At 59.7% G+C, this 51,322-nt stretch carries 43 protein-coding genes, 5 pseudogenes and 1 riboswitch (1 of these 49 cut by a window edge); of the genes and pseudogenes, 34 read left to right on the top strand and 14 right to left on the bottom strand.

Features of this window, described 5'->3' with window-relative positions:
* Positions 1–40: 40 nt before the first annotated feature.
* The 7 genes and pseudogenes from tnpA to BLL52_RS14860 all read left to right on the top strand — a co-directional run.
* A pseudogene (tnpA, locus tag BLL52_RS22015) lies at positions 41–229 on the top strand (IS66 family insertion sequence element accessory protein TnpA); the annotation flags it as partial.
* A 116-nt stretch (positions 230–345) separates the two neighbouring features.
* A complete protein-coding gene (tnpB, locus tag BLL52_RS20810) occupies positions 346–939 on the top strand; it encodes an IS66 family insertion sequence element accessory protein TnpB (RefSeq protein WP_156876236.1) in 594 nt (197 codons plus the stop codon).
* A gap of 21 nt (positions 940–960) precedes the next feature.
* Positions 961–1,704, top strand: a complete 744-nt coding sequence (locus BLL52_RS22145; protein WP_198930644.1) for an IS66 family transposase — start codon at positions 961–963, stop codon at positions 1,702–1,704.
* A gap of 11 nt (positions 1,705–1,715) precedes the next feature.
* Positions 1,716–2,093: an IS66 family transposase gene (locus BLL52_RS21035; RefSeq protein ID WP_425319591.1), complete on the top strand. Its 378-nt coding sequence runs from the start codon at positions 1,716–1,718 to the stop codon at positions 2,091–2,093.
* A pseudogene (locus tag BLL52_RS21030) lies at positions 2,072–2,257 on the top strand (transposase domain-containing protein); the annotation flags it as partial. The gene BLL52_RS21035 and the pseudogene BLL52_RS21030, both read left to right, overlap by 22 nt.
* 98 nt (positions 2,258–2,355) lie before the next feature.
* The gene (locus BLL52_RS14865; protein ID WP_075587450.1) at positions 2,356–2,637 is read left to right on the top strand and encodes a type II toxin-antitoxin system TacA family antitoxin; all 282 of its coding nucleotides are present in this window, start codon (positions 2,356–2,358) and stop codon (positions 2,635–2,637) included.
* Positions 2,634–3,155, top strand: a complete 522-nt coding sequence (locus BLL52_RS14860; RefSeq protein ID WP_075587449.1) for a GNAT family N-acetyltransferase — start codon at positions 2,634–2,636, stop codon at positions 3,153–3,155. The genes BLL52_RS14865 and BLL52_RS14860 overlap by 4 nt, the downstream gene beginning before the upstream one ends.
* On the opposite strand, the pseudogene BLL52_RS14855 reads toward BLL52_RS14860, so the two are convergent.
* A pseudogene (locus tag BLL52_RS14855) lies at positions 3,152–4,045 on the bottom strand (Tn3 family transposase); the annotation flags it as partial. The gene BLL52_RS14860 and the pseudogene BLL52_RS14855 overlap by 4 nt on opposite strands.
* A 195-nt stretch (positions 4,046–4,240) precedes the next feature.
* Between BLL52_RS14855 and BLL52_RS14850 the strand changes: the two are divergent.
* Together BLL52_RS14850 and BLL52_RS14845 are read left to right on the top strand one after the other, a co-directional pair.
* Positions 4,241–5,413 (top strand): hypothetical protein, encoded by a 1,173-nt coding sequence (locus tag BLL52_RS14850; RefSeq protein WP_075587448.1) that lies wholly within the window; start codon positions 4,241–4,243, stop codon positions 5,411–5,413.
* A gap of 1 nt (position 5,414) precedes the next feature.
* Positions 5,415–6,245 carry a mechanosensitive ion channel family protein gene (locus BLL52_RS14845; protein WP_075587447.1) on the top strand — a complete coding sequence of 277 codons (831 nt, stop codon included), beginning with the start codon at positions 5,415–5,417 and terminating at the stop codon, positions 6,243–6,245.
* Between the two features lie 67 nt (positions 6,246–6,312).
* On the opposite strand, the gene BLL52_RS14840 is transcribed toward BLL52_RS14845, so the two are convergent.
* The 5 genes and pseudogenes from BLL52_RS14840 to aceE all read right to left on the bottom strand — a co-directional run bounded on the left by BLL52_RS14840 (position 6,313) and on the right by aceE (position 14,965).
* Positions 6,313–7,011, bottom strand: coding sequence for a DUF2238 domain-containing protein (locus BLL52_RS14840; protein WP_198930643.1), 699 nt, complete (start codon positions 7,009–7,011; stop codon positions 6,313–6,315).
* 709 nt (positions 7,012–7,720) lie between these two features.
* Positions 7,721–8,050: pseudogene (locus tag BLL52_RS14830) on the bottom strand (TIGR00366 family protein); the annotation flags it as partial.
* A 108-nt stretch (positions 8,051–8,158) separates the two neighbouring features.
* Positions 8,159–10,072 carry a dihydrolipoyl dehydrogenase gene (lpdA, locus tag BLL52_RS14825; RefSeq protein ID WP_075587444.1) on the bottom strand — a complete coding sequence of 638 codons (1,914 nt, stop codon included), beginning with the start codon at positions 10,070–10,072 and terminating at the stop codon, positions 8,159–8,161.
* 232 nt (positions 10,073–10,304) lie between these two features.
* On the bottom strand, positions 10,305–12,191 hold the full coding sequence (locus BLL52_RS14820; RefSeq protein WP_075587443.1) for a dihydrolipoyllysine-residue acetyltransferase: 1,887 nt from the start codon (positions 12,189–12,191) through the stop codon (positions 10,305–10,307).
* A 71-nt stretch (positions 12,192–12,262) separates the two neighbouring features.
* Positions 12,263–14,965, bottom strand: coding sequence for a pyruvate dehydrogenase (acetyl-transferring), homodimeric type (gene aceE / locus BLL52_RS14815; protein WP_075587442.1), 2,703 nt, complete (start codon positions 14,963–14,965; stop codon positions 12,263–12,265).
* A gap of 167 nt (positions 14,966–15,132) precedes the next feature.
* Here aceE and BLL52_RS14810 point away from each other — a divergent pair, with 167 nt between their 5' ends.
* From BLL52_RS14810 to BLL52_RS14790, 5 genes are all read left to right on the top strand, one after another.
* Complete coding sequence (locus BLL52_RS14810; RefSeq protein ID WP_075587441.1) at positions 15,133–17,688, top strand: PAS domain S-box protein; 2,556 nt, start codon at positions 15,133–15,135, stop codon at positions 17,686–17,688.
* Positions 17,685–18,311, top strand: coding sequence for a response regulator transcription factor (locus BLL52_RS14805; RefSeq protein WP_075587440.1), 627 nt, complete (start codon positions 17,685–17,687; stop codon positions 18,309–18,311). The genes BLL52_RS14810 and BLL52_RS14805 overlap by 4 nt, the downstream gene beginning before the upstream one ends.
* Before the next feature lie 91 nt (positions 18,312–18,402).
* The gene (gene folD, locus BLL52_RS14800) at positions 18,403–19,269 is read left to right on the top strand and encodes a bifunctional methylenetetrahydrofolate dehydrogenase/methenyltetrahydrofolate cyclohydrolase FolD (RefSeq protein ID WP_075587439.1); all 867 of its coding nucleotides are present in this window, start codon (positions 18,403–18,405) and stop codon (positions 19,267–19,269) included.
* Positions 19,270–19,274: 5 nt separating this feature from the next.
* Positions 19,275–21,338: a M3 family metallopeptidase gene (locus tag BLL52_RS14795; protein WP_075587438.1), complete on the top strand. Its 2,064-nt coding sequence runs from the start codon at positions 19,275–19,277 to the stop codon at positions 21,336–21,338.
* A 99-nt stretch (positions 21,339–21,437) separates the two neighbouring features.
* Complete coding sequence (locus tag BLL52_RS14790; RefSeq protein WP_241839194.1) at positions 21,438–22,052, top strand: DUF4124 domain-containing protein; 615 nt, start codon at positions 21,438–21,440, stop codon at positions 22,050–22,052.
* Positions 22,053–22,121: 69 nt separating this feature from the next.
* Here the strand turns inward: BLL52_RS14790 and BLL52_RS14785 are convergent, their stop codons facing one another.
* Positions 22,122–23,366 carry a nitronate monooxygenase gene (locus BLL52_RS14785; RefSeq protein ID WP_075587479.1) on the bottom strand — a complete coding sequence of 415 codons (1,245 nt, stop codon included), beginning with the start codon at positions 23,364–23,366 and terminating at the stop codon, positions 22,122–22,124.
* Between the two features lie 256 nt (positions 23,367–23,622).
* Here BLL52_RS14785 and BLL52_RS14780 point away from each other — a divergent pair, with 256 nt between their 5' ends.
* Positions 23,623–24,624: a CoA transferase gene (locus BLL52_RS14780; protein WP_420852629.1), complete on the top strand. Its 1,002-nt coding sequence runs from the start codon at positions 23,623–23,625 to the stop codon at positions 24,622–24,624.
* A 3-nt stretch (positions 24,625–24,627) separates the two neighbouring features.
* Here BLL52_RS14780 and BLL52_RS14775 read toward each other — a convergent pair whose 3' ends face one another.
* The 3 genes from BLL52_RS14775 to ispD form a co-directional block, all read right to left on the bottom strand.
* Complete coding sequence (locus tag BLL52_RS14775; protein ID WP_075587435.1) at positions 24,628–24,987, bottom strand: phosphate-starvation-inducible protein PsiE; 360 nt, start codon at positions 24,985–24,987, stop codon at positions 24,628–24,630.
* 179 nt (positions 24,988–25,166) lie between these two features.
* A complete protein-coding gene (ispF, locus tag BLL52_RS14770) occupies positions 25,167–25,664 on the bottom strand; it encodes a 2-C-methyl-D-erythritol 2,4-cyclodiphosphate synthase (protein WP_075587434.1) in 498 nt (165 codons plus the stop codon).
* Positions 25,665–25,694: 30 nt separating this feature from the next.
* The gene (gene ispD, locus BLL52_RS14765) at positions 25,695–26,441 is read right to left on the bottom strand and encodes a 2-C-methyl-D-erythritol 4-phosphate cytidylyltransferase (protein ID WP_075587433.1); all 747 of its coding nucleotides are present in this window, start codon (positions 26,439–26,441) and stop codon (positions 25,695–25,697) included.
* A gap of 106 nt (positions 26,442–26,547) precedes the next feature.
* On the opposite strand from ispD, the gene mfd reads away from it, so the two are divergent.
* Genes mfd through BLL52_RS14750 form a run of 3 tightly spaced genes read left to right on the top strand, consistent with a single transcriptional unit; the run spans position 26,548 to position 31,029 of the window.
* On the top strand, positions 26,548–30,228 hold the full coding sequence (gene mfd / locus BLL52_RS14760) for a transcription-repair coupling factor (RefSeq protein WP_075587432.1): 3,681 nt from the start codon (positions 26,548–26,550) through the stop codon (positions 30,226–30,228).
* 52 nt (positions 30,229–30,280) lie between these two features.
* Complete coding sequence (locus BLL52_RS14755) at positions 30,281–30,601, top strand: antitoxin (RefSeq protein WP_083633994.1); 321 nt, start codon at positions 30,281–30,283, stop codon at positions 30,599–30,601.
* Between the two features lie 2 nt (positions 30,602–30,603).
* Positions 30,604–31,029, top strand: a complete 426-nt coding sequence (locus tag BLL52_RS14750) for a type II toxin-antitoxin system VapC family toxin (RefSeq protein ID WP_075587431.1) — start codon at positions 30,604–30,606, stop codon at positions 31,027–31,029.
* Between the two features lie 145 nt (positions 31,030–31,174).
* On the opposite strand, the gene cphA is transcribed toward BLL52_RS14750, so the two are convergent.
* Together cphA and BLL52_RS14740 are read right to left on the bottom strand one after the other, a co-directional pair.
* Positions 31,175–33,742: a cyanophycin synthetase gene (gene cphA, locus BLL52_RS14745; protein WP_075587430.1), complete on the bottom strand. Its 2,568-nt coding sequence runs from the start codon at positions 33,740–33,742 to the stop codon at positions 31,175–31,177.
* Positions 33,739–35,913 carry a cyanophycin synthetase gene (locus BLL52_RS14740; RefSeq protein ID WP_075587429.1) on the bottom strand — a complete coding sequence of 725 codons (2,175 nt, stop codon included), beginning with the start codon at positions 35,911–35,913 and terminating at the stop codon, positions 33,739–33,741. The genes cphA and BLL52_RS14740 overlap by 4 nt, the downstream gene beginning before the upstream one ends.
* 138 nt (positions 35,914–36,051) lie before the next feature.
* Here BLL52_RS14740 and BLL52_RS14735 point away from each other — a divergent pair, with 138 nt between their 5' ends.
* The 4 genes from BLL52_RS14735 (at position 36,052) to serB (ending at position 40,384) form a co-directional block, all read left to right on the top strand.
* Positions 36,052–38,334: a cyanophycin metabolism-associated ABC transporter gene (locus BLL52_RS14735; RefSeq protein ID WP_083633988.1), complete on the top strand. Its 2,283-nt coding sequence runs from the start codon at positions 36,052–36,054 to the stop codon at positions 38,332–38,334.
* Positions 38,331–38,819 (top strand): cyanophycin metabolism-associated DUF1854 family protein, encoded by a 489-nt coding sequence (locus BLL52_RS14730; protein ID WP_173861773.1) that lies wholly within the window; start codon positions 38,331–38,333, stop codon positions 38,817–38,819. The genes BLL52_RS14735 and BLL52_RS14730 overlap by 4 nt, the downstream gene beginning before the upstream one ends.
* Positions 38,820–38,831: 12 nt before the next feature.
* Positions 38,832–39,575: an NRDE family protein gene (locus BLL52_RS14725; RefSeq protein ID WP_083633987.1), complete on the top strand. Its 744-nt coding sequence runs from the start codon at positions 38,832–38,834 to the stop codon at positions 39,573–39,575.
* 95 nt (positions 39,576–39,670) lie between these two features.
* The gene (gene serB / locus BLL52_RS14720; RefSeq protein ID WP_075587428.1) at positions 39,671–40,384 is read left to right on the top strand and encodes a phosphoserine phosphatase SerB; all 714 of its coding nucleotides are present in this window, start codon (positions 39,671–39,673) and stop codon (positions 40,382–40,384) included.
* 36 nt (positions 40,385–40,420) lie between these two features.
* Here serB and BLL52_RS14715 read toward each other — a convergent pair whose 3' ends face one another.
* Complete coding sequence (locus tag BLL52_RS14715; protein ID WP_075587427.1) at positions 40,421–41,791, bottom strand: TrpB-like pyridoxal phosphate-dependent enzyme; 1,371 nt, start codon at positions 41,789–41,791, stop codon at positions 40,421–40,423.
* A 245-nt stretch (positions 41,792–42,036) separates the two neighbouring features.
* On the opposite strand from BLL52_RS14715, the gene fdxA reads away from it, so the two are divergent.
* The 10 genes from fdxA to BLL52_RS14665 all read left to right on the top strand — a co-directional run bounded on the left by fdxA (position 42,037) and on the right by BLL52_RS14665 (position 50,441).
* Positions 42,037–42,366, top strand: a complete 330-nt coding sequence (gene fdxA, locus BLL52_RS14710) for a ferredoxin FdxA (protein WP_075587426.1) — start codon at positions 42,037–42,039, stop codon at positions 42,364–42,366.
* A gap of 23 nt (positions 42,367–42,389) precedes the next feature.
* A complete protein-coding gene (locus tag BLL52_RS14705; RefSeq protein ID WP_075587425.1) occupies positions 42,390–43,442 on the top strand; it encodes an NAD(P)/FAD-dependent oxidoreductase in 1,053 nt (350 codons plus the stop codon).
* A gap of 172 nt (positions 43,443–43,614) precedes the next feature.
* Positions 43,615–43,723: riboswitch (TPP riboswitch) on the top strand.
* Positions 43,724–43,800: 77 nt separating this feature from the next.
* Positions 43,801–45,147 carry a purine-cytosine permease family protein gene (locus tag BLL52_RS14700; RefSeq protein ID WP_075587475.1) on the top strand — a complete coding sequence of 449 codons (1,347 nt, stop codon included), beginning with the start codon at positions 43,801–43,803 and terminating at the stop codon, positions 45,145–45,147.
* Complete coding sequence (locus tag BLL52_RS14695) at positions 45,144–46,220, top strand: FAD-dependent oxidoreductase (RefSeq protein WP_075587424.1); 1,077 nt, start codon at positions 45,144–45,146, stop codon at positions 46,218–46,220. The genes BLL52_RS14700 and BLL52_RS14695 overlap by 4 nt, the downstream gene beginning before the upstream one ends.
* Positions 46,217–46,414, top strand: coding sequence for a sulfur carrier protein ThiS (thiS, locus tag BLL52_RS14690; RefSeq protein WP_075587423.1), 198 nt, complete (start codon positions 46,217–46,219; stop codon positions 46,412–46,414). The genes BLL52_RS14695 and thiS overlap by 4 nt, the downstream gene beginning before the upstream one ends.
* Positions 46,415–46,566: 152 nt before the next feature.
* Positions 46,567–47,388 carry a thiazole synthase gene (locus tag BLL52_RS14685; protein WP_075587422.1) on the top strand — a complete coding sequence of 274 codons (822 nt, stop codon included), beginning with the start codon at positions 46,567–46,569 and terminating at the stop codon, positions 47,386–47,388.
* 85 nt (positions 47,389–47,473) lie between these two features.
* On the top strand, positions 47,474–48,451 hold the full coding sequence (locus tag BLL52_RS14680; RefSeq protein WP_075587421.1) for a thiamine phosphate synthase: 978 nt from the start codon (positions 47,474–47,476) through the stop codon (positions 48,449–48,451).
* Positions 48,452–48,723: 272 nt separating this feature from the next.
* On the top strand, positions 48,724–49,398 hold the full coding sequence (locus tag BLL52_RS14675) for a CsgG/HfaB family protein (RefSeq protein ID WP_075587420.1): 675 nt from the start codon (positions 48,724–48,726) through the stop codon (positions 49,396–49,398).
* 15 nt (positions 49,399–49,413) lie between these two features.
* The gene (locus BLL52_RS14670; protein WP_075587419.1) at positions 49,414–49,782 is read left to right on the top strand and encodes a DUF4810 domain-containing protein; all 369 of its coding nucleotides are present in this window, start codon (positions 49,414–49,416) and stop codon (positions 49,780–49,782) included.
* The gene (locus BLL52_RS14665) at positions 49,779–50,441 is read left to right on the top strand and encodes a DUF799 domain-containing protein (RefSeq protein WP_075587418.1); all 663 of its coding nucleotides are present in this window, start codon (positions 49,779–49,781) and stop codon (positions 50,439–50,441) included. The genes BLL52_RS14670 and BLL52_RS14665 overlap by 4 nt, the downstream gene beginning before the upstream one ends.
* 140 nt (positions 50,442–50,581) lie before the next feature.
* Here BLL52_RS14665 and BLL52_RS14660 read toward each other — a convergent pair.
* Positions 50,582–50,929: pseudogene (locus BLL52_RS14660) on the bottom strand (bifunctional hydroxymethylpyrimidine kinase/phosphomethylpyrimidine kinase); the annotation flags it as partial.
* A gap of 5 nt (positions 50,930–50,934) precedes the next feature.
* On the opposite strand from BLL52_RS14660, the gene BLL52_RS21515 reads away from it, so the two are divergent.
* A complete protein-coding gene (locus BLL52_RS21515; RefSeq protein ID WP_241839192.1) occupies positions 50,935–51,099 on the top strand; it encodes a hypothetical protein in 165 nt (54 codons plus the stop codon).
* A gap of 24 nt (positions 51,100–51,123) precedes the next feature.
* Positions 51,124–51,322, top strand: partial view of a hypothetical protein gene (locus BLL52_RS14655; protein WP_075587417.1) — the 5' end (the start) only. Its footprint extends 590 nt past the window's final position; 199 of the gene's 789 nt are visible here — the first part of the coding sequence; the start codon lies at positions 51,124–51,126; its stop codon lies off the right edge, out of view.

Here is a 51,322-nt window from a genome sequence, read left to right as displayed (position 1 = left end):
CCGAAGCTTGCGCCATCTCAACTCAGATGGAAAAACGGACATGCAAGCACGATCAACCTCATTTGCGCAACACGTTGCAACGGCCTGGCGCGAAGGAGTCACCATGGCCGCATATGCCAAAACGCATGGCCTCGCAGCTTCAACCCTGTACCGCTGGCAACAAAAGCTGCGCCAGACCAAAGCCACTGCAATTGACGCAATTGCCCTGACCCCCTCACCCGCCAAACCCGAAGCCCTCGAACCCACTGAGCCCGAACCGGCGCAAGGCAAATTCATCGCCCTACGCATCCAAAGCGCCCAACCCCGGTGCAGTGCTCAAACAGCTGTTGCGCCGCAGAAGCACCGGTGCGCGACACCGACTATGGCGCCGGTTATGCCAACACCAACACCAACACCAACACCAACACCAACACCAGCGACAGCGACAGCGACAGCGAGCCCAACGCGCGTCGCTGCAGTCGACAACCTGATACCGCCCAACTGCACCCTGCTACTGGCCGGTGGCATACGACTGGAGTTACCAACGCGCCCAGACCCCCACTGGCTGGCAGCCCTGAGCCACTACGCACAGGCAGCGCACTGATGCACCCGGGCTGCAACATCGATCAGGTCTACCTGTGCCGTGAACCCATTGACTTCAGAAAAGCCATCAACGGCTTAAGCGCACTCGTTGAGCAGGAACTGGGCTTATCCCCCTTTGCCAGCGCGCTGTACGTCTTCACCAACAGACGCCACACCCAGCTCAAAGCCCTGTACTGGCACCGCAACGGATTTTGTTTGTGGCAAAAGCGTCTGGAGGCCGATCAATTCGCCTGGCCGGTGGATGCAAAAGCGCCCACTGCGAGCTGCAGTTTGCATGAGTTTGGCTGGCTCTTGGAAGGCTTTGATTTGTCGAAAAATACACCTCATAAAACACTCAATTTTGCGCGTGTTTCATAGGGGAAACGGCTAAAATACAGCATGTCTTTTAGCTCTCTTGAAGCCACCTTTTTGCCACTGGAAATTGTCTTCCCGAAGCCGCAAAAAGTGTCGGGTTTACCGACCACTTCAGACCAGCTTGAAGCCCTGCTGTCAGCCACTCAGGCGGCCTGTGAGAAAGCCGCACAAGAGACCTATCAAACCAGCCTGGCGGCCATGCGCCTGCAAGCTCATGAATACATCATCCGCATGCTTGAGCAAGCCACCTTGGCCAGGCACCGCCTGTTTGGTGCCAGCTCCGAGCAACTCAGCGCCCAGAGCCGCTTGTTCGATGAGGCTGAAGTTCTGGCGCAACTCAATCCTGGGGCCCAAGACCAGGCCATCATCCCGCCAGCAACGTCAATAAGCCCTGAAGATGGCGTTGCTACTCAACCAGCCCGACCCGTGGCTCGCGGCAAACGTCGCCCATTGCCCGCAGAGTTGCCCCGTGTGGATGTGATTCATGATGTCCCGCAAGCTGATCGCATCTGCCCTTGTGGCACCGAGATGGTGGAGACAAGGCCAAGAGGTCAGCGAGCAAATCGACATCGTGCCGATGCAAGTGCGTGTGATCCGCAACATCCGCAAGCGCTACGGCTGCCCGGCCAGTGTGCATGCGCCTGTCACGGCAGCACTACCGCCCCAGCCACTGCCCAAGAGCAACGCCAGCGCCGACTTTTTGGCCATGCTGTTGGCCGCCCGAGTTCGTTGATGGTTTGCCACTGGCGCGCTTCGAGCATGTTTTAAGTCGCCACGATGTGGTGGTGCCGCGCCAAACCCTGGCGCGCTGGGTCATTGGCTGCGCAGGCTTACTGCAGCCGCTGCACAACCTGACGCGTGACATCTTGTTGGACTGCAGCTTGCTGCACATGGATGAGACGGTGGTTCAGGTGCTTAAAGAAAAGGACAAGGCCCCCACGTCCAACAGTTACATGTGGGTGCAAACCGGGGGTCCGCCAGACAAGCCGGTGGCGCTTTATGACTACGACCGCAGTCGCAGTGCGGCGGTGCCGATTCGCCTGCTTGAAGGCTACAAGGGTTATTTGATGACCGATGGCTATGACGGCTACAACGCGCTGGAGCGTGGCGGTGACATCATTCGCCTGGCATGCTGGGCGCATGTGCCAGTGCGGTGATCTATTCACTGGTGCAGACGGCCAAAGCCAATGGACTGGAGCCCTATGCTTGGCTGCGCCGGGTGCTGCGCGACTTGCCAGCGGCCAATACGGTTGAAGCAGTGGAGGCGTTGCTGCCTTGGAATGTGCGCAGAGCAGATTTGGCGGCCAGAACGATTCCTTGAGCTACTGGGGTTGATGGAGCGCTTACACACGTCCTGCACCATGCGGGTATTGAAATGTACGGCAATTTGCCGTATGATTACATCAGGAGGACACCACCATGCCCATAGCCATCTCTACCGCCCGCCTTGAAGCCCGGATCAGCACTGATCTGCACTCGATGCTCAAGCGCGCCGCTGAACTTCAGGGGCGCACCATGACCGATTTCGTTGTGGCCGCCGTCCGGGACGCCGCGCAACATGCCATCGAGCAGGCCGAAGTCATCCGCCTGTCTCTGGCCGACCAGAAGTGCTTTGCACAGGCGCTACTGTCGCCGCCGCAACCGTCACCGGCTTTACAACGTGCTTTCGCTCGTCGCAGCAAGCTCTTGCGCGCTGAATGAACAGTGCGCCGTTGCGGCTCGCGCGGCTCGACACCACGCATGACCGGGCCGCGTTCGACAGCGGTTCGGAGCCACTGAACCGCTACCTGCGGGAGCAGGTCAGTCAGGACATTCGCCGCCGCGTGGCGGCTTGCTTTGTAGCCTTGGCGGACGGCAATCGCATTGCGGGCTACTACACCTTGGCATCGGCCAGCCTGCTGCTGGCCGGGCTTCCGGCCAGCACTGGCAAGAAGCTGCCACGCTATCCGACTGTGCCAGCGGTTCGCATGGGCCGCTTGGCCGTCGATCAAGAATTCAATAGGCAAGGTCTAGGCGGCGCGCTGTTGGCCGATGCACTTGACCGTGCCGCCCGCTCCGAAATTGCCGCCTACACGCTGATGGTGGATGCCAAGGACGAAGCCGCAGCGGCTTTCTACCGGCATCACAGCTTCATCGCTCTGCCCGATTCGCCGCATACCCTGTTCTTGCCATTGGCAACCGTCCAGCTTTCTCGAAACTCGCCGTTCCCGGTAGCCTAAACCGAGAACGGTTTTCGAGAATACCCTGGCCACGCTGGGGCTAGACCGAACCGCCTTCTCAGAAAGACTTCTCGCAGACCATCGTTTGCGAGAGACGCACGCCAGCCCTTAGCGTGCTTTAAATTCCGTTTTCCGAGACGCCCCCTCTCTGCCTTGCTGCCGGTTCTGAAGTTCTGGCCATCCGACGATGACGTGGTGCCGTCACCCCAGTTTCCGGCGAAAGGTTGCCGAAACTGCGCATTCACCAGCTCGGCCAGCGCCGTCGAATAGGTTTCGTCGCGGACATACCAAGCTTGCAACCAGGACAGCTTGGCATACGTTGTGCCCGGGCAGGACTTGGCCATTTTGGTCAAGTCAAGGTTGATCGCATCGGCCAGGATGATCGTCATCAGCAAGGTTTTGTCCTTGGCGGTGTCGCCAGTCTTCAGGTGCGTGAAGTGGCGGGTGAAGCCCGTCCACTCATCGACCTCCATCAGCAGCTCGGTCATCTTGAGGTGTGGCAGGATCATGGCCGTCTGGTCGATCAGGGCTTGCGCAGCATCGGGCACCGCCGCGTCCAACGATGTAATTTTCAGGCCCGACGCTGTGGTGATGATGGCGTCCGGCAGATCATTGGCCGGCGCCATGCGATTGACTGTGGTGAGCTGCTCCTCCAGCAATTCCAGACGTTCACGCAGGTACTGATCGCAGTCAGTGGCCACGGCCAGCGGCAATTCGCTGGCCAGCTTCAGAGTGACAAACTTCTCGACCGGCACCAGGTATTCGTCGAAGTCTTTGAACTGGCGCGAGCCTTGCACCCATACGTCGCCCGAGCGCAGCGCGTTCTTCAGTTCCGACAGCGCGCATAACTCGTAGTAACGCCGGTCGACGGATGATGCATCGGTCCAAACGCGGCGGCAAGAATGGTTCATCCAAGGCACACCGCAGGCCGTATTGGCAGTGCATGCGGCCCAGCATCTGGGTGATGCTGGCGCAGGCCGCCTGCGCCGTGCGCATTGCGTCGGTGCCGGGTGAGGTCCGGGTGCAAAAGGCAGTAGTATGGTGTCTGAATTCCCTTTGAACGGAACCCCGAAATCGACGATGCCATGGATGCCGTGAACCTGCCCCAACTGATAGCGCTCAGTGACTACACCGCGCCGACGATGCCGACCGAGCAGGCCTTCCGCGCAATTTGGGCCCGGCTAAAGCGACGAATGTCCGGCCCCGAAGACCCGCTTCTGCAGCATTCGGGCCTCGACCAGGCGTCGCTGGCGATGATTGATGACCTCGCCAACCCGCCAGATAGCGGCCCACTGCTGCAGGCGTTCGAAGAACAGTTCGGCGAGTGGTCGCGTGACGCTGATGCACTTCCCCGGCTTCGCACCATCGTCATCCCGCCGTGCGACACCACCGGAACACTCGCGATCTGGGCACAAACGCATGGTCACGCGTTGCTGCCAGAGCCGAGCCGCATCGACCTGACCAGTCTGGCAGGCACAGGCAAGCTACCCGACCTGACCGGTGACGGATTGCTGGTGATCCCACGGCTGGAGCAGTGGTTCCTGCGTGAGCGCAACGGTCTGCACACGGTGCGCTCGCTGCTATCGGAACTGGCGCGCACAGAGCGCCGCTGTCTCGTCGGTTGCGACAGCTGGGCCTGGCGCTTCATCGTCAAGGGTGCGAGCGCCGACCTCGCCTTGCCGCGTCCGCAGACTTTCGAGCCCTTCGATGCGCGGCGGCTGCGCGACTGGTTCGCCACGCTGGCACGCGACAGCGGCGGTGTCACTGCGACGTTCAGGCTGACGGAAAACGGTGAAGACGTGCTCGCTTGCGACGACGACGGCGAGCCGCGCAACGCCCACCTGCGCCAGCTCGCCGCGCGTAGCGGCGGCATACCGTGGGTTGCGTGGCACCTATGGCGTGCCAGCCTGAAGGTTAGCGTCGGCGAGGAGCCGCTGTCGGATCGCGCCGCAGGGGCAACTGCTGGCGACGCGCGCACGGTCTGGGTCGTCGGCATTGATGATGTCGAGCTGCCGCCGTCGAACGAGGACCGGTCGCTGCTGGTGCTGCAAGCGCTGCTGATCCACGGTGGACTAACGTCAGATGAGATCGACGCGGTGCTGCCCACAACTGGCGAACCCGACATGCTCGCGGCGCTGGTCACCACAGGCCATTTGCAACGCGAACAAGGTAGCGGCTGGCACCATGTCAGCCCAACGGCTTATCCGCCCATCCGCAAGGCGCTGAAGGCCGCGGGTTTCCCAAGCGGAGCAATCTGAGATGGCAGCAGCAGAACTAGGCCAGCAAAAAGCCGCCAAGCTGATCAACGACCTGCAAGACATCAGCTTCACGAAGATCGGGTTAATCCTGCTGGTGACTTGGCTCGTCATCCTGCTGGCGCGCAGGCTGCTGCCTTACTTGGCCGAGCGGGGTCCGAGCCAGTTGCGGCTGTATCTGCTTGGCGCGGTGCCCACCATCCGGCTGGTGCTGCTGGTCATCGCGACAACCTGGGTGATTCCGATCGTCTTCAACATCACGTTGCAAAACTTCCTCGTGATCGCCGGCGCCCTCGGTGTGGCGATTGGCTTCGCGTTCAAGGACTATGTCAGCAGCCTCATCGCCGGCTTCGTCGCGATCTTCGAGCGCCCCTACCGCCCAGGCGACTGGGTCCGCATCGGTGACGATTACGGCGAGGTGCGCACGGTTGGTATGCGGGCGATCGAGATCTGCACGCCCGCCGACGACATCGTCCACGTGCCGCACGAAAAGATCTGGCAAAACAACATCGCCAACTCCAACGACGGCACGCGCACGCTAATGTGCGTCGCGTCGTTCTACCTGCGGCCCAACCACGATGCGGGCCGCGTGCGCGTGGCGCTACGCGACGTCGCACTGAGCAGCGCCTACCTCGAATACGACAAGCCGGTGGTCGTGATGCTGGCCGATACGCCGCTGGGCACGCATTACAAGCTCAAGGCCTACCCCTTCGACATGCGCGACCAGTTCCACTTCATCAGTGATCTGACCATCCGCGGCAAGCTGGCGATCGCTGACTCGGGTGCCGCCGAAGTGCAGGCAATGCCCGGAGTCGTCGAACCCCGAGCGGCTTGAGGTAATTAAGGAATGCTCGGACGGGTCTAGTGAAAGTTATCGCGCGCCAGCAACCACTGTGCGCGCTTCAGTCTTTGAAAAACCGGGGGTTGCGCTCAACGAATCGGTCGATCCAGGCCTCGATGAACGAGGGGCTATTGCGCACCATGCGCCACCACCCAAAACCACTGATGACGGCGGCGCCCAGAGCATCAACGATCAAGTCCCACATCGTGTCGGTTAGCCCGCAGGGGTCGCCGAGCATGGGCTTTTGCATCTGCGTGCCCAACAGCTGATCGACGCTGAACTCGAAGATCTCCCAAGCGGTGCCGACTGTGACCGCGAATGCAAACGCAAAAAGCGCAACGAATCCGGCGCGCATGTGAAGGTCAATGCGCCTGCTTTCATTCAGCACATAAACCAGCAAGAATCCGACGATGCCCAGCAGCAGGCCTGACACGCTGTGCAGCGCAATGTCCCACCACCAGTAACGCAGGTAGTAGCTGTGAAACTCACCCAGGAAAAGCGCTGCGAAGACGAACAGAATCGTCAGCAGCTCGAATTCGGCAGGGATGCGAATGGGTAGTCGATCGCCCAGCAAGGTCGGCGCACCGGTGACGGCCATGATGACAAGCAACCAGACCGCGCTCATCCACGACGACTGCCAGAGCAGCGCCAGCAACTCGACCGCCATGATGCCCTGAAGCAGCAGCAGCACGCCCATATGGAGGCGTTTGTGGGCCCGACGTGGCGTCGATGCCGAGGATGGTGGTGTTGAGGGGGTCACGCGGGGACGCCGGAATCAACCGTAACCGCGCACGCAAGGCAGTGCCTACTGACTATTTCCCATCGGGACCTGCGTCGCGCCGCGTCGATCCCAGCAGCACAACCGTTGACTTCGGTCACTGCCAATTGCAATCGTTTCAAAAGATGCTTGTCGACGGAGGCTTGGTTTTTGTTATCCACCATCCTCCTCGCGGCGCCAGGAAGGAAAACGAACGAACGGTACATTTCCCGCAAACTGAATTTGCGCTCGTACTCGACTCGGGCGCGCATCGCCTCAGGTATATCTACGTTCGTTTTCATTGTTCACTTCTGATCGTTTTAGAAATCGGAAAAGGCAGCTATTCACTTGCATTGTGCAGTTGGGTGCTGCCTAGGCAGCCAAATAGCAAATCAGCGCGCTATTCGCACACAGGTCTGACGAGGATGATCACCAAGCTTGACGACTGCGTTGATAGAGAAAAAGCCTCGTAACCCAGGTGGAATAAGCGCAGATAGCTACTGAATTTGCAGCATTCTCACAATATTTTCGATATCACTGCTTCGCCGGTGCAACTGCCATACGCCAACGTCGGCGCTACGCTGATACGTTCGCACAGCGTGGGATGCGGGTTAAGGCCCCTGCGTACCTTGATGTCTTGGGCTGTGGCCTGGTCTTCGCACTGCCCCACGCTGCCCCGTCGACACGTCGCGGCAACGTTTGAACGCAGGTGTCAAGGCAGAAAGGTCAGCCCCAGCCCGATGACGACCCCCGAAACGATCAGCACGATCAGGCAAAAGCCCATGATGTCTTTGGCGCGCAGGCCGGCAATGGCCAGCGCCGGCAGTGCCCAGAACGGCTGGATCATGTTCGTCCAGGCATCGCCCCAGGCCACGGCCATCGAGATGCGGGCCAGATCGACGTTCAGCGCGGTGGCCGCCGGGATCATCACCGGCGCCTGCACTGCCCGCTGGCCGGCGCCAAAGGGCACGATGATGAGGCCAAGTATCGCGCCGAAAATTGGGCTGCACAAAGCACGCAGCGCTGTGGCCAAGGGCGGCATGCACCGCCTTTCAGGCCCGATACTTGAGAGTGAAAAGGCCAGGCAACCCTAGAAAATATTACGCTAACCGCTATTTTATATATAGCAACTTAATCGTCTTGCCCGGTCTTACTTGCGCACCGGCGGCACATCGGTACAACTGCCATGCGCCACCTCCGCCGCCATGCCGATGGATTCCCCAAGCGTCGGATGCGGGTGAATGGTCTTGCCGATGTCCAGCGCATCCGCGCCCATCTCAATGGCCAGCGCCACCTCGCCAATCATGTCACCCGCATGCGTACCGACCATGGCGCCGCCGAGGATCTTGCCGTGGCCCCGGCCAGCATGGCCGTCCGAGCCCGCGTGCGGGCTGTCGTCAAACAGTAACTTGGTCACACCTTCGTCGCGGCCATTGGCGATGGCGCGACCAGACGCTGCCCATGGGAACAGCCCTTTTTTGACCTTGATGCCTTGGGCCTTGGCCTGGTCTTCGGTGAGGCCCACCCAGGCCACTTCGGGGTCGGTGTAGGCGACGCTGGGAATCACCCTTGCGTTGAAGGCGGCAGCGGCCAATTCCTTGTTGCCTTGCAGTTCACCGGCAATCACCTCGGCTGCCACATGCGCCTCGTGCACCGCTTTGTGCGCCAGCATGGGCTGGCCGACGATGTCGCCGATGGCAAAGATGTGCGGCACAGTGGTGCGCATCTGGATGTCGACGTTGATGAAACCGCGGTCTGTGACGGCCACACCGGCTTTGTCGGCAGCGATCTTTTTGCCGTTGGGCGAGCGGCCTACCGCTTGTAGTACCAGATCGTAGGTTTGCGGTTCGGGGCAGGTGCCGCCCTCCTCTGCTGCTGCAAACGTGACCTTGATGCCTTCCGGCGTTGCCTCGGCGCCCACGGTTTTTGTCTTCAACATGATGTTGTCAAAGCGTTTGGCATTCATCTTTTGCCAAATATTGACCAGGTCACGGTCGGCGCCTTGCATCAAGCCGTCGAGCATTTCGACCACGTCCAGCCTTGCGCCGAGCGTGCTGTAAACCGTGCCCATTTCCAGACCGATGATGCCGCCGCCCAGAATGAGCATGCGCTTTGGGACTTCTTTCAGGGCCAATGCACCTGTCGAATCAACCACGCGTGGGTCTTCGGGCATAAAGGGTAAGCGCACCGCCTGGCTGCCCGCGGCAATGATGGCGTTTTTGAAGGCGACGACTTTCTTGTTGCCGGTTTTTTCTTGGGCGGTGCCGGTGGTTTCTTCTACCTCGACATGGTTCGGGCCGACAAACGCGCCGTAACCACGCACGACGATGACTTTGCGCATCTTGGCCATGGCCGCCAGCCCGCCGGTGAGTTTGCCGATGACTTTTTCTTTGTGCCCGCGCAACTTGTCGATATTGACCACCGGCGCACCATAGTCCACGCCCAAGTCGGCCATGTGGCTCACCTCGTCCATGACGGCGGCCACGTGCAAGAGCGCTTTGGAGGGGATGCAACCCACGTTCAGGCAGACGCCGCCCAAGGTGGCGTAGCGCTCGACGATGACAACTTTCAGACCCAGGTCTGCTGCGCGAAACGCCGCCGAGTAGCCGCCCGGGCCAGCGCCGAGCACCAGCAAATCACAGTCCATATCTGCTGTGGCGTCAAAGCTGGCAGCTGCGGGTGCCACCACTGGCACCGCCGCAGGCATGACCTTTGCTTCTATTTTAGTAGCTGATAGCGCTTGATCTGTAAGGGCTAGAAGCTGATTTGGCATCAAACTGTCTGCTGGCATAGGCGCAGCCGCCGCAGCCGCCGCAGCGCCCTGCCCGGCTGCGTCCAGCGTCAGCAGCAGCGAGCCCTTGGACACCGTGTCGCCGAACTTGACCTTGAGTTCTTGCACCACCCCGGCGTGGCTGCTGGGGATTTCCATCGAGGCTTTGTCGCTTTCGACGGTGATCAGGCTCTGGTCAGCGGCAATGCTGTCGCCGGGCTTGACCAGCAGTTCGATCACGGTGACTTCAGCAAAATCGCCGATATCGGGGACGTAAATGTCGATCAGTGCCATGTGTGTTCTTTCTGTGACTTAGAGTAACTGTGGGTCAGGGCTGTGCTTTGGTTTTAACCCGCAGCGCGCGTTGCGTGCCTGACTCCGCGAATGTCCCCTGGCTTAGGCTGTGCCTAAGCCTCCTCCTTGATTTGGCAAAACCCCAAGTCCACGCTGCGTCAGATACGCAACACACGCTGCTAATCGCTGTCATGGGCGTGCATCGATCACGGTGGGGACTCTGGTGTGGAGGTTAGAGCAACACCCTTCGGAAATCACCCAGGATATGGCCCAGATAGACGTTGAAGCGTGCGCCAGCGGCGCCGTCAATCACGCGGTGGTCCCAGGTCAAGCTCAAGGGCAGCATCAGGCGCGGCTGGAAAGTCTTGCCGTCCCACACTGGCTCAATGGTGGAGCGGCAGACGCCCAAAATCGCCACTTCGGGCGCGTTGATGATGGGTGTGAAATAGCGCCCGCCAATGCCGCCCAGGCTGCTGATGGTGAAGCAGGCGCCAGACATCTCAGCCGGGCTGAGCTTGCCGTCCCGCGCCTTTTTGGCCAGTTCGCTCATCTCGGCGCTGATCTGGAAGATGCCTTTTTTGTCGGCGTCTTTGATCACCGGCACCATCAGGCCGTTGGGCGTGTCGGCAGCGAAACCGATGTGGAAGTACTGCTTGTAGATCAGCGCCGAATTGTCACTTTCAGCGTCCAGGCTGCTGTTGAAGTCGGGGAATTTCTTCAGCGCGGCTACGCAGGCCTTGACCAGAAACGCCAGCATGGTGACCTTAACGCTCGCCTGGTCCCCATTTTTGCCCGCCTTCTCGGTTACCAGGTTGGTCGCAACGCGAAAGGCTTCCAGATCGGTGATGTCGGCATCGTCGTGGTTGGTGACCGCTGGAATCATGACGGCGTTGCGCAGCAAGTTGGCTCCGGTGATTTTCTTGATGCGGCTCATCTCCTTGCGCTTTACGGGTCCGAACTTGGCAAAATCCACCACCGGCCACGCGATCAGGCCCAGGCCAGCGCCGTCGCTGGCACCCACTTGTGACTTGGCACCGCCCCCCGCCTGCGCCACCTTGGCCGCCTCGCTGGTCGCGATGGCGCTGGTTTGCACGGTGGCGCTCATCACCGAACGGGTGAAGGCTTGCACGTCAGCATCGATGATGCGGCCTTTCAGCCCAGTGCCTTTGACCTCACTCAGCGGCACGCCCAGTTCGCGGGCGAACTTGCGCACCGACGGCGACGCGTGCGGCAGGCCCAGCGGTGCGGTGGTCGGGTTATGAGCGGGAACAGTTAACGCGGCGGCGGGTTCCGCTGCTGCTACTGGCGCAGCAGTCTGGGCTGATACCGAGGTGACTGTCTGATCTGCTGCATTACTTATAGCTGCTCGCGCAACGTTTGAAAGGGCTGGAGCGTGATTTGACGTAGCACTATCTGAGGCAGTGTTTGCCGCAGCCGCAATGTGGGGCGCTGCCACCGCGTCCGCAGCCGCTACTGCATCGGCTGATGCCGTGGCCGGCGCTGGCGCAACCGCTTGTGCCACACCTTGCAAGACCAGCAGCAGGTCGCCGACATTGACCACATCACCGAGCTTGACCTTGAGGTCCTGCACCACACCGGCCGCATCCGAGGGGATTTCCATCGAGGCTTTGTCAGACTCCACGGTGATCAGGCTTTGCTCCAGTTTGATGCTGTCGCCGACCTTGACCATGACCTCTATCACCGTCACGTCTTTGAAGTCGCCAATGTCGGGCACGCGGACCTCAACGGGATCCGCCGCTGGCGCTACTGAATCAGAAGCTTCAGGGGCATATTCCACGAGGGCTTGAGCCTGATTTATTGCATCAACTTGAGGGTTTGCCGCCTCGGGAGCCGTAGACGGCGCAACGACCTCACCTTCAGCCGCAGCCTCCAGCATCAGCACCAGCGACCCCTGCTTCACTTTGTCGCCCAACGCGACTTTCAACTCATCGACTACACCGGCGTGGCTGGAGGGTATTTCCATTGAGGCTTTGTCAGACTCGACAGTCAGCAGGGACTGGTCGACGCGCACCGTGTCGCCCGGCTTGACCAGCAGCTCGATCACCGTCACCTCGTCGAAGTCGCCGATGTCGGGCACTTTAATTTCAATCATTGCCATGTTGTTCTCTTTAATCAGTTGGGGTCAGAGCACATTTGATTCGCAAAGTGGTCTGACCCACAAAGCTTTTACTAGGCGTACAGGGGGTTGACCTTGTCAACATCGATGCCGTACTTGGCAATGGCCTGTGCCACTTTGGCCACTGGCAGGGTGCCGTCTTCACTGAGCGCCTTGAGCGCCGCTACAACGATGTAGTAGCGGCTGATCTCGAAGTGTTCGCGCAGCTTGCTGCGGAAATCGCTGCGGCCAAAACCGTCGGTGCCCAGCACCTTGTAACTCCGGCCAGCTGGGATGTAGGCGCGAATCTGCTCGGCAAAAGCCTTCATGTAGTCGGTGGAGGCGACCACCGGGCCGCTGTGGACGCTAAGTTGCTGTGTCACAAACGGCACCACTGGGGCATCGGTGGGGTGCAGCAGGTTCAGGCGTTCGGCAGCCATGCCATCGCGCGCCAGCTCGTTGAAGCTGGGGCAACTCCACACATCCGCCGTCACACCCCATTCGTTCGCCAGCAGCTTTTGCGCCTCAAAACTCTCACGCAGGATGCTGCCCGAGCCCAGCAGTTGCACACGCGGGGTGTCAACACCTTGCGCGCCGGGCTTACACAAGTACATACCCTTGATGATCTGGTCTTCGGTGCCCGGCGTCAGGCCCGGCATGGCGTAGTTTGCGTTGAGCAGGGTCAGGTAGTAGTAGACGTTGTCCTGCTTCTCCACCATGCGCTTTAAGCCGTGGTGCAAGATGATGCCCACTTCGTGCGCAAAGGTCGGATCGTATGAAATGCAGTTGGGAATGGTGCTCGCCAAGATGTGGCTGTGGCCGTCTTCGTGCTGCAAGCCTTCACCGTTGAGCGTGGTGCGCCCACTGGTGCCACCGAGCAGGAAGCCGCGCGCCTGCATGTCGCCAGCGGCCCAGGCCAGGTCGCCCACGCGCTGAAAGCCAAACATCGAGTAGTACACGTAAAACGGCACCATGATGCGGTTGCTGGTGCTGTAGCTGGTGGCCGCTGCCATCCAACTGGCCATGCCGCCAGCCTCGCAAATACCTTCCTGCAGGACCTGTCCTTTAACGTCTTCCTTGTAATACATCACCTGGTCTTTATCGACCGGGATGTATTGCTGGCCAGCCGGGTTGTAAATGCCGATCTGGCGGAACAGCCCCTCCATACCAAAGGTGCGGGCTTCGTCCACCACGATCGGCACCACACGCGGCCCCAGTGCCTGGTCACGCAACAACTGGGTGAGGAAGCGCACAAAGGCTTGTGTGGTTGAAATTTCACGACCCTCGGCGGTGGGTTCCATTACCGCCTTGAAGGTCTCGATGGACGGTACGGTGAACGACTCATCGGCGTGCGTGCGGCGGTGCGGCAGGTAACCACCGAGCGCTTGACGGCGGGCGTGCAGGTACTGCATCTCCGGCGTGTCATCGGCGGGTTTGTAAAACGGCAGCTCGGCCAGTTGGCTGTCAGGAATCGGGATGTTGAAACGATCACGGAAGATTCTGATGTCGTCGTCAGTCAGCTTCTTGGTCTGGTGCACGTTGTTTTTGCCCTCGCCACTTTTGCCCATACCAAAACCTTTCACCGTCTTGATCAGCAACACGGTGGGTTGGCCCTTGTGGTTCACTGCCGCATGGTAAGCGGCATACACTTTTTTCGGGTCGTGACCACCGCGGCGCAGGTTCCAGATTTCATCGTCGCTCATCTTCTCCACCATGGCGGCGGTGCGCGGGTCCCGGCCAAAGAAGTTCTTGCGCACAAACGCGCCATCGTTGGCCTTGAAAGCTTGGTAGTCACCGTCGAGCGTGTCCATCATCACCTTGCGCAAGGCGCCATCCTTGTCGCGTGCCAGCAGCGCATCCCAATTACTACCCCAGATGACCTTGATCACGTGCCAGCCCGCGCCGCGGAATTCCCCTTCAAGTTCCTGAATGATCTTGCCGTTGCCACGCACCGGGCCGTCTAGGCGCTGCAGGTTGCAGTTGATAACGAATATCAGGTTGTCGAGCTTTTCACGCGACGCTAAACCGATGGCGCCCATGCTTTCGATCTCGTCCATTTCGCCGTCGCCGCAGAAGACCCAGACCTTGCGGTTTTCAGTATTGGCAATGCCGCGCGCGTGCAGGTATTTGAGAAACCGCGCCTGGTAGATCGCCATCAGTGGCCCTAAGCCCATGCTCACCGTGGGAAACTGCCAGAAGTTGGGCATCAGCTTGGGATGCGGGTAACTCGACAAGCCTTTGCCACCGGTTTCCTGGCGGAAGTGCAGCAACTGCTCTTCGGTCAGGCGACCTTCAAGAAAAGCGCGGGCATACACGCCAGGCGACACGTGGCCTTGTATATAGATGCAGTCGCCGCCATGGTTTTCACTCTCAGCGTGCCAAAAGTGGTTAAACCCGGCGCCAAACAGGTGCGCCAGCGAGGCAAACGAGCCAATATGCCCGCCCAAATCCCCACCATCTTCAGGGTGATGGCGATTCGCTTTGACCACCATCGCCATAGCATTCCAGCGCATGTAGGAGCGCAGGCGCTCTTCAATCTCGATGTTGCCAGGGCAGCGTTCTTCCTGATCTGGCTCCAGGGTGTTGACATAGCCAGTGTTGGCCGAAAAAGGCATGTCCAGGCTATTTTGCCGGGCGTGCTCCAGCAATTGCTCTAATAGGAAGTGCGCGCGCTCGGGGCCTTGCGTTTCAATGACGGCGCTCAGGGCGTCCATCCATTCACGCGTTTCCTGGCTGTCCGCGTCGACGGCGGTAGGGGTGTCGGGTGCTGCTGGCATACGTGTCTCCTGTTAGGTGGCCTTAGGAATGTTAGTGGTTTTGGCCATTTTTTGTCGCGAGCGGATTCTAGGAGAGTTTTTTTTGCAATTTCAAATTGCGTTTTCTATATTCACAATATGGAATTGTGTTATCTGCATGTTTTGCCAAACCCCCTACACTTGCGGCCATGCCTTTGCCCCCTTATCTGGACGCTAAAAACCGCCCGAGGCTCGCCCCTGTTGCCCGCCTGCGGTTCTGGTGGAAAGCGCAAACAGGCCAGCGGCAAGACCGCTTTGCGATGCTGACACCTTTGGCTGCCGTGATGCTGTTTTTGTTGGTGATTCTGTCGGCCTTTGCTTACCTGCGGTTTGAAGAAATCGCCCGCGAGCGCGAGGCCATCCAGCGCGATGTGGAGTACACCCAGCAGCGCCTGCGCCTGCGCCTGCTGGAGCAGCAGGAACAGCTCATGCGCTTTGCCCGCGAGCTGGCTGCGCGTGAGCTCTCGACAGACGACTTTCTGGTGCGTGCCGAGGCTTTTGCCAACCTGTTTGCGGAAGTCCAAAGCCTGCGCTGGATCGACGACAAGTACCAGACCCGGGCCAACTATGACCCCAACGGTGCGCTGATCGGGGCCTCCAGCAAAGATGCGCTGATCCGCCGCGAAGCCGAAGAAACCAGTAACAATTTTCAGCTGGTGCGCGACGTGCTGCTGCCCATCTACTCCAGCCCGCTCAAAGACCCGCGCGGCCCCAGTCTGGTGCAACTGCACTTGCCCTTGATTGACAAAACCCACTTCAAGGGCGACCTGTTGGTGACCTACTCGGTAGATGCGATGTTTCGCTACGGCGTGCCCGACGAGGTCACCTCCAAATACGCCATCTCTTTTCTGGACGGTCAGAGCCAGCTGCTAGCGGGCACCAGCCTGCTCGAAAAAACCCTCAAGCGCAGGATCCTGCCGTGGGCCAACCCGGTGAACGCCTACCAGGTGCCGTTATCCCCGGTAGGCAATGGTTTGTCGCTTCGGGGGCAGGCTTACCGCACCTCGGTCGGGGTGATTGGCAGCGGCCTGTTCTGGCTGGTGATGATTTTGAGCGCGGCCACCGCCTGGCTTTTGGTGGCCAACTGGCGCCACACCCGCAGGCGTATCCAGGCGCAAGACGCGCTGGTGCAGGAAACCGCCTTTCGTCGCGCCATGGAAAATTCCATGCTCACCGGCATGCGCGCGCTGGACATGCAGGGCCAGATCACCTACGTCAATAACGCGTTTTGCCAGATGACCGGTTGGGCCGAAGGTGAGTTGGTGGGCCAGACGGCACCCTTTCCTTACTGGCCCAAGGAAGACCACGACATGCTGCGGGGCCGCCTGAAGGAAGAGCTGTCGGGGCAGATCGCGCCCAGTGGCCTGCAGTTTCGGGTGCAGCGCAAAAGCGGTGAGCTTCTTGAGGCACGGCTTTACGTCTCACCGCTGATTGACGCGTTTGGTCAGCAAACCGGCTGGATGACCTCGATGACCGACATCACCGAGCCCACCCGTGTGCGCGAGCAGCTTGCCGCCTCTCATGAGCGCTTTACTGCCGTGCTGGAAGCGCTGGACGCTTCCATTTCTGTAGCGCCCTTGGGGAGTAATGAGCTGCTGTTTGCCAACAAGTTGTACCGCCTGTGGTTTGGCGCCGAGGCCCAAGGCCACTTGCAGCTGGTAGCAGAAGCCGGCGTGCCTGCGCTGGCGCACAGTGATGAGACGCAGGACACAGTGGATGTGTTTGCCGGTTTGCCGACCGACCATCTTTCGGAAAAGGAAGCGGAGAGCGCCGAAATCTACCTTGGTAGCCTGGGACGCTGGCTGGAGGTGCGCACCCGCTACATGGGCTGGGTGGATGGCCGCCTGGCGCAGATGGTGATTGCCACCGACATTACCGTGCGCCGCCTAGCCGAAGAGCAGGCCGAGGTTCAGGCCCAGCGCGCGCAGGCGTCAAGCCGCCTCATCACCATGGGTGAGATGGCCTCCAGCGTGGCCCATGAGCTCAACCAGCCGCTCACTGCCATCAACAATTACTGCAACGGCATGGTGTCGCGCATCAAGGGCGACAACATCACACAAGACGAATTGCTTGGTGCGCTGGAGAAAACCGGTCGCCAGGCGCACCGTGCCGGCCAGATCATCCAACGCATCCGCTCGTTTGTGAAGCGCAGTGAGCCCAATCGCACCATCGCCAGCGTGGCCACCATGGTGGCCGAGGCGCTGGAGCTGGCAGAGATCGAGCTGCGTCGGCGCAACGTCAAGCTGACCCAATACGTGGCCCCAAATCTGCCCAATGTCATGGTGGACCCTATCCTGATCGAACAGGTGCTGCTCAACCTGCTAAAAAACGCTGCAGAGTCGATAGATATTGCCCAAAAACCAACCGCTCTGCGGCTGATCAAGCTGCGGGTGGCACCGGCGCTGGTCGAGGACAAGCCGGTGATCGAATTCAGGGTCACGGACTCCGGCGACGGCATTGCACCGGAGGTCATGGATAAGGTCTATGAGGCTTTTTACTCCACCAAAACCGACGGCATGGGCATTGGCCTAAGCCTGTGCCGCTCAATTGTGGAGTCGCATCTGGGCAGAATGAAAGCTGAGAACATCTACAATGGCAGTACTTCTATCGGCTGCTGCTTCACCTTCTGGATACCCAACCCAGACCCACTTTCAGCACCGCCTGCCCAGCGCCCAAAACAACCCGTCTTTCAGGTACCCCCATGAGTCTCATCCCCAAAAAAGGCACTGTCTATGTCGTTGACGACGACGAAGCGGTGCGTGATTCGCTGCAGTGGATGCTCGAAGGCAAAGACTACCGGGTGCGATGCTTTGACTCGGCAGAATCCTTTCTGAACCGCTACGACGCGCGCGAAGTAGCCTGCTTGATCATCGACATCCGTATGCCAGGCATGACCGGGCTGGAACTGCAAAGCCGCCTGCTCGAAGCGCACTCGCCGCTACCATTGGCTTTCATCACCGGCCATGGTGATGTGCCGATGGCGGTGGACACGATGAAAAAAGGTGCCATGGATTTCATCCAGAAACCGTTTCAAGAAGAACAACTGGTGCCGTTGGTGGAGCACATGTTGGCGCAGGCCAAGGAGTCATTTTCCGAACACCAAAGCTCGGCCGCACGTAATGCCCTGATGGCGCGCCTGACCCTGCGCGAGTCGCAGGTGCTGGAGCGCATTGTGGCGGGTCGCCTGAACAAGCAGATTGCCGACGACTTAGGCATCAGCATCAAAACGGTGGAGGCGCACCGCGCCAACATCATGGAAAAGCTCAATGCCAACACCGTGGCTGACCTGCTGAAAGTGGCCCTCGGACCCAATGCCGTCAAAGCCTGATCACCAGCCTTTCTCTCAGACGCTATTTTTAAGATAGCTAGCGACGCCCGCCCCAACTGGATTAGCGGGCTTTTTTATTGATGGACTTCAGATGACTACCTCCCTACCCAGCGCCCAGATCATTGATGGCGTGGCTTTGTCCAAACAACTGCGCCTGCACGTGACCGAGCGCGCCCGTGCCCTCAAAGCCCGTGGCATCACGCCCGGCCTGGCGGTGATTCTGGTGGGCGAAAACCCGGCCAGCCAGGTGTATGTGCGCAATAAGGTCAAGGGTTGCGAAGACTGTGGCTTTCACTCGGTGCTGGAGAAATACGACGCCGATTTGTCTGAGGCCGACCTTCTGGCGCACATTGCCAGGCTCAACGCCGACCCAGCCATTCACGGCATTCTGGTGCAGCTGCCCGTGCCCAAACACATCGACGCCACCAAGGTGATTGAAGCCATTTCTCCCGCCAAAGATGTGGACGGTTTTCATGTGGCCAGCGCTGGGGCTCTGATGACTGGCATGCCCGGTTTCTGGCCTTGCACACCGTATGGCTGCATGAAGATGCTCGAATCCGTCCACTACGACCTGCGCGGCAAACACGCGGTGGTGATTGGCCGCTCCAACATCGTCGGCAAACCCATGGCGCTAATGCTGCTGCAAAAAAGCGCCACGGTCACCATCTGCCACAGCGCCACTGCCAACCTGAAAGCCATCACCCTGCAGGCCGACGTGATTGTGGCCGCCGTGGGCAAGCGCAACGTGCTCACCGCGGACATGGTCAAACCTGGCGCAGTGGTGCTGGACGTGGGCATGAACCGCAACGATGAGGGCAAGCTCTGTGGCGATGTCGACTTTGAAGGCGTGCGCCAGGTGGCTGGCTACATCACCCCGGTGCCGGGTGGGGTTGGCCCCATGACCATTACCATGTTGCTCGTCAACACCCTTGAATCGGCAGAACGCGCCGCCAGCTAACACCCATGAACAATCCCCTGCTCTCTTTCGACGACACCCCCCTTTTTGATCAGATCCACCCGGAGCATGTGGCACCCGCCTTGGAGCAGCTGCTGAACCAGGCCAACCAGGCGCTGGAAACCGTCACCGCCCCCGCCTTTGAAGCCCGCTGGGAAGCCATGGCCAGCGTGCTGGATGTGGCCACCGAGCAGCTGTCGCGCGCCTGGGGCAGCGTGAGCCACCTCAACAGCGTGATGGACACACCAGAACTGCGCGCTGCGTTCAACGCTGCGCTGCCCAAAATCACCGAGTTTTACACCCGCCTGGGTGCTGATGAGCGCTTGTTTGCCAAATACAAGGCGATTGACCCGGAAACGCTTTCACCCGAGCAGCGCCAGGCGCACAAAAACGCCTTGCGCAACTTTGTGCTGGGTGGCGCCGACCTGCAAGGTGTAGCCCGCGAACGGTTTGCCGCCATCCAGGAACTACAGGCTGCTGCCAGCCAAAAATTCAGCGAAAACGCGCTGGACGCCACCGATGCCTTTGCCTACTACGCCACGCTTGACGAGTTGGATGGCGTGCCGCACGACATCCAGCAGACCGCGCAAGCGGCAGCCCAGTCGGACGGCAAGGAAGGCTACAAGCTGACGCTAAAGATGCCCTGCTACCTGCCCATCATGCAGTTTGCCAAAAGCAGTGCTCTGCGCGAAAAGCTGTACCGCGCCTATGTCACGCGTTGTTCCAACCAGGCCGATGCGTCGAGCCAGAAGTTTGACAACTCGGCCCTGATCAACGAGCTGCTGGCCCTGCGCCTGGAAGAAGCCCAGCTGCTCGGCCATGCCAGTTTTGCAGCGTTGTCGGTGATGCCCAAGATGGCGGAATCGCCCGAGCAGGTGATCACTTTTCTGCGCGACCTTGCGTCACGCGCCCGGCCGTTTGCCGAGAAGGACCTGGCCGACCTGCGCAGCTTTGCCGCCGAGCAGCTGGCCCTGACCGACCCGCAGGCGTGGGACTGGCCGTATGTGAGCGAAAAGCTCAAGGAAGCCCGCTACGCCTTCAACGAGCAGGAGGTGAAACAGTACTTTCCGCTGCCCAAGGTGTTGGCCGGGTTGTTCAAGATTGTTGAAGCCCTGTTTGAAGTGCAGATCCGTGAAGACCACGCCCCGGTGTGGCACGAAGACGTGCGCTTTTACCGCATCGAGCGCGCCAGTACCAGCGCTAGTGACACACCCGCCACCCTGGTTGGCCAGTTTTACCTCGACCCCACAGCGCGCAACGGCAAACGCGGTGGCGCCTGGATGGATGACGTGCGCGCCCGCTGGCTGCGCCCCGACACCCACACCCTGCAAACCCCGGTGGCGCACTTGGTGTGCAACTTTGCCAGCGGCGTAGCTGGGCGGCCTGCCCTGCTGACGCATGACGATGTCACCACCCTGTTCCACGAGTTTGGCCATGGCCTGCAGCACTTGCTGACGCAGGTGAACGAGCGCGACGTGTCCGGCATCAGCGGTGTGGAGTGGGATGCGGTGGAGTTGCCTAGCCAGTTCATGGAAAACTTTTGTTGGGAATGGGATGTGCTGAAAAACATGACCTCGCATGTCGACACCGACTTGCCCCTGCCGCGCGCGCTGTTTGACAAGATGCTGGCTGGCAAAAATTTCCAGGGCGGCATGCAAACGCTGCGCCAGATCGAGTTTTCACTGTTTGACATGTTGCTGCACAGCGCGAATAACCCGCAGCACGACATCATGCCGCTGCTGCAACAGGTGCGCAATGAGGTGGCGGTGCTGCAGCCACCGAGCTGGAGTCGCACCGCGCACACCTTCAGCCATATTTTTGCTGGCGGCTACGCGGCAGGCTATTACAGTTACAAGTGGGCCGAAGTGCTGAGCAGCGATGCCTATGCGGCCTTTGAAGAAACCGCTGGCACCGATGGCTTGCCGAGCCTGGAAACCGGCAGGCGTTATCGCCAGGAGATTCTGGAAGTTGGCGGCAGCCGCCCGGCCATTGAGTCTTTCAAGGCGTTTCGTGGGCGTGAGCCGAAGCTGGACGCGCTTTTGCGGCATCAAGGGATGGTTCAACCAAGTTGAGGAGGTCTTATGTCAAAGCATCAGCGGCACCACGGTTTACATGGTAAAAATGCACTCCAGCCCTTATATAGCTTGCGTAATGTGCTATGTTTTTGCGTTTTGGCTACGCTCGCCCACACGTCTGTCCAGGCGCAGACGCTGTACCGCAGCGTCGGGCCTGACGGGCGCATCACCTTCTCTGACAAACCACCTGCCAGCGCCGCCCGGGTCACACCGCTGAGCGCCGACGGCACGGACGCGGGTACTGGCGCCGCCAACGCAGCCCTGCCCTACGCCCTACGCCAGGTGGTCAGCCGTTACCCGGTGACGCTTTTCACCAGCAAAGAATGCGCGCCTTGCGATCAGGGTCGCACTCTGCTGCGCAGCCGTGGCATTCCGTATTCCGAGAAAACCATCACCAGCAACGACGACGCCGAATCGCTCAAGCGTCTGGCCGATACCAGCTCGCTACCGCTGCTGACCATCGGCAGCCAGCAGATCAAGGGCTATTCATCGCAGGAGTGGACGCAGTACCTGAACGCAGCGGGCTACCCGGAAGAAAGCGAGCTGCCCGCCAGCTACCGTTACGCTGAGCCCAGTCCGCTGGTCACCCTGAAAACCCCAACCACACCAGCTGCGGCGCCCGAGTCAAGTGCAACGCCCCAGGTGGCACCGGCGGCAGCCGCACCACGCACGCGGGTTACCCCAAACAACCCGGCTGGCATTCAGTTCTGAACCCGGCCAGTCGCAAAAAAAAGCCCTGGATCGTTGGATTCAGGGCTTTTTTGATGCGGCTTTTTGATGTTACGCGGGCAAGGCAATCTGGTGTTCAACGCTGTGCAGGTAGTCATTGAAGATGTGCTCGGCGCTGAGCAGCTGGTAGCTGCCATCTGCGTTTTTGCGGGTGGTGTCTTTCAGGCGGTAGGTATAGTGCCCGCAGGTCCACAGCTTGAAGTTGCGCATCTGCGTGCACAGGCAGGTTTTGTCCATGACCTTGATGTTTTTGCCGTCCGGGTGCAGGGCCAGCTCGCGGTTGTATGAGGTGATGTAGGCGCAGTTGCCGTTGCCGTCCAGCAAATAACCATAGGACTCGCAGTTGGGCCGGATACCGTCACCAATGGCCGGTGAGCTTTTGAGCATACGCATCGGGTAACCGGTGGGCGAGATGGTGTTGACCTCAATGTCATCCTCGTTGGCACGGTAATAGTCTTGCTTAACGTCAGCAGGCAAGCCGCACTCGGTGGCCACGGTAAAGCGTGTCGCCACCTGTACGCCGGCCGAGCCAGACTCCAAAAACGACACCGCGTCGCTGCCGGTAAAGATGCCGCCCGCAGCAATCACCGGAATGTTCAGCTGCTCGTCTTTCACGAATTTGATGACTTCGGCAAGGATGGTCGCCAGGTCAAACTGCGCCCAGTCCAGCCCGAAACCCAGGTGGCCGCCAGCCAGCGGGCCCTCCACTACCACAAAGTCTGGCTTGCGCTGCAGGCGCGCGTTTTTACGCAAAAAGAGTTGCAGTGCGCGCACGCTACTGACGATGATGCCCAGCTTGGCATCGCGAAAACGCGGGTGGTCGGCAATCAAGCCAAACGATCCCAAGTGCAAGCCGGCACTCAGGGTGATGCCGTCAATACCGGCGTCCAGCGCCGAATTCATGCGCACCTGCAGCGTTTCGCGCGGGCCGTTCATGGTCAGCTTTTCCATGCAGTTGACAAAAATCAGGCCATCACCCTTTTTGGCCTCCATGGTCGCGCCCACGTGGCGGCGGGTGGCTTCGGCCAGAATGTCCAGGTCAAATTTCACATCTGACTTGTCGGCGTTGAAGATGTTGTGCCGGTACAGCCGGGTTTTGTCTCTGACAAAACTGGTGTCAAAGCGGCGGTCAGACACGTCGTTGACCATGGCATCGGAGATGTGACCAATGCCACCCAGACGCGCGGTTTCTAGCGCCAGCTCAGCCGTTGAGATATCAACCCCCATCCCACCAACCACGATCGGCACGTATTCTTTTTGGCCAAACTTCAGACGAAAGTCGTCAACACGTTTCATGAACATCCTTGAGGCAGCGGGCGTCTTCGGCGGCGGATCAAACTGACAGGCAAGCGGGGAAGAGGCCCAAAAAAAAAGCAGGGTGGGATAACCCCGCAACCCGCCAATTCTACCCGCCCCCCTCAACGCATCCGGCTCGGCTTCTATACCCATCATGGCAATATATGCTTCTCAAACGCCCACTTGCCGCCCACTTTTGTGGGTTGACATCACGCTGACACACACGCGTCCGGCAGCACAAACCCAGTGAGTGAAAATGGCCGATTCACTCCACCCCGCCATGACCCAAACTGCAACTCCCCAGCCCAAGCCACTACCCCTGAAAGGCGTGCGAATCCTCAGCTTGAGCCTGAACCTGCCGGGGCCTGCAGCCCTGCAGCGCCTGCACCACATGGGGGCCAACTGCGTCAAACTGGAGCCCCCTGCACCGCCGGCCTCTGGCGGCACCAGTGTGGAATCCGGCATCACCGGCGACCCGATGAGCCTTTACAGCCCCTGTGCTTATCGGCTGCTGCATGAAGGCATCGACGTGCGAGCGATCAACCTCAAAACCGAGGCGGGTCAGGCCGAACTGCATACTGAGCTGGCGCAGGCCGATGTGCTGCTTAGCTCTTTTCGCCCGGGTGCTTTGCGCAAACTCGGCCTGGACTGGGCCACCCTGCACCCTCTTTACCCCAAGCTGTCTATGGTCGCCATCTTCGGGTCAACGGGTGTGCTGGCGGACTTGCCCGGCCATGACCTGACCTACGTGGCCGAAAACGACCTGGTCACCGGGCTGGACCTGCCCGCCACGCTGTATGCCGACATGGGTGGCGCGCTGATGGCCAGTGAGGCGGTGTTGCAAGCCATGTTGCTCAAGGCTCAGACAGGCCAGGGCAGTTTTCTGGAAGTGGCTTTGGCAGATGCCGCCGCACATCTGGCCCTGCCGCGCAACTGGGGCGCCACCCTGCCCGGCACGCTGCTGGGCGGCGGCCACGCCGGTTACCGGGTCTATCCGTGTCTGGACGGCCGCGTTGCCTTGGCCGCACTGGAGCCGCACTTTGCCCAGTCACTTTGCAGCGTCATGGGTCTGGCGTGGCGTGGGCTGGACATGATGCTGGAAGCTGACACCCACCAGACGGTGGCCAACTTCGTAGCCGGGCACACACGTCAAGCGCTGGAGGCACTGGCTCGCGAGCACGACATTCCGCTGCACACGCTATGCCAATCAGAGCTTCCGACGCTTATATTTAAAGGGTTAGAGGCCAATTTGCCTTAAAGATCAATCCTCGGCACGCATCCGGCTAATGACCCAGCAGGCCACGGCTATCAGCAAAATTGCAGCGGATTCGTACAGCAGAACAATCGGGTCAGAGTCCTTGCCTTGCAGAATGATCAGGCGGCTTAGCGCTGTCATTGCAATGAACAGGGGCAAGATCAGCAGGTTGCGCTGGCGAGCATAAAACGCGCCAAGCATGGCTAGAACCTCGGCGTAAATGAACATCAGCAGCAAGTCTTGCAGCGCCACCCGCCGGTTTTCGACCAGCAGCATGATCTCCTGGCCCATACCGATCACAGTGAACCCGGCAATCACGACCAGGAAAAGTTTTTCAACAGCATCAATCCAGCGCTTGATATTCATTTTTTTCCGATCACTTCAATTCAAACGGTGTGCCAACTTGTGCCACCCCTGCGCCGACGATCAGCACGCCTGCCCCGGGGCTTGCTGAAAATTATTGTTGCAAAAAAGTATCCCCATACCGCGTAGCGCATTGGCGCACGGGTCAGTCAGCTTCTTTCAGCTAACAACCCGCTAAACCATCAAGCGCCGCTGCCATTGCTTTTTTTAACCAGCAGCACCACCGCCCGCGCTTGCATGGCCTGGCCCAAGCCGACTGGGCCCATCTTCTCGGCGGTCTTGGCTTTGACGTTGACTTGGTCGGCCAGCAACCCCAGCGTCTGCGCAATATGGGTTCGCATGGCCGGTATGAACGGCATCAGCTTGGGCGCCTGGGCGATGATGGTGCTGTCGATGTTGCCGATGTCATACCCTTTTTCTCGTACGCACCTGGCCGCCTCGGCCAGCAGCAGGCTTGAATCCGCGCCTTTGAACCGTTCGTCGGTGTCCGGAAAATGCGTGCCAATGTCGCCCAGTGCCGCCGCGCCCAGCAGTGCATCGGTGATCGCGTGCAGCAGTGCATCGGCATCTGAATGGCCCAGCAGACCTTTGTCAAAAGCAATCTCGATCCCGCCCAGGATCAGCTTGCGCCCAGCCACCAATGCGTGAACGTCCCAGCCTTCGCCAATTCTGATCGTCATGTCTTGTTCCTTGTGTATCACTTGCCCGGATCAGTTGGCTGAGCCGGAGATTGACCCGCCGCGCGACAGCAGCACCGCCTGCGCCAGTGCAAAATCTTCCGGATAGGTGACCTTGAAGTTTTGCGCACTGCCGGGCACCAGTTTGGGGGCCAGACCCATGGCTTCGATCGCGCTGGACTCGTCAGTAACCGCGTCACCCGCGAGCTCCAGCGCTTCAAGCAGGCTGCCAATGCGAAACATCTGCGGCGTTTGCGCCAGCCACTTATCAGCACGCGGCAAAGTGGCGGCCACCCGGCCCGCTGCAGCCGCTTTCAACGTGTCGGGCAGCGCCAGGGCTAGCAGACCACCTACGTCGTCGATCAGGCAAGCATCCAACAGCTGATTGATTTGCTGCGGCGTTATCAGGCAGCGCGCCGCGTCATGCACCAGCACCCAGTCATGTGTGACAGCACCTTCAGCCAGTAACGCATTTAGACCATTAAAAACGCTTGCAGCCCTTGTAGAACCTCCACAAGTAGCTATTAAAAAAGATGTTTTCTCAAACTCTGGCGCTTGAAAGAATTGATCATCTGGCGAGACCACCACCAGCGTTTGGTCGATGCGTGGCACCTCGGCAAAGGCCGCCAGGGTGTGCATCACCAAGGGTTGCCCAAGCAGCCGCTGGTATTGCTTGGGGCCTGCTGCGCCCGCGCGTGAGCCTGTGCCAGCGCAGGGTATGAGCGCCCAGCAACGCGGCGTGGCGCTGGGTTGAGGGGTGATATCGGTCGGTTCGGTCATGGTGTGGGCTGCATTCTAGAATCGTACCAACACACCCTGCCGCAAGCCGAGCAGGGTTTTGGCCTTTTTGCTGCGTCCCATTTTTTTTCACCCTGCCCCAACCCCTATGGATTTGCCTAAGCTCACCCCCGGAAAACGTTACACACTGCTCCGCCCGGTGGGCTCGGCAGACGCGTTGCTGCTGGCCCAGCTCGCGCTGCGTGACAAAAAAAGTGGCAAGGTCACCGCCATCATCACAGCCGACGCGCCTGACGCCCAGCGTCTGATTGACGAGATGACTTTTTTTGCGCCGGAACTGCGCTGCGTGCTGTTTCCGGACTGGGAAACCCTGCCTTTTGACACCTTTTCGCCGCATCAGGATCTGATCAGCGAGCGACTGGCCACGCTGTGGCGCATCAGCCAGCATGACAAGGACACCGGTGCCGACGTGGTGCTGGTGCCCGCCACCACCGCGCTCTACCGCTTGGCCCCGCCGAGCTTTCTGGCAGGCACCACTTTTCATTTCAAGGTCAAGCAAAAGCTCAACGAATCCAAACTCAAGGCACAGCTCACCCTGGCGGGCTACAGCCATGTCACGCAGGTGGTCAGCCCGGGTGAATACGCGGTGCGTGGCGGCCTGATTGACTTGTTTCCAATGGGCTCCCCCATGCCGTACCGGGTGGACCTGTTTGACGACGAGATTGACAGCATCCGCACCTTTGACCCCGACAGCCAGCGCAGCCTGTTCCCGGTGCCCGAAGTGCGGCTGCTACCGGGGCGCGAGTTCCCGATGGACGACGATGCCCGGGCGCGCTTTCGTAGCCGCTGGCGCGAGCTGCTGGAAGGTGACCCAACCCGCAGCCGCATCTACAAAGACATGGGGCACGGCGTGGCCACCGCCGGCATTGAGTACTACCTGCCGCTGTTTTTTGAGGAAACAGCCACCGTGTTTGATTACCTGGGTGATGGCGCCACGGTGGTGCTGCATGGCGACCTGGAACCGGCCTTTGCGCACTTCTGGCAAGACACCCGCGAGCGTTACCGGCTGGTGCAAGGTGACCCGGAACGCCCGGTGCTGCCGCCGGATGCGCTGTTTTTGAGCGCGGAGCAGTTTTACACCCGGGTCAATCAGCATGCGCAGTTGGCGTTGCGGCCAACGCAGGCGCAGACCGGCCCTCACCCTAGCCCTCTCCCGGGGGGAGAGGGGACGAGGCCAGATGCGGGCGTTGTAGATGCGGGCGTTCTCGTAGGGAAAGAGCCGACAAAGCCAGATGCAAATACCTCGTCGGAGGAACGCAAACACGCCAGGGTATTGCCCCCTCTCCCCCCGGAAGACGGCGGGAGTGTGGGCGTGTCGGCCTACGCAGAATTCGGCGCGCTGGCGCCTATGACCGTTGTGCGCGGCGCAGAAGACCCACTGGCCCGGCTGAAAAGCCACATCCGCAACACCCAGCAGCGCATTCTGGTGCTGGCCGAGAGCGATGGTCGGCGCGCCAGTTTGCTGGACTTTTTGCGCAGCAGCCAGTTTGACCCACCCACGTTCGACTCGCTGGCCGAGTTTCTGGCCAGTGACGAAAAGATTGGCATCGCCACCAGCAGCCTGGCCACAGGGTTCAGCTGGCCCGAGTCCAGCATCGACTTTGTCACCGAAACCGAGCTGTTTGCCGCCAGCCACGCCACCCGCAAGCGCAAAAAGCAGGAGCAAGTCAGCGACGTCGAAGCGCTGATCAAGGACCTGAGCGAGCTCAAGGTCGGTGACCCGGTGGTGCACAACGCACATGGCATTGGTCGCTATCAGGGCTTGATCAATCTTGACCTGGGTAACAAATTACCCAATGGCGACGCAGAGATACAAGAGTTTCTTCATCTGGAATATGCAGACAAGGCGGTGCTATATGTGCCAGTGAGCCAACTGCAGTTGATCAGCCGTTACTCGGGCGTGAGCCCCGACGAGGCGCCGCTGCACAAGCTCGGTAGCGGCCAGTGGGACAAGGCTAAGCGCAAAGCCGCGGAACAAGTGCGCGACAGCGCCGCCGAGTTGCTCAACATCTACGCCCGCCGCGCTGCGCGTGAGGGCCATGCCTTCCGTTACAGCCCGAGCGACTACGAGACCTTTGCCAACGACTTTGGTTTTGAGGAAACCGCTGACCAGAAAGCCGCCATTCACGCGGTGGTGCAGGACATGATCAGCCCACGCCCGATGGACCGGCTGATCTGCGGCGACGTGGGTTTTGGCAAAACCGAGGTGGCCCTGCGCGCCGCCTTCGTCGCCATTACCGGCGGCAAGCAGGTGGCGTTTCTGGCGCCCACCACGCTCTTGGCCGAACAGCATTACCAGACACTGGTGGACCGTTTTGCCAAATGGCCGGTGAAAGTGGCCGAGATGAGCCGATTCCGCTCCGGCAAAGAAATCACCGCCGCGCTTAAAGGCGTGGCAGATGGCACCGTTGACATCGTGGTCGGGACCCACAAGCTGCTGAGCGAATCCACCAAGTTCAAAGACTTGGGCCTGCTCATCATCGACGAGGAGCACCGCTTCGGCGTGCGTCACAAAGAGCAGATGAAAGCCTTTCGCGCTGAAGTGGATGTGCTCACGCTCACCGCCACGCCGATTCCGCGTACGCTGGGCATGGCGCTGGAGGGGCTGCGTGACCTGAGCGTGATTGCCACCGCGCCGCAGCGCCGCCTAGCGATCAAGACTTTTGTGCGCACCGAGGGCAATGGCGTGATCCGTGAGGCGGTGTTGCGTGAATTGAAGCGCGGCGGACAGGTGTACTTTTTGCACAACGAGGTCGAAACGATTGAGAACCGCCGCGCCAAACTTGAAGAGCTGCTGCCTGAAGCGCGCATTGCCGTGGCGCACGGTCAGATGCCCGAGCGCCAGTTGGAATCCGTGATGCGCGACTTTGTGGCGCAGCGCAGCAATGTGCTGGTGTGCTCCACCATCATCGAGACCGGCATTGACGTGCCCACCGCCAACACCATCGTCATGAGCCGTGCCGACAAATTTGGCTTGGCGCAGTTGCACCAGTTGCGCGGCCGTGTGGGCCGCAGCCACCACCAGGCCTACGCCTATTTGATGGTGCCCGATCTAGAAGGCCTGACCAAGCAAGCCACCCTGCGGCTGGATGCCATTCAGGCCATGGAAGAACTCGGCAGTGGTTTCTATTTGGCGATGCACGATCTGGAGATTCGTGGTGCCGGTGAAGTGCTGGGCGAAAACCAGAGCGGCAACATGCTGGAAGTGGGCTTTCAGCTTTACAACGAGATGCTTTCAGAGGCGGTGCGCTGCCTCAAAGCCGGCATCGAGCCCGATTTGTTGAACCCGATGAACGTGGCCACCGACATCAACCTGCACGCGCCGGCGCTGTTACCCGACGACTTCTGCGGCGACGTGCACCTGCGCCTATCGTTTTACAAAAAGCTGGCCACCGCCAAGACCGCCAACCAGATCGACGCCCTGCTGGAAGAGATCATTGACCGTTTTGGCAAACTCCCCGCGCAGGCACAAACCTTGATCGACGTGCACCGCTTGCGTGTCTTGAGCCAACCGTACGGCGTCACCAAAGTCGATGCCGCACCCGGCATGATCACCATCACCTTCAAGAAAAACCCGCCGATTGATGCGATGAAAATCATCGCCCTGATCCAGAAAAACAAACATATCAAGCTGGCAGGTAACGAAAAGCTGCGCATTGAGCGGGCTTTGCCAGACGCCAAAGACCGGGCGCAGATGGTGCGCGATGTGTTAAAGAGTTTGGGGCATCCGGTGGCTGAATTGGCAAAGGTAGCGACGACGGTTGCATGACATAGGCCTTGGCATAGGTGTGACTGCAACCCTTGCCCAATAAGAGTGCATGATGCCTAAAGTCTCTGAACCAGGTGCCGCCTATTACGCTGCGCCTTTATCGGTAGTGACACCGGCCGCGCCAAATGATGCACAACCACGCCGGGTTCGCTTGTTTCGCAATGGTGCCAACCAAGCCTTACGTATTCCCAGAGAAATGGAACTGCCCCACCAAGAGGCTGAAATAAGGCGGGTTGGCGACACGCTGGTGATCTCACCCGTAGCCGTGCCCAAGCAGTCCCTGCGCGAACTTCTGGATTCCTGGGAACCCATGGACGAAGACTTTCCAGATGTGGATGAAGGTTGGCTACCCCTTGACGACATCGTGCTTTGATCATGACGCATCCCACGCCTCTCTGGTTGCTAGATACCAACATTATTTCCAGCGTCATCAAACGACCCCACGACCCGCTGAGCCAACGACTCCGAAACCTGTTTGATCAGCAACCTGGCGCATTGGCCACCAGCGTGATTGTGGAATGCGAGCTCATGTTTGGCGCTCGGCGTGTTTCGTCACCCGACTTGAACCACAAAATCGACCAGATCTTGCGGTTCATCCCCGTTCATGCTTTAACGCAAACAGCGGTGACCCACTATGCCAACATCCGCAGCCAACTTGAAAAGTCCAGCACCCCCATCGGCTTCAACGACACGCTGATCGCCGCCCACGCACTTGATCTTGGCGCAACCTTGGTCAGTGGTGATGCAGAGTTCAGCCGCGTGCCTGGGCTCAAGGTAGAAAACTGGCTCCTAGTTGAATGAAAAATAGGCCTCCAGCCCTTATATGCCAAGGGCCAATAGCTACAAACTAAAGAGCAGCGATGTTCCCTCTGCGTGCCATACCTGACCCGTTGGAAAAATTGGAAACCTGTGTGCTACACGACGCGGTCACCGCTGGCGTAACACCTCAGCCGGCAACCTTGCCGCGAATATATGCCAGCGCTTCTTCCACTTGATCCACCAAAATTAGGCACAAATCGCCCTCGCCCAGTTTGTCCATGGCGGTGTCGATGGCGACGAATTCACCGGTAATTTCTTGGATCACCCGCACGCGCAAGGCCTGGGCCAAGCCTTCGCGCAACAAGGCAATCACCTCGCCGTCCGCACGACCGCGCTGGCACTGGTCCTGGTACAGCACCACCTCATCAAACGCCTGACCCAGAATCTGCGTCTGCTGGCGAATGACGTCGTCGCGCCGGTCGCCAGCACCGCTGATGACCACCGAGCGCCGTTTGCCCGGCATGTTTTGCACCGCCTGGACCAGCGCCGTCATCGCGTCCGGGTTGTGGCCGTAATCGGCAATCACCGTGGCACCGCGAAACTGAAACAGGTTGAAGCGACCCGTGGCGTTGTCGCTGTCGCTCAGAAAACTGGCAAGCGCGCGGCGCGCCACCTCCCAATCCAGACCCAATGCCCACACGGCGGCCACTGCCGCCAACACGTTTTCAACCTGAAAACCAATGCTGCCACCCAGGGTGATCGGCACCTCGGACAGTGGCAGACGCCACTGCTGGATGCCCTGCTCGGCAATCAGTTCACCGTTTTGCACATACACCGCGCGCTGCCCAAGGGCCAGGTGCGTGGCCATTACCGGGTGGTTGCGGTCCAGCGCAAAATAAGTCACCGCGCCGACACAATGTTTGGCCATGGCCACTACGGCTGGATCAGCAGCGTTCAGCACGGCCATGCCGTCGCTGGCGATGTTTTGCACAATCACCCGCTTGAGCACCGCCAGGTCTTGCACGGTGGTGATGTAGTTCAGGCCCAGATGGTCGCCACTGCCAACATTGGTGACCACCGCCACGTCACAGCGGTCAAAAGCCAGGCCTTCTCGTAGCAGGCCACCACGTGCGGTTTCCAGCACGGCCGCATCCACATCCGGGTGCTGCAGCACGTTGCGTGCGCTTTTCGGGCCACTGCAGTCGCCGGTTTCAATGCGTTGCCCGGCGATGTAGACGCCGTCGGTGTTGGTCATGCCCACACGCAAGCCGCTTTTGCCCAACAGATGGGCGATTAGACGCACGGTGGTGGTTTTGCCATTGGTGCCAGTCACCGCCACCAGCGGGATGCGGCCATCGTCGTGGCTGCCAAACATCTCTTGAATGATGGCCTCACCCACCGCCCGCCCCTTACCAAAGGACGGCGAAATATGCATGCGCAAGCCAGGCGCGGCATTCACCTCCACCACCCCGCCGCCACGCTCTTCCAGACTGTGGTGAATGCTGTCGGTCACCATATCGACACCGCAGATGTCCAGGCCCACCATTTTGGCGGCTTCCACCGCGCGTGCGGCTACCTCGACGTGGACGTCGTCAGTCACGTCGGTGGCGGTGCCGCCAGTGGACAGGTTGGCATTTCGGCGCAGCGTGACCCGCTGACCCAGCACGGGTACGGAATCGGCCGCCAACCCCTGATCAGCCAGGCAAGCCAGGGCAATGTCGTCAAAACGGATTTTTGTCAAAGACGTGGCATGCCCGGAGCCACGCCGTGGGTCGCTGTTGACGCTGTCCACCAGCGCACGCACATTGCCCACGCCGTCGCCCACCACATGCGGCGCCTCTCGCCGTGAGGCTGCCACCAGTTTGTCACCCACCACCAGCAAACGGTAGTCATGACCCGGCAAAAAACGCTCCACCAGCACCTGGCTGCTGAATTGGGTGGCAGTCTGGTAGCCGGCCACAAGTTGTTCACGGGTGCTGATATTCACCGTCACACCTTTGCCCTGATTGCCATCTTTCGGTTTGATCACCACCGGCAGGCCAATCTCTTGTGCGCCCACCCAAGCGTCTTCGGCGTTGTAGACCTCTCGGCCCTGGGGAACCGGCACGCCTGCGGCTGCCAGCAACTTCTTGGTCAACTGCTTGTCTTGCGCGATAGCCTCGGCAATGGCGCCGGTGACGTCGATCTCTGCGGCCTGAATTCGTCGCTGGCGGCTGCCCCAGCCCAGCGCCACCATGCTGCCTTTGGTCATGCGCCTGCAGGGAATGCCCCGCGCCAACGCGGCATCCACAATCGCGCCGGTACTTGGCCCCAGGCGCACGTCCTCGTCTAGATCGCGCAACTGTGCCAAAGCCAGTTGCAGATCAAACGGGCTGTCATCCAGCGCCGTCTGGCACAAGGCCTGGGCCAGTTCCAGCGCCCGGCGGCCCACTGCCTCCTGGGTGTACTCCACAACCACTTGAAAAACACCTCCCTCCAGCGTGGGCGTAGTGCGCCGATAGGTGACCGGGCAGCCAGACTGGGCCTGCAAGTCCAGCGTGGCCAAACCGAGCACATGTGCCAGCGGCACCGGCACGTCCTGCCCCACCGGGCGCAGGGCGCTGATGGCCGGAAAACGCTCGCGCAAACGGGTCTCAAAGCCAGGCACGTCAAGCATGCTGCCCTCAGACGAAGTGCAACTTACGACCACCTCAATGGCGGTGCGCTGAGTCCAGAGGTTGGGCCCGCGAAGGGCTCTGATACGGGATAGCTTCATGACACCACAGCGTTTTGTAAAGGGATTTGAAAAGTACACAGACCCGCGCCAATCAGTTCGGGCGGCATACCCAATGCCCAGGTGGTGGCGGCAGCGGCCAGCAACACCTGCAACTTGTCGTCCGGCCAGGCCGGTAAGCTGTTCAGTGGCAGACGCGCGACTGTCGCCTGCCCCTGGGCAAGCAGCAGATGGCCGTCCTGCAAAAACACCACCTGTCCACCGGCGGTCTGATGCGCGGCCAAAACCTCAATGTCGGGGCTCAGGGCATAAAAGATGACTTGGCCGTCGCACAACGGTGCCATCTCAGCCACCTGCGGGTCAGCGGCGTTCAACACTGCCGTGCCGTGCGGCAGGATCACATCCACCTGGGTACGCATCACGCTGTAGAGCTTGTCGGGGTGATCAATATAAAAGTCTGACAGCGCGTCGTAGTCGCCCAGATCGGTCACCACCCCCACGGTGCATTTGTCATATGCCAGGCCGTCGTTCAAAATGCCTTGCGGTGTGTGCTCAAACACAGCCACCTCCAGCGAGCGGTTCATCAGCAGATTTTGGCCAGCATCCCAGCCTGAACAATCCTGGGCATTGACCCGGCGCGCGCCCAAATAAAACCCGTCGCGGCAGGCGAGGCCCACCTTTTGCGACTGGATGCAGAGCATCCAGCTCACCAGGCGAGCCAGCAAGGCGGTGTCTTTTTGGCCGGTGATCCCCACCAGCTTGATGCGCCCGGTGTCGCCCGGCTCAAACATGTGCGCCATGATGGCCCGCCCGATCGGTCGGGCGCTCCCGCTGGCCGGCTTGAGGTGGGCCAACAAACCCGGGCTAGCATTGACTTCCACCACCGCACCGCGCTGTTGGTCCATGGGGCGGGCGGCATCTTCCAGCACCATGTCCACACCGGCAATGTCCAGACCGACCACACGTGCAGCCAGTGCCGCCATCGCCGCCACGCTGGGGTGGATCTGGTCGGTGACATCAAAGGCCACGTTGCCATTGCGCTGGATCAGGACCGTTCGGCCCGCCGCAGGCACTGTATAGGCGGTGAGGCCTTGGCGCTCCAACTCGAGAATGATCTCGGCGCCTTCTTGTGGGCTAAGCGCGTTCAGCGGAGCGTCTTCGGTCACACCGCGGCGCGGGTCAGCGTTGATCTGGCTGTCGACCAGCGCAATGATGTCGGAATGCCCATCTCCCGTCACCCAGGCGATGTCACCACGCGCTGCAGCAACGACTTGCGTGCCCACCACCAGCAGACGGTGCTCATTGCCGGGAATGTATTGCTCAACGATGACGTCGTCGCCACCCTTGCGTTTGGCCAGGGCGAACGCCGCATCGATGTCTTTACGGGTGCCCAGGTCGAGAGACACACCGCGCCCATGGTTGCCGTTGTAGGGTTTCACCACCACCGGCAAACCAATTTCTTGCGCAGCTTCCCAGGCTTGATCTGCCGTCTGCACGACCTGCCCCTCTGGTACTGGCACACCGGCACAGCGCAATAGCGACTTGGTCAGGTCTTTGTCGCCAGCGATTTCTTCAGCGATGGCCGAGGTGTGATCGGTCTCGGCAGTCCAGATGCGGCGTTGCCGCGCGCCATGGCCAAGCTGCACCAGGTTGCCGTCCGTCAGGCGAATGTGCGCAATACCGCGTTCCGTGGCAGCTTCAACAATATGGGCGGTGCTGGGGCCCAGACAGTACCGGTCAACCAGTTCACGCAGCCGCGCTTGCGCTGCGGTGACATCGAAACCCGTGTCATGAATGGCCGCGTGCAGCAGATCAAGGCCCTCAATCAAGGCAGCGCGGCCGACTTCTTCTTGCCGGGTGCGAAACGCCATTTTGTAAACACCGCGCACCGACGTCTGGCGGGTCTTGCCAAAACCGGTGCGCATGCCCGCCATGTTCTGCAACTCCAGCACCACATGCTCAAGAATATGTCCCGCCCAGGTTCCTTCGCGCAGGCGCTCAAGAAAGCCACCGGGCATACCCACGCCACAGCGATGTACCGCTAGGCCGGGCAACATCGCAGTCAAACGCTCATAAAATCCGGGCAAGGTGTTGGAGGGATAGTCTTCTAGGTCACCAATGTCCAGCCAAGCCTCGATCACCGGACGGTAAGTCCAGATATTGGGACCGCGCAAGTGAGCTACACGCAGCAATTCAATGGTCTTTATCGTCATGAGTTTTAATAGGTCGCCCGTTACGTACCGGTGCCGGATTTTCAGTTCTTTTGGTTACTAAGTACCCCTGTAAGGGCAGGAAAATCATAAATATTTTTAACCAATGCCAGCCACTGCGCCGCCCCAACACTGGTCCCCATGACCCAAATCCAACTTGATACCGACATTGCGCTGCACGACATTGCGGCGCCGCTGCGTGCCGACCTGGCTGCGCAACTGTATAAAAATGAGAGCATATTAGCCAGTCTGGTAGCTGATCTGGACGATCAATTGCACTTTGTGCAGGGCCTGATCGTGTTGACCAGCCAGCGCCTGCTGAGCCGTTCGCCAGACGGCCGCTGGCATAGCTGGTCTTACCGCAGCGGGCTGGCCCTAAGCCTGCGCGACCACGCCGGTGTCGGGCATCTGGAGCTGATGGATGCCCAGGCGCGCCTGGCCGTCTGGCGTTTCACGCTGACGCACAACCTGCACGCCACCCGGCTGGTGGACCAGTTCCAGATTTACCAAATCAGCCATGAGACCGGCGCACCACCGATGTTGCCCGAAGGCCACCGTTGCCCGAGTTGCAAGGCACCGCTGGCGCCCGATCAAGACGAGTGCCCCATTTGCACCAAGGTCATCCACACGCCACCCTCCACTTGGACGCTGCTCAGGCTCTGGCGCTTTGCCAAACCCTACAAAGGGCAATTGCTGGCGGGGTTGGTGCTGACCCTGCTGGGCACTGCCGCCAGCCTGGTGCCACCGTATCTGGCCATGCCGCTGATGGACGAGGTGCTGATCCCGTTTCAAAACGGCCAGCATATTGAGCCGATGCTGGTGGCGGGCTACCTGGGCGGGCTGTTTGGCGCTGCCTTACTGGCATGGGGACTGTCCTGGGCCAAAACCTATATCCTGGCACTGGTGTCCGAGCGCATTGGTGCTGACCTGCGCACCGCCACTTACGACCACTTGCTGCGCATGTCGCTGGAATACTTTGGTGGCAAGCGCACCGGTGACCTGATGTCACGCATCGGCAGCGAAAGTGACCGCATCTGCGTGTTTTTGTCGCTGCACCTGCTGGACTTTGCCTCCGACGTTCTGATGCTGGTCATGACCGCGGTGATTTTGTTCTCCATCAACCCGCAGCTGGCGCTGGTGACGCTGGTGCCACTGCCGTTTATTGTTTGGATGATCCGCTCGGTGCGCTTGCGCCTGCAAACCGGTTTCGAGAAGATTGACCGGGTCTGGTCCGCCGTGACCAGCGTGCTGGCCGACACCATTCCCGGCGTGCGGGTGGTCAAAGCGTTTGCCCAGGAAGACCGCGAATCAGCGCGTTTTCGCGAGGCGAACAAGCAAAACCTGGCGGTCAATGACAAGATCAACAAGATCTGGGCCGTGTTTGCCCCCAGCATTTCGCTGGTGACCGAGTTGGGCCTGTTGGTGGTGTGGGGCTTTGGCATCTGGCTGGTATCCAAATCCGAGATCACCGTGGGCGTGCTGATGGCCTTCGTTTCTTACATCAGCCGCTTTTACGGGCGTCTGGACTCAATGAGCCGCATTGTCTCGGTGACTGAAAAATCTGCCTCGGCCGCCAAGCGCATATTTGACATTTTGGACCATGTCTCCAGCGTGCCGGAGCCCACTCAGCCGATCAAGCTGGAGCGGGTGGAAGGCCGCATTGAGCTCACCGATGTGAGCTTTCGCTACGGCAACCGCGAGGTCAATAAGGGCATCAACCTGACCATCCAGCCTGGCGAGATGATTGGCCTGGTGGGCCACAGCGGCTCGGGCAAGAGCACGCTGGTAAACCTGATCTGCCGCTTTTACGACGTGTCAGAAGGCTCCATCAAGGTCGATGGTGTGGATGTGCGCTCCTTTGCGGTAGCGGACTACCGCCGCCATATCGGGCTGGTGCTGCAGGAGCCATTTTTGTTTTTTGGCACCATTGCCGAGAACATCGCCTATGGCAAACCCCACGCCACCCACACTGAGATCATTGCGGCAGCGCGCGCCGCGCACGCCCATGAATTCATCCTGCGCCTGGCGCAGGGTTATGACTCGATGGTGGGCGAGCGCGGCCAGGGCTTGTCGGGCGGCGAACGCCAGCGTATTTCGATTGCGCGGGCGCTGCTGATCGACCCGCGCATCCTGATTCTGGACGAAGCCACTTCTTCCGTCGATTCAGAGACCGAGAAGGAAATCCAGAACGCGTTGGAAAACCTGGTGAAGGGCCGCACCACCATTGCGATTGCCCACCGGCTTTCCACCCTGCACCGCGCTGACCGGCTGGTGGTGATGGATCGCGGCAAAATTGTGGAGGTCGGCACGCACGACGTGCTGATGGCAGCCCAAGGCGCTTACTACAACCTCTACCAAGCCCAGGCTCGAAATATGGACGTCGATTTGGACGACGAAAAACAGAAGCGAAGGGACGACGAATGAACGCCAGCAGCACCCTGATCGCCACCCCATTCCAACTGATGCGCAACCCGTTTGGCCGCCTTGTCCTCACCACACCCAGCGGCGAAGTGGTCGAAGGCGTGGTGCCGGTGCGCGCCTTTCCGATCCAGGCGCCCGAAGACGACATCTCTCTGGTGCACACCGACGGCCATGAAGTGGCCTGGATAGACCAGCTATCTGAAGTGCCCGAACCTGCGCAAAGCCTGATTCGTCAAGAGTTGCAGAGCCGCGAGTTCATGCCGACCATTTTGAGCATCATCAGCGTCACCAGTTTTTCCACGCCCTGCACCTGGCGCGTCACAACCGACCGGGGCGACACCAGCTTTGTGTTGCGCGGCGACGAAGACATCCGCCGGGTTGGCCCGACCATTTTGCTGGTGACAGATTCACACGGCATCCAGTTTTTGATCCGCGACGCGAGCAACCTGAGTCGCGAAAGCCGCAAGATTCTGGACCGGTTTTTGTAGCCATGTGTCTGATTGCATGGCACTGGCAGACCGACAGCCCAAGCGCTGCTGCTGGTGGCAAATCGCGACGAATACTATGCCCGCCCCACTATGCCGCTGCATTGGTGGTCTGATGAAGACATCCTGGCCGGACGCGATCAGCAGGCCGGCGGCACCTGGCTGGGTGTCAGCCAATCAGGTCACCTGGCCGCGTTGACCAACTACCGTGATCCACATAACCAACGTGACGACGCGGCGTCGCGCGGCGAAGTAGTCAGCCATTTTTTACGCACCAGCGGCACTGCCGAGGACTATCTGAACGGGCTTCGCCATCGCGCCAAAGATGACAACCCGTTCAACCTGCTGGTGTTCGACGGCAACCGCTTGATGGGACTGGAAAGCCGCCATGCACGCATCTTGAACCTACCCGAGGGCGTGGGCGCGGTGTCCAACGCTGATTTTCATGCTCCGTGGCCGAAACAGATCGAGCTGGCCAATTGCCTGCAACAGCTTATTCGGCAAGGCCGCCCGGATGACGCCGGCCTACTGGCTTTGCTGCAAAACCGCAACGTTGCCGCCGACACGGCATTGCCCGACACGGGCATTGGCCTGCCGCTGGAACGCGCCTTGTCCAGCGCCTTTGTCAGCCTGCCGGGCTACGGCACCCGCGCCAGTAGCGTGGTGCGGGTGGGCACAAGCGCTATCGAGTTTGTGGAACATGGCTTTGATGCGAATGGACCAATGCAAATGCAGCGTGTGGTGCTTGCAGGAAAATAACCAAACCCTACACGTTTCAGTTTATACGATAAATATGCCTCTAGCCCTTTTAAATAAAGCGCGAGTAGCTATCAAAACTATACTAAATCACCGTGATGGAACATACCGAATTCGCCCCCGGCCTGATGATTGCAGGCGTCACCCTACCACTGCGCCAAAGGGACTTCAAGCTGATCGCCTTTGACATGGATTCCACGCTGATCAACATTGAGTGCGTGGATGAACTTGCCGACGCGGTTGGCCGCAAGGCCGAGGTGTCGGCCATCACCGAAGCCGCCATGCAAGGCGAGATCACCGATTACAAAGAGAGCCTGCGCCAGCGGGTGGCCTTGCTCAAGGGTGCAACGCTGGCGCAGATTGAGCAGATTTACACCGAGCGCCTGCGCCTGAACCCCGGCGCGCAAGAGTTGGTAGCCGCCTGCAAACTGGCCGGCATGAAGGTGCTGCTGGTCTCTGGCGGCTTTACCTACTTCACTGAACGCTTGCGGGATCGCCTGGGCCTGGACTACACCCGCGCCAATGTGCTGGAGGTGGTCGCTGGCGCCCTCACTGGGCGCACGGTGGACCAGCCCTGGGGCGACATTTGCGACGGTGACGAAAAACGCAGCATGCTGCTGCAAACCTGCACGCAACTGGGCATTGCACCAAGCCAAGCCATCGCTGTGGGCGACGGTGCCAATGACCTGCCGATGATGGATGTGGTCGGCCTGTCAGTGGCCTACCACGCCAAACCGGCGGTGCGCGAACGCGCCATGGTGTCGATCGAGTCCGGCGGGCTGGATCGGCTGCTGGAACTGTTTGTGCGCTAACAGCCTTGCAGCCGCAAAGCCCGGCCGCTGGGTCGCTTAAACCGGCTCAGGCACGCTGGGCAAGCCCGCCAGCGCCATGGCAAGCTCGCTCTCGTCATAGGTTTCGTCGGTCAACTCGCCGGCAAAATACTTTTGGTAAGACACCATGTCCAAGTGACCGTGACCGCACAGGTTGAACAAAATCGTCTCAGACTTGCCTTCACGCTTGCAACGCAGCGCCTCTTCAATCGCCCCTTTGATGGCGTGGTTGGCTTCTGGGGCCGGCACAATGCCTTCGGCTCGCGCAAACATCACCCCGGCTGCGAAGCATTCCACCTGGTTGAAGGACACCGCCTCTAGCAAGCCCAGTTCTTTGCAGTGCGACACCATCGGTGCCATGCCGTGGTAGCGCAGCCCGCCCGCGTGGAAACCCGGCGGCGTGAACTGGCTGCCCAGCGTGTGCATTTTGGTCAGCGGTGTCATCTTGGCGGTGTCGCCAAAATCGTAGGCGTATTTGCCGCGCGTCATCGACGGGCAGGCCGCCGGTTCAACCGCCACAATGCGGGGCTTGGGGCCACCGCGCAGGCCGTGGCCAATAAACGGGAAAGCAATGCCAGCAAAGTTGGAGCCGCCGCCAGTGCAGCCCACCACCACGTCCGGCCAGGTGTCGGCCATTTCCATCTGCTGCATGGATTCCAGGCCGATGATGGTTTGGTGCAGCAGCACATGGTTCAGCACCGAACCCAAGGCATATTTGGTGTCGTCGCGCTGCACCGCCAGTTCCACGGCCTCAGAGATGGCAATCCCCAGGCTGCCGGGGTGGTCTGGACGTTTGGCCAGCACCGAGCGGCCGTACTCGGTTTGCATCGACGGAGATGCCACGCAACGCGCGCCGTAGGTTTCCATCATGGCGCGGCGATAGGGCTTCTGCTCGTAAGACACCCGCACCTGAAATACCTCCACCTCCAGCCCGTAGTGCCCGCCCGCGAACGCTAGCGAGGTGCCCCACTGCCCGGCCCCGGTTTCGGTCACCAGCCGCTTGACGCCCGCCTCCTTATTGAAAAACGCTTGCGGCACCGCCGTGTTGGGCTTGTGGCTACCGGCGGGGCTGACACCCTCGTACTTGTAATAGATCTTGGCGCAAGTGCCCAGAGCTCTTTCCAGGCCATGTGCGCGGTACAGCGGTGCCGGACGCCACAGCCGATAGATATCGCGCACCGGCTCGGGAATCTCCACCTCACGCTCGGTGGTCACCTCTTGCATGATCAACGACATGGGAAACAGCGGTGCCAAGTCATCCGGCCCTACCGGCTGCATGGTGCCAGGGTGCAAAACCACGGGCAGCGGCTTGGGAAAGTCGGCCTGAAGGTTGTACCAGGCCTTGGGCATCTGGTCTTCGTTGAGTAAAAACTTGGTCTGCTTGCTCATGTTGGGTCCTTGCGGTTCAGGGAATAAAAAAAGGTGCCGAATAAGGCTTTTTGCGCCGCACAAATTGTGCCCCATCATGGTTGCCAACAATTCCGCTGTTGACCGCCCCGTGGCACGGCATGGCGCGGCGCGCTGAATTGACGCATGTCAACGCCATGCGGCGGGTGATCTTCTATGCTCGCGGCCTGTTTGTCGCAACGCCTTAAAATCGCTGCTTTTCCAAATCTAACCGAAGATCGCTCAACATGACCCATGTCGTCACCGAACCCTGTATCAAGTGCAAGTACACCGATTGCGTTGACGTTTGCCCCGTGGACTGCTTCCGAGAGGGTCCGAACTTCTTGACCATCGACCCCGAAGAGTGCATTGACTGCGCTGTCTGTATCCCCGAATGCCCGGTGAATGCCATTTACGCCGAAGAAGATGTGCCGAAAAACCAGCGCCACATGACCAAAATCAACGCCGAACTGGCGCTGCTCCCGAGTTGGAAAACCATCACCAAGCGCAAAGCACCGTTGCCCGAGGCAGAAGAGTGGAAAGACCGCACCGACAAGCTGTCGGAACTGCAACGCTAAACGCCGCACACTGACAAACCGCCGTGATTGAAACCGACGCACTGGTCATCGGTGCCGGTCCGGTGGGGCTGTTTGCCGTCTTTGAGCTGGGTCTGCAAGGCATTGCAGCCCAGGTGGTTGATGTGCTCGATGAGCCGGGTGGCCAATGCGCCGCGCTTTACCCGGACAAACCCATTTATGACATCCCCGGTGTGCCGCTGTGCACTGGGCGTGAGCTCACGCGCAATCTGCTGCTGCAGATTGCCCCCTTTTCTGCGGGGTTTCATTTCAGCCAGCAGGTTGAAGCGCTGGCGCGCCAGCCTGATGGCCGCTGGTTGGCCACTACCCGCATCCACCCGCACACCCAGCAACAGTTTCTGGCCCGCACGGTGGTCATTGCAGCTGGCGTGGGCGCTTTTGTGCCCAAAGAACTCAAAGTAGAAGGCCTGGCCGCTTTTCAGGGCAGCCAGTTGTTTTACCGGCTCAAACCAGACGATGTTTTTGCGGGCAAGCACGTGCTGATCGTGGGCGGTGAAGACGCCGCGGTGCACAGCGCCATTGCGCTGGCGCAAGCCGGGGCGGCACAAGCGCTGAGTGTGACCGTCTTGCACCGGCGCGACGTGCTGCAGGCGCCACCCGAGGAGTTGGCCAAATTTGCCGCGCTGCGCTCGGCCGGCCGCATTAGTTTCGTGGCCGGTCAAGTCAGCAGCATCCAGACCAGCGGTGAACGCCTGACGGGCGTAGCCATCAGCACCCCGGACGACCAATCGCTGACTCTAGCGCTGGGTGGTTTGCTGGTCTGCCAGGGCATCAGCCCCAAGCTGGGGCCAATCGCTGATTGGGGCCTGGCGATGGAACGTAAGCAACTGGTGGTGGACACCGCCAGCTTTGCCACTAGCGCGCCCGGTATCTTTGCGGTGGGCGATGTCATTGCCTATCCGGGGAAGAAAAAACTCATCGTCAGCGGCTTTCACGAAGCCACGCTGGCTGCTTTTGCCGCCGCTGCGCTGATCCATCCAGAGGCCTCCAACGTGCTGCAATACACCACCAGCAGCGCGGTGTTGCAGCAGCGGCTGGGGGTTTTGCCGCAACCTTAAAGCTTTGCAGCCACCCTTTGGCCACGGGTCAAACTGTGTAACTTTTATTAAATTGATAGCTGGTAGCGCTTGTCAGTCAAGGGCTAGATGCCTATTTTTCATATAAACCGTAGGCTGTCCTTGGCAGCCCGAATCCGCGTCTAAAATTCACCCGCGCTGCCTTTTTTGGTGGCGCACACGCTAGGGGTGTTGGCCCGCAGTGCAAGCTGCAGGCCGACTGAGAAAGTCCCTTTGAACCTGATTGAGGTAATCCTCGCGCAGGGAAGCCAGTCTGACTGCGGGTGTTGCCGCCTTCTCTAGCAACGTCAACCCGTCTGGATTTACGCTGACCTGCCAAACTTTTGCATGGAGCAAACGGATGGCATCGACACACAGTGGCCCTGGCCCTGGCTCGACGCTCGCGTCGACTTCAAGTTCTTCGTCTGCGTCGAATTCCGCCCTTACACCGATTGTCGCCAGCGAACGCGTCTTTCAATGGAACGACCATGCCGCGCTGTGGTTCAGCCTGGGCGTGGGCCTGCTGGTGATGCAGATTGGCGCGTATCTGGTGCCCGCTGTGGGCAGCCGCGAAGCGGTCATTGCCATCTTGCTGGGCTCGGTCGTCGGCTCGGGCCTGCTGGCCTGGACGGCGCGGCTCGGCTGCGAAACCGGCTTGTCCAGCGCCGGGCTGATGCACGCCACCTTTGGCAGCAAGTTTGGCCGCCTGCCGGTACTGCTGAACATGGCACAACTCATCGGCTGGACCACGTTTGAGCTGGTCATCATGCGCGACGCGACCGCAGGCATTGGCAAACAATCTTTCGGGTTGGCGTTGGGCGGCCTCGGGGGCGTCGCGGCCACCACGCTGCTGTGGGGCGCGGTGCTGGTTGCGCTGCTGGCCGGATCAATGACTAAAGTGGTGCGCAAACTCATCAGCCGTGTTGGGCTGCCGCTGGTGGTGGCCTCGCTGATCTGGCTGACCTGGCAGTTCGGCAGCCAGTTGCAGACGCAGGGCTTAGGCGCCTTCTGGGCGCGCCCCGGCGATGGCAGCATGGGCATGCTTTCCGCCATGGACTTGGTGATTGCCATGCCGGTGTCTTGGTTGCCCTTGGTGGCAGACTACGCGCGCCACGGCAAAAGCGGCCGCAGCGCGATGAGCGGCACCTGGCTCGGCTATGCGCTGGCCAATATCTGGTGTTATGCACTAGGTGTACTGGTGGTGAGCGTGGCCCAGCCCGACACCGATCTGGTTACCGCGCTGCTGATGGCGCAGGGCGGCCTAATGGCACTGAGCCTGATTCTGATTGACGAAATCGACAACGCCTATGGCGACGTGTATTCCTGCTCTGTGTCTGGCCACAGCCTGAAACCGCGCTGGAGCGTGCGCCAGTGGGGCATTGGCGTGGCGGTGGTCTGCACCGCGCTGGCGATGGTGCTGCCCATGCACAGCCTGGAGCCGTTTTTGCTGGTGCTCAGCTCGGTGTTTGTACCGCTTTTCGGTGTGATTCTGGGACGCCTCGCCATGGGCTCACCCGACCTGTCTAGCTCTAACCGAAAGGTGGATTGGACAGCCGCTGGCCTTTGGCTGGTAGGCATTGCGTGCTATCACTTGCTTGGCAATTTTGCGCCGCAGTGGGGCTCTGCCCTGCCGACCTTGGCGCTGACTTTTACGCTGGCGTGGCTCACACGGCCAGCAACAACAACTTTACAGGAGGTGAGAGTATGAACATCGTTATTTTGGGTGCTGGCTTGATGGGCCGACTGCTGGCATGCTCGCTGGCGCGTGCGGGTCACACACCGAGCGTTTATGAGGAGCGCGACGCCGACTCCCGGGGCGCAGCCGCTTTTGCCGCCGCTGCCATGCTGGCACCGCTGGCAGAGTCCGCCATTGCCGAAGATTTGGTGGTGCGCATGGGCCAGCACAGTTTGGCGCGCTGGCCAGAGCTGATCGGCGAGCTAGATACACCGGTCTTTTTCCAGCGCGAAGGCACGCTGGTGGTGTGGCACCGCCAAGACGCACCGGACGCCCAGCGCTTCAGCCAACTGCTGGCCGCCACTGGCGAGCGCCTGCCTGAGCTGCCCGTGCCGCAGACACTGGACGCTACCGGGCTGGAGGCACTGGAGCCCGGCATGGGCACGCGTTTCACCCAAGGCCTGCTTCTGCCCGGCGAAGGCCAGTTAGACAACCACCAGCTGATGGACGCGCTGCTGGCGCAGATGCAGCGCCTGGGTGTGGCGCTGCACTGGAACAGCCCGCACAGCCCGGCAGACTTCACCCCCGGCCAGGCGGGCCAGCCCGACTGGGTGCTGGACTGCCGTGGCCTGGGCGCACAGCCCCAGTTGCCCGAACTGCGCGGCGTGCGTGGCGAAATCGTTACCCTGCACGCGCCCAACGTGACCTTGTCGCGCCCCACCCGGCTGATCCACCCGCGCTACCCGATTTATATCGCGCCCAAGCTGGACGGTTATTTTTTGGTGGGCGCCACCGAGATCGAGTCCGACGACACCTCACCGATGAGCTTGCGCTCCTGCCTAGAGCTGCTGAGCGCTGCCTACACCGTGGACAGCGGTTTTGGCGAGGCACGCATCATTGAGCTGGTAGCGCAGTGCCGCCCCGCCCTGCCCAACAACCAGCCCGCTGTACGCTGGTTGGGCGAGCGCACGCTGCAGGTCAACGGGCTGTACCGACACGGCTACCTGATCTCGCCCGCGATGCACGACGTGGTGCTGGAACTGGTCAACGCGGGCACCTCACCGCTGGCTCAGCAGCTGGATCTGGCGCTGGAGGCCGCGCCATGAAAGTGCTGATCAACCGAACCCCCTGCGAGCTGCCCGAAGGTGCCACACTGGCCCAGGCCGTGGCTGCCAGCCTAGTGGCACCGCCGTTTGTAGCGGCGCTGAACTTGCAATTCGTGCCTAAAACCCAGTATGACCAGACCCCGCTGGCTGAGGGTGACCAGATCGAACTGATTGCGCCGGTGGTGGGCGGCTAGCCCAAGACAGCTTTGGTTGCGGACCTTGAGCAAACACCCCGTCACTGCGAGCGTAGCGGGGCAGTCCATGCGTTCGAAATTCAAGGATTGTTACCACCCGCTGTCCATGTCGCCATGCCAAAAACAACTGAATTTCACACACAGTCAAGACCATGAACACGCATCACATCCCGTTAGAAACCGTGCCACTCGACCCGCTGGTTTTATACGGCGAACGGTTCGCCAGTCGCTTCCTGCTGGGCACATCACGCTATCCTTCTCCGAGCATTCTTCAAGCTGCTGTGCAGCGCGCCCATCCCGCCATGCTGACCGCCTCATTGCGCCGGCAAAACCTGGCCAGTGGTGAAAACTCCAACCGTTTTTGGCAACTGCTGGCCGACCTGGCGGTGCCGGTCCTGCCAAACACTGCTGGCTGCCACAGCGTGGCCGAGCTCATCACCACCGCGCATATGGCGCGTGAGGTGTTTGCCACCGATTGGCTCAAGTTGGAGCTCATCGGCGACGACTACACGCTGCAGCCCGACACTCTGAACATGGTCGAGGCCGCCCGCCAGCTCATCCAGGACGGCTTCAAAGTGCTGCCCTATTGCACCGACGACCTGGTGCTGTGCCAGCGCCTGATCGACGTGGGCTGCCAGGCGCTCATGCCCTGGGCCGCGCCGATTGGCACCGGCAAAGGCCCGATCAACCCCTACGCCTTGAAAACCCTGCGCGCGCGCCTGAGTGTGCCAATGATTGTGGACGCGGGCCTGGGCCTGCCCTCACACGCCGCACAGGTGATGGAATGGGGTTTTGACGGCGTGCTGCTCAACACCGCCGTGGCGCTGGCGAATGACCCGGTCCGCATGGCCGGCGCTTTTGCCGCCGCCACCCAGGCCGGGCGCGATGCGTTTCTAGCCGGCACCATGATTGAGAAAGACGCCGCAGAACCCAGCACGCCGGTGCTGGGCACGCCGTTTTGGCACCAGGCCTGACAAGGCCGCTGCGCCAGTGGTACTAAACGATCACCAAACCTCAACCTTCGCATACTCACCACACCACTTCAGCACACCACCCACCATGAACATCGTGACAGACCTGGCAAGCCGGGCACAAGCCATCGTCAGCGCCCACACCGCGCTGGCGCTTGAAAGCCATCAAGATTATGAGCTTTTTAGGCCTCTAGCCCTTATAGATAAAGCGCCTGTAGCTATTGAAACTGAGACAGCCGACGATATCTATCAGGCCGCCAAAATGGCCTGCATGGCGCTGGATTTCATCGATGCGGATGCTGACTGCATCGCCCAAGCCTGGCAAGCGCAGTCTCTGCGTACGGGCTACTTTGATGCCCAAACCTGGCCCACCGAGCCGCAAGACTTTGGTCTGCGCCCCTTGCCGCGCACCGATGCGTTTGCCATCTGCCCCCACCAGCTTGGTTTGTATACCGTGCTGCCGGATGCTGCCTGGGTGGGGCGCATGGCGCGTGCCGGTGTGCCCACGGTGCAACTGCGCTTCAAGTCAGACGATGCGCACGCCATCGTCCAGGAAGTGCGTGCTGCGGTAGAGGCCGTGCGCGGCACCGATGCGCTGCTGTTCATCAACGACCATTGGCAAACCGCCATCGACGCGGGTGCCTACGGCGTGCATTTGGGCCAGGAAGACCTTGACAGCGCAGACTTAGATGCCATCCGCGCGGCCGGGCTGCGCTTGGGCCTAAGCAGCCACGGCTATGCAGAGATGCTGCGCGCCGACCATTTGAGCCCCAGTTACATCGCCATGGGCGCGGTGTTCGCCACCACACTCAAACGTATGGTCACCCCGCCACAGGGTCTTGCACGGCTGAAGGTGTATGCGCAGTTGCTGCGCAACTACTCGACCGTTGCCATTGGAGGCATTGATTTGGCGCGCATGCCTGAGGTGCTGGCGCGTGGGGTTGGCTCAGTTGGCGTGGTGCGGGCGCTGGTGGCTGCCGCGCAACCGCAGCTTGCAACAGCTGAGTTTCTTGACGCTTTTGCAGCACAGGTCATGGCTAAGGCATGTGACTGCTTCCCCACGTAACACGCTATGGCGCCGAGCGGCTATTGACCTGCATCAGACATTGCTCATCTAGCACGTTACCAAAAGTGGAAAAAATCAGTTATGCAGTTGAGCCCGGTTACATTCGAAGTCGAATATCAAACACGGAAAAATGTGTTTGACAAAACGCTGGCGAACCTGTTTTAGATGCAAGCAGGTTATGTAAATATATGCAAAGCCATCGCACAACGGACTTGGTGAAAATTTTTCATGGAATCGTTTCGCCAAGTAGTTATTTTAAGGAGTGAAATTTAATGAAAAGATATGTTTTTCTGGCGTGCAGCGCGGTAGTCTGCCTATCGTTTTACGGGTGTGCTCACCAAGAAGAATCACGGTCTCTGGCAATTCAAAAAGTTGAATCCGCGGGTCAAACTTATACCGGTGCACGCGTCCCAATTTCAGTTGGTAAGTTTGACAATCGATCTTCGTTTATGCGGGGTGTATTTTCTGACAGCGTTGACCGCTTAGGAAGTCAAGCTGCAACTGTTTTAGTCACTCATTTGCAGCAAAGTCGCCGCTTTAGCGTGTTAGACCGCACAGTGATGACCGAAATTAAAGAAGAAGCAGGACTACAGAAAAAGGCACAAACACTCAAAGGCGCAGACTTTGTAATCACGGGTGATGTTTCAGAATTTGGACGTAAGGATGTTGGCGACAAACAGCTATTTGGAATCCTCGGACGTGGAAAAACCCAAATTGCTTACGCCAAAGTAAATCTCAATATTGTAAATACGTTAACTTCTGAAGTAGTTTATTCAACTCAAGGTGCTGGCGAATATAGTCTCTCCGAGCGTGAAGTCATCGGTTTTGGAGGAACTGCTGGCTATGACTCGACTCTCAATGGAAAAGTTTTAGATCTCGCGATTCGCGAAGCAGTCAATAGTTTGGTCACCGGCATAGACAGTGGCGCATGGAAACCATCTCTTTGACATAAAAAAATATATATGTTTAGAAACAAACTCAGCATTGTAACTTTTTTGTTGGCAATTGGTCTGCAGAGTGGCTGTGCAACCAAGCCATCAACCATATATCAGTGGGAAGGTTACCAAACCAACGTGGACGCATATTTTCGAGGTGATAAAGTGAGCGCCACCGAACAAACTCAACGTATGGAAGAAGATTTAAAAAAAATTCGTGCTAGCGGTGGAAAACCTCCTCCTGGATACAACGCGCATTTGGGATTACTTTATGGTCAACAGGGCGACCTAGATCTGTTTGCGCAACAAATGGTAGCTGAAAAGAATCAGTTTCCAGAGTCCGAGACCTTCGTCGATTTTTTGTTGCGGAACTTTAAGAAAAAGGAAGTGAAATGAGCTGGCTACAACGCTTAAAAATTACTGCCACAGTTATCATCGTCCTTACAGCGACCGGATGCGCGTCGACGAAAGCGCCTTTTGACTACTCTGCCTTCAAGGAAAGTAATCCTCATTCAATTTTGGTACTGCCGCCGGTAAATAATTCACCAGAAGTGCAAGCATCTTATAGCGTCTTATCATACGCAACCAGACCGCTCTCAGAAGCAGGCTTCTATGTCATGCCAGTAACGTTAGTGGACGAAGCCTTCAAAGAAAATGGAATTTCGCAGCCGTCTGATATGCATGCGACCTCACCAGAAAAGTTACGACTTATCTTTGGTGCAGATTCCGCACTTTATATCACCGTCTCGAAATATGGGCAAGTATACGCTGTTCTGAGCAGCGCATCAGTGGTAACTGCTGATGCGAAGTTGATAGATTTAAAAACCGGTAAGCAATTGTGGAATGGTAATGCATCCGCTTCAAGTGAAGAGGGAAAAAATCAACAGGGTGGTTTGGCTGGAATGCTAATCTCAGCATTAGTGAATCAAGTGATTGGGACTGTGTTTGATCAGAGTCACGTAACCGCAGGTATCACTACTACTCGTTTGCTTTCAGCGGGTATCCCGAATGGAATGTTATTCGGACCACGTTCACCGAATTACGTTAAAAACTAACATTCAGCAGTAAAACTTCTGCATTTGGTGGATTGCGGCGCCCAGCCAGCAACCCACCAATTTTCAATTCCCGCACGGTGACCGCCGATATATACAGGGTTGCGAAACACACGTCATCGGCTGATTACGCCAAGCATTTATCACATCGCGCCAAGCAACGACATGCGCTCAAGACACGGCTTAACCCGCATCACCACCGGCGCAAACCCGTGATTCAACGGCCCACTTCCCTGTCCGGTTTTCACGGATGCCCCGGCCAGCAAGGCTGATCGCACAAAAGAGCGCGCCTGCTGTACCGCCTCGGCCAGCGTCAGCCCCAGCGCCAGGTGCGCGGCAATGGCACTTGACAAGGTGCAACCGGTGCCGTGGGTGTTGGCGCTTTGGATGCGCGGGGCTTGCATCCACAGGGGCTCGGCGTCGGTTGCCAGCAGCAAGTCCACCACCTCATCGCCCGGCAAATGGCCGCCTTTGACCAGCACCGCGCGTGCGCAAGGTGTCCAACACACGCCGCTTGATGGCGCTGTCGCGCCTGCTGACCACCATGCACGAGGTGGACATGGCCGCGTGGGACGGCTCCAAAAAACTGGTGATTGACACGCTGGATGCAGAACTTGCCCGACTAAAAAAAGACGATCCGAACTTTGATGCGAAGTTATAGGGCTCCGGCCAGATCACGCTGAACGTGGTGATTGTTGAGCAAGGCACATGCAAGGAAATTCAGGAGCAGACCCTCACCGTGCCATTGGACGAAAAGAGCATTGACGACCTGTTCAACCGAGCCGGGCAGCGCTTGGGCGAAGGTCTGCATCTGGACTACTGGCAGATGCACTACGACCAAGACGAGGCAGATGAAATGCCCAGCCGATCAAGGCTTGAACTGT

This window comes from Rhodoferax antarcticus ANT.BR (assembly GCF_001938565.1).
Lineage (GTDB): Bacteria > Pseudomonadota > Gammaproteobacteria > Burkholderiales > Burkholderiaceae_C > Rhodoferax > Rhodoferax antarcticus.
The sequence above is the reverse complement of the archived record's forward strand: the minus strand, read 5'-3'. Positions and strand labels throughout refer to the sequence as shown.

Bases quoted from the DNA above. Each gene is read 5' to 3' on its own strand.
- BLL52_RS22145 (WP_198930644.1), top strand. From the start codon at position 961: ATGTCTTTTAGCTCTCTTGAAGCCACCTTTTTGCCACTGGAAATTGTC.
- BLL52_RS14865 (WP_075587450.1), top strand. From the start codon at position 2,356: ATGCCCATAGCCATCTCTACCGCCCGCCTTGAAGCCCGGATCAGCACT.
- BLL52_RS14860 (WP_075587449.1), top strand. From the start codon at position 2,634: ATGAACAGTGCGCCGTTGCGGCTCGCGCGGCTCGACACCACGCATGAC.
- BLL52_RS14850 (WP_075587448.1), top strand. From the start codon at position 4,241: ATGGATGCCGTGAACCTGCCCCAACTGATAGCGCTCAGTGACTACACC.
- BLL52_RS14845 (WP_075587447.1), top strand. From the start codon at position 5,415: ATGGCAGCAGCAGAACTAGGCCAGCAAAAAGCCGCCAAGCTGATCAAC.
- lpdA (WP_075587444.1), bottom strand. From the start codon at position 10,072: ATGGCACTGATCGACATTTACGTCCCCGATATCGGCGATTTTGCTGAA.
- BLL52_RS14820 (WP_075587443.1), bottom strand. From the start codon at position 12,191: ATGGCAATGATTGAAATTAAAGTGCCCGACATCGGCGACTTCGACGAG.
- aceE (WP_075587442.1), bottom strand. From the start codon at position 14,965: ATGCCAGCAGCACCCGACACCCCTACCGCCGTCGACGCGGACAGCCAG.
- BLL52_RS14810 (WP_075587441.1), top strand. From the start codon at position 15,133: ATGCCTTTGCCCCCTTATCTGGACGCTAAAAACCGCCCGAGGCTCGCC.
- BLL52_RS14805 (WP_075587440.1), top strand. From the start codon at position 17,685: ATGAGTCTCATCCCCAAAAAAGGCACTGTCTATGTCGTTGACGACGAC.
- folD (WP_075587439.1), top strand. From the start codon at position 18,403: ATGACTACCTCCCTACCCAGCGCCCAGATCATTGATGGCGTGGCTTTG.
- BLL52_RS14795 (WP_075587438.1), top strand. From the start codon at position 19,275: ATGAACAATCCCCTGCTCTCTTTCGACGACACCCCCCTTTTTGATCAG.
- BLL52_RS14785 (WP_075587479.1), bottom strand. From the start codon at position 23,366: ATGAAACGTGTTGACGACTTTCGTCTGAAGTTTGGCCAAAAAGAATAC.
- BLL52_RS14780 (WP_420852629.1), top strand. From the start codon at position 23,623: ATGGCCGATTCACTCCACCCCGCCATGACCCAAACTGCAACTCCCCAG.
- BLL52_RS14775 (WP_075587435.1), bottom strand. From the start codon at position 24,987: ATGAATATCAAGCGCTGGATTGATGCTGTTGAAAAACTTTTCCTGGTC.
- ispF (WP_075587434.1), bottom strand. From the start codon at position 25,664: ATGACGATCAGAATTGGCGAAGGCTGGGACGTTCACGCATTGGTGGCT.
- ispD (WP_075587433.1), bottom strand. From the start codon at position 26,441: ATGACCGAACCGACCGATATCACCCCTCAACCCAGCGCCACGCCGCGT.
- mfd (WP_075587432.1), top strand. From the start codon at position 26,548: ATGGATTTGCCTAAGCTCACCCCCGGAAAACGTTACACACTGCTCCGC.
- BLL52_RS14755 (WP_083633994.1), top strand. From the start codon at position 30,281: ATGCCTAAAGTCTCTGAACCAGGTGCCGCCTATTACGCTGCGCCTTTA.
- BLL52_RS14750 (WP_075587431.1), top strand. From the start codon at position 30,604: ATGACGCATCCCACGCCTCTCTGGTTGCTAGATACCAACATTATTTCC.
- cphA (WP_075587430.1), bottom strand. From the start codon at position 33,742: ATGAAGCTATCCCGTATCAGAGCCCTTCGCGGGCCCAACCTCTGGACT.
- BLL52_RS14740 (WP_075587429.1), bottom strand. From the start codon at position 35,913: ATGACGATAAAGACCATTGAATTGCTGCGTGTAGCTCACTTGCGCGGT.
- BLL52_RS14735 (WP_083633988.1), top strand. From the start codon at position 36,052: ATGACCCAAATCCAACTTGATACCGACATTGCGCTGCACGACATTGCG.
- BLL52_RS14730 (WP_173861773.1), top strand. From the start codon at position 38,331: ATGAACGCCAGCAGCACCCTGATCGCCACCCCATTCCAACTGATGCGC.
- serB (WP_075587428.1), top strand. From the start codon at position 39,671: ATGGAACATACCGAATTCGCCCCCGGCCTGATGATTGCAGGCGTCACC.
- BLL52_RS14715 (WP_075587427.1), bottom strand. From the start codon at position 41,791: ATGAGCAAGCAGACCAAGTTTTTACTCAACGAAGACCAGATGCCCAAG.
- fdxA (WP_075587426.1), top strand. From the start codon at position 42,037: ATGACCCATGTCGTCACCGAACCCTGTATCAAGTGCAAGTACACCGAT.
- BLL52_RS14700 (WP_075587475.1), top strand. From the start codon at position 43,801: ATGGCATCGACACACAGTGGCCCTGGCCCTGGCTCGACGCTCGCGTCG.
- BLL52_RS14695 (WP_075587424.1), top strand. From the start codon at position 45,144: ATGAACATCGTTATTTTGGGTGCTGGCTTGATGGGCCGACTGCTGGCA.
- thiS (WP_075587423.1), top strand. From the start codon at position 46,217: ATGAAAGTGCTGATCAACCGAACCCCCTGCGAGCTGCCCGAAGGTGCC.
- BLL52_RS14685 (WP_075587422.1), top strand. From the start codon at position 46,567: ATGAACACGCATCACATCCCGTTAGAAACCGTGCCACTCGACCCGCTG.
- BLL52_RS14680 (WP_075587421.1), top strand. From the start codon at position 47,474: ATGAACATCGTGACAGACCTGGCAAGCCGGGCACAAGCCATCGTCAGC.
- BLL52_RS14675 (WP_075587420.1), top strand. From the start codon at position 48,724: ATGAAAAGATATGTTTTTCTGGCGTGCAGCGCGGTAGTCTGCCTATCG.
- BLL52_RS14670 (WP_075587419.1), top strand. From the start codon at position 49,414: ATGTTTAGAAACAAACTCAGCATTGTAACTTTTTTGTTGGCAATTGGT.
- BLL52_RS14665 (WP_075587418.1), top strand. From the start codon at position 49,779: ATGAGCTGGCTACAACGCTTAAAAATTACTGCCACAGTTATCATCGTC.